Source organism: Syntrophomonas erecta subsp. sporosyntropha (assembly GCF_055395365.1).
In genome coordinates this window covers 691,699-749,223 of sequence record NZ_AP042459.1, presented here as the reverse complement: position 1 = coordinate 749,223, position 57,525 = coordinate 691,699, and the positions used below count along the sequence as shown (strand labels likewise).

Genomic DNA, 57,525 nt, shown 5'->3' with positions numbered 1-57,525 from the left:
TAATAGCAGCGGTAGTAGCAACATAAAGACGCGGCCAGTAAATACCAGGGCCCAGGATTTTAAATACCAAAGCCAGGATATAGTTATGCAATGCCCCGATATCATGAGCTGCATTGTGCAGTGGCAGGGCAGCCCCAGTATAGATTAGGTACCCTAATCCTACCTCTTTAAGTTCATCTATAAAGCGTGGTACTTCCCATAGCCAGGGGATACGTACTGCCAAGGCTGCAGTGAACAGGGTCAGGACCGTCAGGAAGTTTACCAAAGGTTGGTTTCCACCGGGCAGGCCATATTGGTTGGTAAACAGGTTTATTTTAATCTTAATAAGTTCTCCGCTCATTTGCAGGGGCGACAGCAGGCGGTTGACCCGACTACCCGGGCATTCTATGGCTTTTACCAGAACTTTTTCCGCCTGGTAACCCAGACTCCGGGCCAGCACCAGTAGTTCTACATCAAAAGCAAATCCTTTAAGGGTTTGGAGGGGGAATAGTCTAGTGGCTACCTGATAATGAAAGCCTTTAATTCCACACTGGCTATCATCTATGCCGGGTAATAATGTTTTTTGTACGATAAGGTTAAACACTTTTCCCATTAAACGGCGCAAGGATGATTCACCATTTATCCGTTGGGCAGACCGGGTTGGGCGGCAACCAATAACAATACCTGCTCCCTGCTGTAATCTGTTTACCACCTCACAGATGTGATCCGAAGTAAAGGTTTCATCAGCATCAGTATATAATCGAAATTCACCCTGGGCATGTAGCATACCAGTTTTAACTGCATAGCCTTTACCCTGGTTACGGTCATAATGCAGACAACGGATGACCGGATGGCGGCTGGCCAGTTCCTTGGCTAATATCAGGGTATTGTCAGTACTGCCATCATCTACAACTATGATTTCTACCGGAAAGCAACAGGGGAGGGAGGTTGCTAATCTGGTCAAACGGGCAGGAAGTCGATGTTCTTCGTTATAGGCAGGAATAATGATACTTACCAGGCCAGGTTGGAAGGGGGGAGCTTCTTTTTGTAAAGGCTGATTTCCAACGAATACCCAGTTACGGTAAAGAATGAAATTCCAGGTGGCAGATACCAGGGCAGCCAGAAGTTTGCCCCCATTTAAAACTAGCAGAGTGGGCCAGGGAAAACGGCTGGCCATAAGGGAGGCGGTTATTACCAGCAGACTGTTAATAGCAAATCCCGCTGCGGTAGTAATGATAAAGCGTATAATTTCACCACGATGGTAGTCTGGTGAGGAAAAGGTCCAATAACGATTAAGCAGGTAGCTATTAGCTGCGGCAGCCATTACTGCCGCCAGGTTGATGCATAGCAGGGGCCACCCCTGATTTATTCCTAGCAGCAGTATTAAGGTGTTAAATACAGCAAAATCAACGGCGGTGTTAGCTAAACCGCTGATGATAAACCGTATCAACTGTCCCGGTATATTTGTATCACTTCGTATTACCAGCATAACCATATTTTGTGCTGGTAAAGGGTTTTTCATGCCTCAGGGTAGGAAAAATTATCCGAGATCAATAGTGGCAGGGCGAAGTCCACTTCTCAGGTAATAGCGATTATCTTCACATATTACTTTATCTAATGCCATCAAATTTTCTAAATGTTTTAAAATCATCATACTTTCAAAAACGTAAAATACCTGATGGGGCTGGGGCAGGACAATATAAATCGGCACCTGTCGGGCAATTTCGTCAATAGTATGGTGACCAGTATATAGTAACTGCACAATCCGGTAATGGCGCTCATAGACGATATCCCGGTATGCCTTAAGTCTCCGGGATATATTATCTTTGACCAGGCCATCACCGTGGCTGGTTATAAGGTAATCCGGCTTTATTTCTATTATCCGGTTGATGGATCTGATAAGATCGGAGATCGAACAATCCAGGGCTCCATACCAAGGGCCGAATTTAGTAAGATCTATATCGACAGTAAAGATGAAACCATGATCTGGAAACCAGAACCCGCAGTGCCCAGGGGAATGCCCAGGCAGGTGCATAATATAAAAACGGGTGGAGCCTAGATCGATACACTGTCCTTCTTGAATATGGCCGTTGATGCGGGTAGTGCGGTAACCTACGGCATTTAGATAATAACGGTGAAAGCTGGGATCTTTTACTAACGCCTTGAAACCAAATAACTCCAGGTACGTATCAGGAGAACTAACCATACCATGATCTGCTTCATGCATAAGGATCCGACTGTGTGGAAAACATTCATTAAGATAATAATGATCCAGGTGACCATGAGAGTTTACAATCATATCAATAGGTCGGGTTCGTAAATAATCCAGGCCGGCTTTTTGGGGACTGCTGTCAAGGAGGCAGTTTATATCATCTTCTATCAAAAGACAGTTACAGTATGGAAACTGAAATCCAGGCGAGTCGATTAGGGTAATGTGCGGGTTTATTTTAAGCAAATGTCAGGCCTCCTTTCTCAAAAACGTACTATTGGTAAATAAATAATCGAGATATATAATACTATATTTAACTTCTCGATGCATCATTAGTTTGTTGCCAGTAAATTGCTTTACAATAAATTGACGTCCATAATTAGATATTTTCTCTAGGGTATGAACTATTTGGTAATTAAGTCTAGTGGTTAGCTAATATGGTAGAGCCAGCAGATATATAAGGGATATCTTAGGGGAAAAGTTAAGGCGATTAATTATGCTTATAGGGATATACAGAAGTCGTTGTTGGCTGGGAATCAGGTTCTAGTATAATAAACTAGGAGGGTTATACATTTAGCTTTACTATTACCGGAAGATAAATTTATGTTTAGCATTTACCAAATAGGTGGACTAAATATCAGATTGGGGAACATAAAAGGTAAGGTGTTTTATTATGGAAATAAAGGGGGAGGCATATGAAAAACAAAAAGACGGTATTAACTATTGCCATTCTGGGATTATTTATTATAGGCGGAGGGCTGCTTTGGATTAACCGGAACCAGGGATCAGGTGAGTATGCCGACAACGATAGCATGACGGGGCCAGATGCAGCTACTCTTATTAAAGAAGCTCAGGAAAACTCGCAACCGATGTGGGTTATCTTTCGGACAGCTTCTTGTCCTGCTTGTGTGGAAATGAAGAAGGTATTTGATGAACTACGTCCGGATTATGAGGGAAAAATTGAGTTTATAGATGTCAACCTGGATGATATGCAAAACCATCGATTAGGTAGAGATTACCATATAGGAATGGTCCCTCAGATCTATGTATATAACCAGGCTGGTGAAATCGTCTATGAGCAGGTGGGATATGTGGAAAAGCAGGAGATGATTAACCAGTTAAATAAGGCCCTGGAAGAATAGCTTTAAAAAGCCCGAGGAAGCAAAGGGAACGTCCCCTTGCTTCCTGATGTTTAAAATTGGTTTAAGGCGACTAGCACTGGATCCCAAACGGGGCTAAAAGGCGGAGCATAGGCTAAATCCATATCCAGCAGCTGGTCTACAGTTGCTCCCATAGTCATAGCCGTAACCAATATGTCTATACGTTTAGCTGCACCAGCGTAACCAACAATTTGTCCCCCGATAATACGCCGATCCTCTCCGGCAATAATTTTAACGTAAATGGAACCTGAACCTGGCCAATAGTGAGCTGCTGTTTTGGATTTTATAGTGTGGCTGGTGTATTTTATACCCAGGCTCTGGCATTCTCTTTCATTTAGACCACAACGGGACACTTCCATTTCCATAATTTTGGCGATACCGGTTCCTAATACACCCGGGAAAGACGCATTACCACCGGCAACATTTTCCCCGGCTATCTTACCCTGTTTATTGGCAGTAGTTCCCATAGGAATATATACTTCCTGGCCTGAAATCCGGTGGAATGTGGTAGCACAATCACCAGCGGCATATATATCCGCCCTGCTGGTCTCCATCTTGGAGTTAACCCGAATAGCATTACGGGTTCCTAAGGTGATACCTGCCCGATCGGCCAGCTCAGAGTTAGGTTGAACTCCGACCGATAATAAGGCAAAATCAGCCGGAATAGTATCCTGGTCAGTAATTACTTCATTTAAAAGGTGTTTACCTTCAAAGCGTAAAACGCTTTCACCAGTACGGACCTTTACCCCTTTAGATTCCAGGTAGGATTGTATTAACTCAGCCATATTAGCATCCATATTAGGAATTATCTGGGGAGCCCTTTCTATAATTGTAACTTCTTCACAGCCGTGGTCTTTTAAATTTTCAACCATTTCCAGTCCAATATATCCGCCGCCAATCACTACGGCCCGACGAGGTTTATACTCCAGCATGAACTGGCGTATGGAGAGGCTGTCAGTTAGTTTACGCAGGGTAAATACGCCATTAAGATTAATTCCTTCTAGGGCAGGTTTTACAGGTCTAGCTCCAGTAGCTAGCACCAGCCGGTCATAAGGTGTTTCTAATTCGGTACTAGTACGGGCATCCCTAATAAGCAGGCTTTTTTTATCGGGATAGATATCTAGTACCCGGGTGGCTATATGCACTTTAATGTTTTGTTCGGTAAATTGTTCTATGGTTCGAGCTATAAGCTTACGTTCTGAATGGATTCTGTCCCCAATAAAATAAGGTAGGCCACAGCCCGCATAGGAAATATACTCTTCATCCGTATATACATGAATATCAAGATCAGGATTAACCCGGTGAGCTTTAGCGGCGGCACTCATGCCAGCAGCAACTCCACCTACAATGGCAATTTTCTTGGGCAAAATAATTCCCTCCTCACAATAAGAAATCAGCTTTTGTGGTAGTTTTAGCATCAAATATAACACTTTTTTGTATTAACTGTATATAACCTATTGTTAGTTGAGCTTATAAGCATCTTAATTTAATGTAACTATATTATTATGGTATCATTTATTCGTAGGAATGCCGATTTTAAAATTCTATTTGCATATTAAAATATATAATAATATGCTTAAGATATTTATAATATTATATTGTATAACAACCCTATCATTTGATTATTAGTAAAAGGGGGGGCGAACTATGGCCATACGCCTTTATGCGGATAATGCCTGTGATCTTGACCAGGAGGTTTTAAATAAACTTAATGTAGGATTATTTTATATGCCGGTAACCATTAAGGATAGAACTTACCGGGATCGGTTGACTATAGAGCCGCCAGAATTTTACCGTTTAATCAGTGAACCGGGGGTAGTTCCCACTACTGCTCAAATCACCCCGATCGAATACCAGAAGGAGTTTGAAAAGATTATCCGGGAAACTGATGATGATATTATTTATATCGCATTTTCTTCCGGACTAAGTGGAACTTATCAATCAGCCTGTATTGCCAGGGATATGGTTGCTCCTGACCGTATTACGGTAATAGACTCCAAGAGTGCTTCAGTAGGATATGGTCTTACAGTTATCCGGGCGGCCCGGGCAGTAGCTGCTGGTGAAGATAAGTCGGCTGTAATCGCTGAGATTGAGGATAATATCAGCCGTATTCAGCATATTTTCATTGTGGGTAATTTTGATATGCTTAAAAAAGGGGGGAGGGTTAGTGCTGCTTCTGCAGCTCTGGGCAATCTCCTCAATATTAAGTTAATATTACATTTTGTGGATGGCTTTATAGTACCATTAGAAAAGGTGCATGGTTTAAAAAAGGCTAAGAAACGTATGTTAGAGATTATGGATGAACGTGGTGAGGATATCCCCAATCAGCTGATCGGAATCAACCATTCCAACGACTATGAAGGGGCTCTGGAAATAAAACGGTTGATAGAAGAAAAATTTGGCTGCCGGGACTTCGTTATATCGGAAATTGGTGCTGCTATAGGTTCTCATGTAGGTGCGGGAACCTATTCGGTGTTTTTCTTAACTCCGTCAGGCTCTGTGGAAACCCCAAAAATCGATATTTAAATCTATCGCTACGTATAATATATGCCGGAAAACAGGAATAGGAAGATTATTTCGCCTTTTTCACACAGTCTGCCGTAGCTGTGTAAAGGGACTAGGCCCCCAAAAAGATCTTTTTGGGGGCCTGGTTCTACCAGGTTGGAATTACCTGTTCAAAATAGTCTGGTAAAGATGCAGATAGTCATTTACCATCCGCTCGACACTAAACCTTTCTTCAACCCACCGGCGGCAGTTATGCCGACTTAGGATTCCTAACTTTCCTATGTGTTCTACGGCTTCCAGGACGTTATTAACTAAAAAGCCTGTCTCTCCATTTTTTATAACTTCGGGCATGGAGCCTTTATCAAAGGCCAGGACTGGTGTTCCGCAGGCCATCGCTTCCACCACACTTAATCCAAAGGGTTCCCGGAAGTGAATGGGGTGGAGAAGGGCATAGGCATTTCCAAGAAGTTCATTTCTCTTTTCTGGACCGACTGATCCCATATAAATTACCTGTTTATTATCTATATATGGCGCTACTTGTGTGTTGTAGTAATGCTGGTCCTGAATGATACCAGCTAATAGCAGTTTTCGCTTACATAAACGGGCGATTTCTATTGCTTCCCGGGTACCTTTGTCAGGGTGAATGCGGCCAAAATAAATGAGGTAGTCATCAGCCCAGGGGTTAAAAGTAAATTCATCCAGATTAATCCCATGGTAAACAGTAGCCAGGTAGTCAAGCTCACTACTGCGATCAGCATCACTAATAGATACGTAATAATTATTAGAGTTATAGGTGCGGTAGACAGGTAGTATCTTCGGAGAGGAAAACCCATGAATAGTAGTTACTACCGGGGTATTGACCAGCCGGGTATAGGTGAGGGGGAGAAAATCATAATGATTGTGGATCAGATCAAACTGATCAGCTCTTTCAAAAACATGAGCTATATGTAGTGCTTCCCATACTTTAGAATCAATATTTTTATCTTCTTCATACGGAAAAGGACATACATATTCTAATCGGGCTGTGGTAACTGAATCGCCGGTAGCAAACAACGTTACCTCTATCCCCTTTTTTACCAGGCCTTCCACCAGCAAAGATACTACCCGTTCCCAGGGGCCATAGTGACGGGGGGGGGTTCTCCAGGCAATAGGTGAAATTATAGCTATTTTCATAATATGTTCTCCTTTCCGATAACTGTTTTAAATTTACTGAACATAGCGGTTAGGTTTTGGCGGGGTGATAAATAGAAATCATCCCGGGAAAAACCGGATAACCAGTCTGAAAAAATATTTTCCTTAAAATTAGTAGAAGCAAAATCCGAAAAAAATTCCAATGCAGGTTTAACAGATCCATCGTGGCGGACTAATCCAAAGTAGCGTTCATGAGCATTTTCCTTAAGAGGTGGAAGCTCCCACAACTCTGGTATGTAATCCGCAAAGCACCAGGCTAGGGCCCCTATTATACCGCTGGCTGACAACAGATTTAGTGCCTGCCGGTAGTAATTGGCTACCCTGGTTTCCTCCCAAAGTGGTGTAGATAAACTAGGTTGATATGTTAACGGAGGGATTACCGGTCGGGTAGGTGCTCCAAATTCCTGGAATAGAACTGGTTTATGCCCCAGCCAGGCAGTGACCAATCCTAAAAAAGGCAGAATATGAACATCCAGGGGGTCTGATACCCAGGACAGGTAAAAAGGGTAGCCATGCATACATAAAAAATCACAGTATATAGCCGCATCCTGCGGCCAGAGTTGGCGGTCTTCTTCCAGATCTTCGGCATGCATACCGATAGTTACTGGACAGTCCGGGTGTGAGGAAGTGATGGCTGATTGCATTAATTCCAGCCATCTTCTAGCTGACTTACGGTTATGGGGTATACAGCAATTAGAGGATTCATTGCCCAGGTCATAAGCCCAGATAGAAGGATGCCCATTTAATTGGCGGCATACTTGAGTTACCTGAAAAAGCTGGGCTTCAATAACTTCCGGTTCCTGGTAAAAGTTGCGTATGGAGGAGTAGTGATAAGTACCATCGGAATAAATGGGAAAACGTAAGGAAGGTTCAGAACCGGGATCTATCATCCACTTTGGCATCCAGTTGACACCACTCATATGCCCACAAAAAAAAGTAGGCATAATCTTAAGCTGGTGCTTCTCAGCCAGGTCGGCAACACAGAGCAGGTTTCCCAGTGTCTGCTGTTCGACCTTTTCTGGTTTAGGCTGGAAGTCTTCCCAGGTAAGAAATAGGCGAACTATCTGCATCTGGTACCTTTTTAAAAGGCCAAAATTCCGGTTAACTTCATCCCGGTCGAACTTTTTCCACCAGTACATGGCTTTATGGGCGGGCCAATAATTAATTCCCCGGTAGAAGCAATTATTCATTATCATTCCCCTTATTGCGGAAGTCAGGTATTACCTGTACTAACTATTTTTTGGTTACCGGGCTGATTATATGCATAAAAGACACGCTCTAGTAGTATTAGTAAAAATAGTCAGGAAAAGAGGATGCGTTTCTAAGCTTTTCTAAACGGGAAATAAGGTTATCAAGATTAAGGTTTTTACCTTGAGCAGCCTGCTCCAGGGTCATCGATCCGGGCATTCATCCCAGGCAGCGGATGCCATAATTAAGTAGCAGACGCTGGGCTCCGGGGACCTGCATAATATTTCTTATCAAAGTTTGCCGGGTAAACATGATATCACCTCACTAGTTTTATTTACCAGTATATGATTCCGGCTGCCAAAAGGTATATTGCGTTAGTTTCAACCCATAAATATTCTCCGGTTTTTCTCCACGGGAACATTAAGGTTGGTCTGGTCGCCCTTCAGGAGGACCGGGCGATAAAGGCCTGCTTCACATAATGGAATTTATGATTTTTCAGGGTACCCGGGTGAAGGCACACACTACATATTTACCAATGACTTGAGCCCGAATTTTAATGGGATGGTCCCGGTTATTACGAAATTTCATATCGGCACCGCCCCATGATACGGTAGCATCGCGATCATATGGCACATAGGCCACCTTAAGGGTGTGGGCATAGCGCTCCACGATTTCCATACCGGACTCTAAGGCACAATTATAAAGGGTACTGGAAGTCTGACAGATTCCTCCGCCTATGCCGGGGATAACCTCCCGTCCTACAAAGATTGGAGCTTCCTGGTAGCCTGAAGTAGGGGTGCGTTTCCCTACGGTCCGGTTAAATGAAAAGATTTTCCCCGCAGGTACTATCTGCTCATTTATTTTTTGGCAGGAGAGCACTATGTTAGCAGTACGGCCGGGAGGACTGTTGACCAGGGTGGTGTAATATGCGCCGATAAGTTCTTCATCAGACCAGGCAGTTCCCAGGGCGGGGGCAGAATCAAGGGTGCCCCAGAGGGGTAAATTATCAGGGATAGGTATAGGCTCAGGAGAGAGTGGCTTCCAGGTAACTGGAATCTGGGGCCCCTGGTATGCGGAGCTAGTTAATGAAACAGCTCGAAAAAGGGGATGGTAATTAACCGTATAACCCATTAGTCCAGCTACGGATCGCAAGGGAAGTTGTATAGCCTCTCCGATTTTTTCCGGGGGGCAATCGGCAGGGATTATTTCATGGCCGACTATAATCTCGTTCTCTCCAACCCGGAAGGAAATTTGTAAATCATTTTTAATAATAACCACCTGGTTATTATCAGCTAGCTCCACTTGAGCACCGAACAGTTCAGTGCAGTCAGCAGCAGCTATCATGGTACGGTTTAAATGGTTAATATATGGGTATGAATTTAATTCTATTTCCTGTCCATTACAGACTAATTTAAGCTCCGGATCATTAAATGATTCCTGAGCATGGCCGGAGATGGGACAGGGGAAAATCAGGGAAAAAACTAATAATAAAACACCTATTCTAAATCTCAATTAAACACTCTCCTCTACGTTGTGATACCATATAATTACACCTTTATAGTTAACTTTATGACTGAAATGTATTGGCATACCTGCAATCTGGCGCTAGCACCGGGAATTCTAAAAACATGTCATCAAAGGAAGAATTGTATGGAAATTGTCAACAAGGGGAGGGTAGACCATACGTTATGTATCCACACAGTGATTCCCAGCAAAAATAAAATTACAAATAGTGGCAGGTAGGTACAAGAGATTCTTGCCATTTAAAGGGAGGTTTATTAGGAAAACTAACAACTTTTTCATAAAGTAAGTTGTAATTAAGGCGTATTTTTCTGATATGCAGGAGGAATAGCTTTGTCTGATAAACAATTTAAAAGCATGCCATTGCACCCCGGGCTGTTAGAGATGATAGAAGCTCGGGGGTTTACCAACCCTACTCCTATTCAAGTGGCGGCCATTCCCCTGGTCCTGGAAGGCCATGACGTTATGGGTCAGGCGCGTACAGGTACAGGGAAGACCGCAGCTTACGGAATACCCGTCCTAAATAGTCTTCGTGAAGGGGGAGGTATTCAGGCTCTTACTATATGTCCCACTCGCGAGCTAGCCCTGCAGGTTCATGATGAAATTTCTTTTCTGGGCAGAGGTCTGGGCATTGAAGTTGTTGCCATCTATGGTGGAAAAGCTATCAGTCCTCAGATTGAGGCACTGGGCAGGTACCCTGAAGTTGTTGTGGGTACACCGGGAAGGCTGATTGACCATCTGGAAAGGCGTACTCTGAAACTTACTGATTTAAAGTTTATAGTGCTGGATGAGGCTGATGAAATGCTGGATATGGGTTTTTTACCGGATATCGAAAGGATACTAAAACAATGTCCGCGAGCCAGGCAGACCCTTTTATTTTCAGCTACCCTGCCAGAAGAAGTTAGACAAATGGGGCTAAGGTTCATGGATAAGCCACAGGTTATTTTGATTGATAATGATGAACCTACGGTACCGGTTGTTGAGCAACGTTGTTATCAGGTGTCAGGGCGGCTTAAAACAGAATGCCTGTGCCAGCTTTTCGAAAAGGAACAACCTGCCAGCAGCCTGGTTTTTTGTCGAACTAGAAAAGGAACGGATTATCTGGCTCGAAGGTTAAAACGGAGGGGTTACAATACTGGAGCACTACACGGTGACATGAGCCAACGGGAGCGAGATACGGTTATGCACCGTTTCCGCAATGGCAGGTTTACGATTCTGGTGGCCACTGATCTGGCGGCACGTGGTCTGGATATTGATCATGTGACCCACGTGTTTAATTTTGATATACCTGATTCACCAGATATTTATGTACATCGGATAGGAAGAACTGCCCGGGCAGGACGTAGTGGGGTGGCAATTACCCTGGTGGAACCAGCCCAAATGGATCAATTGCGGTTAATAGAAGATAGGATTGGTAAGCAGATCGGTTTGGAAAACATGTCGGTTAACCGGGAGGCAGAACAGCTAGCCATAACTAATCGGTTAATAAGAGCTGGACAGGAGGCTAGCCCAACTATAAAGGAATTCAGCAAACGGCTGTTGGCCCAGTATAATGGCGAACAATTATTAACCGGGGCATTAGTGATGCTTTATGGAGAAAATGCTAATAATATCATACCTAGTTCTCGTCGGCGGGCTGCCCCGGAAATAAAGATGGGGGAAGACGAATCGGTTTATGTAGAGCTGCCCAGGGGACGTATACATGGTATGAGCCCCAGAAGTTTGGTGGATTATATTGTACAAAATAGTACTATAAAATGTTCCCAGGTAGGAGATATTGAAATTCATCGAAGTTCAGCCTATGTTGAAGTACCGTTAAAATATGCGGATGAAGTTTACAATATTTTTGCCGCACTGCCCAAAAGCATAAGGACATCAGAATGGGAACCGCCATTTCCCAAAGCTGTTGAAACCGTAGAGACTATGAAATAGATTTAAAATTGGGCAGAATAAAAGAGCCTAAATACTCTCAGACGACTCTTCAGAAAGCCCGGAAAGGAAAGATTCAGGTAGGATGTCAGGTTTTTTTGAATTTAAAAACGTTTCCCACCAGTTTGGAAACCAGACTATCCTTTTCAAGGAGTCGGGCAGGTTAGCCCCGGGGGAAATATTAGCTATTAAGGGGCCTTCCGGTTCGGGAAAATCGACTTTATTAAGAATACTGGCTCGTTTAATACAACCACGGGAGGGAACCGTTTTCTATCATGGGATTAATTGGGGATCAATATCTCCCCAGGAATGGAGGACTAAAATACATTATGTTCCCCAGAAACCAGTTATCTTTGATGGTAATAGCGAAGATAATCTACGGGTGCCCTTTCAAATAAAAAGTAGTTTAAATATTGATTTCCCCTATGATTTAGCTATAAACTATTTAGAACAATTACAACTTTCCCAGTCGGTATTATCCCAGGAGGCTCGTACTCTTTCTGGAGGAGAGGCTTCACGTTTATGTCTAGTCCGGGCCCTTTTAATAGATCCGGAAGTGTTACTGCTGGATGAACCAACTGCTTACTTAGATGGTGATAATCGTAAAGCAGCTTTAAGGCTATTAAATACCTGGGTAGCAGAAAAATCTCACCGGGGGATTATACTTGTATCACACCAGGAGGACGATATTGACGAGTTTGATAAGGTATCAATATTATCAATAAACAAAGGTGAAGAAATATGAATAGTGGATACATTCCTATATCTAATTTACAATTAATTTTTAGTGTAAGCCTGGTTATTATTACCGGTATTATTTCCGCACTATTACAATTAGGTTTATTAAAATCACTTGTGTGGGGAACTATAAGAGCTTTTATCCAGCTTTCTCTAATTGGATATATTTTGACCTTTATTTTTAAAGTTAATAACTTACTAGTTATTATCCCTATTTTATTACTTATGTGTTTTATAGCTAGTCGTGAAGCCACCCGGAGAATAAAAAAGGCACCTTACCATCCGGGAAAGGCCTCTTTTATAGCGCTAACTATGAGTACCTTTATTGTAGGTTCCATAGTGGTGGTCATTATTATTTCACCACGCCCCTGGTATTCCGCCCAGGTGATGATACCCATTTTCGGTATGTTGCTGGGGAATTCTATGAATGCTATCGCCTTATGCCTGGATCGTATGTACAGCGAAATTCATGCTCATGTAGATCAGGTAGAACAATTACTTTGTTTTGGTGCTACCCCCTGGGAGGCAGTTATGAAATATGTGCGCCAGGCAGTTAATGCGGGAATGACTCCTACTATTAATTCACTAATGGTAGTGGGGTTGGTAAGTTTACCAGGTATGATGACTGGTCAAATTTTAGCCGGCATGAATCCGCAATCAGCAGTACGTTACCAATTTGTAGTTATGATTATGATTGCGGCTTCAGTTGCCATTGGTTGTCTGCTTATTGTGGGATTGTCTTATAAAAGAATGTTTACCAGAGATATGGCTTTGGTAGAATCAATGCGCAGTAATTAAAAAAGCAAGTCAAGGAAAAATTCCTTGACTTGCTTTTCAAATTTTAGGAACTGCCAACTTGAGATTTTACCTGTTGAATATCCTGCTGGCTGGCTTGTTCGGCCGGCTGGTAAAACCCTTTTTGAGAAGCTAATTGAAACAATTGGTATTGGAATTGTTCATCCGAATTGCGAATTTGTTGCAGTGATTGCCTTAATTGCTGATTGGCCGTTTCGGTGATAATACTGGCATATCCAGTAAGACTACTGTTTACCGATGCTAAAACATCATTTACCATTTCTTTATCTTGCATGTGTTTGGTCATTTACTCATCTCCTTTACCCTAAAAATGTCATAAGCTTCTGGCGGGTTTGACTGGCGGATTGGGCTGATTGTTGGAAAAGCTGCTTTACCTGTGGATCGGAACACCGCTCGGAATAGAAGTTAAGCTTTTTCTCGGCTGTGGCATGGGAGCCAATAAGATGCCTGAGATTTTGAAGTTCCATCTGATTCAGATTCACTAGCTTAGCACTCCTTTCTTTGGATTAATCTTCAACACAGGTATAGCTTGTGTATTTTTTTTGACCATATACAAGAATAATAATGTGCAGGTTGATCTAAATACCAAATAAAGAAACATTTTTAATTTTTTATAGTATTAAGCTCAGCCAAGGGCAAACATCCTAAGCGTAATCCCGTCCATTAATAGCCAAGTTGAACAAGAAGATACCCAAATGCATAATCTTAGTGTAGTGCATTTATGAGCTCATAGAGAGGGGCTTTTTATCTATATCAATACAGGGCAAAAGGATGGTAAAGGTGGTTCCCTGGCCGGGTTGGCTATTTACACTAATATTACCGCCGTGTTCTTGAATAATCTGAAAACAAATACTAAGACCTAGACCAGTGCCCTTTTCCTTAGTAGTAAAAAAAGGAGTTCCTAGACATTTCTGTTCTGCTTCGCTAATACCAACCCCGTTATCCTCTATTTTGATGTACATCATATTGAACTGGGGCTTAATACCGGTAGATATTCTAACCCAGGGATGCTTTTCCTGTTGTACAGCTTCTATAGCGTTTTTAACCAGGTTAAGCAGCACCTGCTTTAGTTGGGATTCATCAGCCATGATGGTGGCTTCCTGTTTATCAATATTATATTTAAGTGAAATTCCACGCATGAAAAGGGTTCCTTCTAACATTGGCTGCACAGATTCGATGAGGCGATGGGCAGAAACTTTTTTCATATCGGCAGCCCGGGGCCTGGCAAAAGTCAGAAAATCTATAATAACACGATTAATATCATCAGTAGTTTCTTCAATTATTTTGGCAAATTCTTTTGCTTCGGCAGGGGTTATATCATCAGTTCCCAGGAACTGGCTGAAGCCTTTTATGGTGGTAAGCGGGTTTTTGATTTCATGAACTATACCGGCAGCCATTTGACCTACCAGGGCTAGTTTTTCCTGACGCAGGAATTTGTCCTGTTCATTTTTGAGTGCACTGATATCAGTAGCACAGATAATGTATCCGATGAGTTGATTATCTATGTTAGTTACCGGAGAAGGATTTATTAGTACTTCTCTTTTTTGTTGATCAACCTGTGAAACTAGTGTGGCTTCAAATAATGGGGGAGAATCTACATTAAGTAAACTTTTACTTAAGTTATAAGGGGAAGATACCTGCAGCTTCCGGCAGAGTTTAGCCAGGTTTTGATCTTTAACCTGATTTAGACTTAAACCGGTGATCTTTTCAAAGGATTTATTACAGGTGATTATGCGGTTATTTTTATCGGTAAGGATAACCAGGTCATATACTGAATCCAGAATGGTGCGAGTCTGGAGTTGCAGGTTTTGTAGTTCCTGTTCTTTTTGGGCGGGAGAGAAAAGAAGCATGTATGCCCCTGTTTCCAGGTAGCGAGCGTTGAGGATAATTTTAATAGGCTCACCACTATAGTTTCGTATAGAAATAAGAAGATTGCTAATCGTATCCCTGGCACAAAATTGGTTTTTAATTCCAGCTGAACTATCATTATCACATGATAGCTGGCGATGTATTTGGTCGAGTTTGTATCCTAGGAGTTGTTGGGGAGTGCACTGGAGGATTTTACAGGCCTCATGGTTGGCAAATGTACATACGAAATGGTTATCAAAGGTAACTAGTCCCAGGGGCAATCCATTTAATACATTAGTATTATGCTGGTTGGCAAAGGCCATGGTTTTGTATGAATATAGTATGGTACTGGCAAAGATTCCTTTGTACAGATAGTAGTAACAGGATAATTTAAACATATGTCCTAAAGCATTATAAAATGGACTGGTACCAGCTAAACCGATAAAACATACTTCAGCAGATATTGCCAGTAACAGGGACATAAATATCGCTTTATGAGAGAAAACCCCATTTTCGTTTAGGTGACGACCTGTGGAAACCAGGGTAATAGCAAAGATAGCAATAATAAGGTATTCCATAAGTGCTTTCGCAGGAGTAAGATCATTTTCAGTAATTAGGACCGGCATAATGGCTGGATAGGAAATTACCAGATAGGCAGTAAGCAACGGCAATACAAGAGCTACTCCCAGAGAAAGCCATTTCCCTAGTGAGATCTGCAGGAATTGGTGTATGGCCAGAAATAAAACGACGGCCTGAGTGAAACGTCCCAATATCCAGAAGCGGATAGTCAGATCAAAATAACCCACTGGATAAAGTCCCAGAGGTGGATAAAAGTAGGTGTGTAGTAGGTCAAAAATGGCTACCATCAAAAAACCAAAACCAACTACATGCATAGGTGTGGAACACATGGAGTGGGTGGTCCACATAACCAGGAAAGCCAATAGGGCAATAAATATGCATGACCCTTCGATAATGATATGAGTCAGGCTAATATTAGCATACCATAATGTTGTGGCGGTAAATCTGGCGATAATTATACATATAGCAGCTATGAGCAGGTAATTTTTCAATAGTCCCGGGATCGTAGTTGGCGCAAAAAATTTTACCAAAGGGGTATCCTTCAAACGTTTCACCTTCCTTAGAGACCTGATTAAGGTTATTTAGGAACTGGTAAAACATCACATACTTCCGGGGCCGGTCTATTCTAGCAGACAAATGCTTTCTATACCAATACCCTAATTGTATTGTTTTTCCTCCGCAATTGCTGTCGAGTCTTGTATGCTGATTAACCTGAATTATAGAGGAAATAGTTTAAACGCTTAGGATTAGGTTGTAAAATTCTTACTAAAGTGGCTGTTCATGTAGGTTACAGTAAGCTATTATGCAAGTATTCCGGCTAGAAAATTTGTCGAAAGAATTTTGCTAAATTTTTACGAAGTCCGGCGTCGAGATGATGGGCGGGATTTTGGTACTTTATTTTTGGATGTAGTTTTTGGAATGGTACTGGTAGATAACAGGGTAAGTTCTGAAGGAACAAAACGATGGGAAGCGAGTAAATTGGCATCGGCATCTTTCCCCCACACAGACACTAATACATTGTCATTCTGGCTAAGCAGAATCTGTACTTCATACTGAAGTATTCCGGTAATATCGAAAACTTCGTATTCATTAGAGTTGGGAGGGATAATAAGAGACACACTGAACAAGGTTTTTTTATTGCCGTTTAAACTATAAACGGTAATATCGGCGGTAACCTCCTTATTCCGGTTATTATTAAGAACTTTAACCCAGGTGCTAATAGCGGCATTAGCTGCTGCATTTTCCACCGGACCGGTTGAATACAGTTTAGCCATTTGATTTCTCCCTTTCGATTAGTTGTACTGGTTATTTATTCAAAGCAGCATCATTATGTGAATAATTTATGCAGAAAATAGTATACCCAGGGTCGATGAACTGCCCCCTGTCTACTTTGAGGGAGCATATCCAAGCCCCGGGTATATTATTTATATAGAGCCAGTGTAGGATGACTATTCATTTCTAATAGCATCTAGAGCACTTAGGTTCATGGCTCTCCTGGCCGGGGAGTAACCAGAGATAATGCCCACCAGTGTGGCAAAGGCTACTGCTGATAATGCTAATACCGGGGAAATAACCGAGATTTGACCAGGAGGTCCCATCCCCCCCATAAAATGTGCAGCCGCCTGGTTAAGGCCCAGTGATACCAGATAGCTTATGGCTAAACCTAACAGACCGCCACCAAAACCAATTAAACCAGCTTCTAATAAAAAAATTCTTTTAATATCAGCTATATCTGCTCCTAAAACCTTAATAATGCCTATTTCCCGGGTCCTCTCATAGATGCTCATAATCATGGTGTTGGTTATTCCAATGGCAGCTACCAACAGGCTAACTGCTCCTATACCACCCAGGATAGCCTGGATAGTACGGGAGGTCTTTTTCATAGATTCAAGGATATCAGTGAGGCTATGGGTTTGATAACCCATACTTTTAACCTGTTCTTGTACTGTTTGTACCTGGTGAATGTCAGGAACCTTAATCTTTATGGTTTCATAGCCATTCTCATTCATTCGCCGCCGGCGTTCCCGGTCATCAGCCTGGTTATTGATATTTTCTGTGGATATTTCTCCCAGGTAACTCATGTTCATGTAAGCCCGGTAATCTTTTTCGCTATTGCTTTCTTTAAGGATACCGACACCTTTTACTGGGTAAGGCCGGGGCGGTTTATGTTTATCATCAGGATTAGTGCGGCGCCTTTCTCCATAAGTCATGTCAGAAGTGAGTAAAAGATTATTGTTGATCAGGTTGACCTGAGGAGGAGCCGATGGATCAGGACCATAGTTAAATTCACGCTGGTGTAAACGGGGATTGAAAAAGTTATAAGCTACCTGTTTACCAAAAATAATGGCTTCTTTGTCTGCAGCCTGGAGTAACCGGCCTTCTTCAACTTCAAAATCAAAAGCCGGCAATAGTTCAGGACGGATTCCGGTAACCGGGATATCACCTACCAGCTTACCGGCAGCTATCCGCACATAAGCGGTCTTTTCTGGCATTACTGCTTCTACTCCCGGAATACTTTCGAAACGGGCCACTGCCTGATCATCTAGCCTAACTTCCCCGTCTTTAGAGGGTGACACTGGACCAGGATTATATCCTTCATATCCTTCATGTACTTCTATAATATTAAGGCTGCCCATCTGGGAAAGCTGTTCTTTAAAATTCTGATCCATAGCTACTCCTAAAGACAGCATTATAATAATAGAGCTGGTTCCTATAACTACCCCTAATACCGTTAAAATAGTTCTGGTTTTACGGCGGAAAAGGTTAGTTATACTCATCTTAAAAAGGTCCAGTTTATTCATCTAGAGTCACTTCCTCCAGTTTCTTGCGACGGCGGCGGCGAACCATGAGAATAACTGCCAAAATTAAGAGCATTCCTATACCAGCCGGGATCATCCATTTTTTAAGTTCCGATTTAGGGCCAGCCTTTTCTGCCATTTCTTTACCAGGGTGAGGAGGTTCAGGTGCAGGCATTGCCTGGAGTGTAAATGCTTTAGTCAGGGTAAAATGCTGTCCCAGTTCATCATCATATTCCATAATAACCTGCCCTTTAAGGGAGCCTTCCTTTTGGGGGATGACGGTTACGTCATAATAGTCGTCTTTACCAGCTTCGATGTTGCCGATAAACAGGTTACCATCCTGTACTTCAAAATCCCCTTCAGTACGTACCATCAAGTTACGTATCAGTGATCGGCCGGTATTGTATATATCTATCGATAGTCCCGTCGGGGATCCGACAAAAACCTGGGCAGGAGTTTCTACTGCTGAAGTGACCAGCTTCAATTCCTTTATTACCGGAATGCTGATGGTATCTTTTTCATCATACTTATTCCCGCTGCTATCCTGGTAATCTATATTAGCAGTAAGGGTATATATTTGATGTTCAGCATTGTTCTTTGGCTTTAAAACTATAGTTTTTTCTATGCTGGATCCTGGCTCAATAGAGGGGATATAAAAAGAATTGCTACTACCGACCGGGGCAAAAACATCTCCTTCAGAAGCCAGGCTAATTTTAGTATTTTTAACGGTTGTAGTTGTACTGGTATTAAGGAAGAACATGGTCAATGGAAAGGATTGTCCGCACTGGGCATATTCACCCCCGATAGAGTAATTATCTAATATGATACGGGGAGTTAAATCATCCTGACTATCTTTACCAGCTACAGTGATAAAAACCTTGGCCTGCTGCTCGTATTCCCGATCGTAGCTATCACGAAACTTTATAGTAAGATCGAGGGGATAGGTACCACTTTCCATTTTGGCATGAGCATGTAATTGGTAGGTTACCGGGTGAATTTTATGTGGTTCAATAGAATTTACGTATTGAGTATCTGGGGATTGCTCTAAACTGATTCCGGTAGGCGAAAAACCGCTCAGGTGTAATTCGGCATTTTTAATCAGTAAATCACTGTCGTTTTGCATATTTAGTTTAACTGGAGCAGTTTGGCCTGCGGCTAACTTTTCTCCCGGCAAGGTTACATTAAAAAGTTTCAATTCAGGCTGTTTAAAGGCATTTACGATCTTTACATAAACTGTAGCGGTTTCCTGGCCGCCTCCTCCGGTTTCGGTTTTATAAGAGACGGATACTTCCAGGGGATAAGTACCGGGTTTAACATTAGCTGGAACATTTACTTTTAGACTGAATGAAGTATTACTATTACCACTAAAATGAGATATGTAATTACTAAAAGACATTTTTTTCATTTCAAAAGGGAAGTTATTAAGATCACTGACTACCAGGGACATGGTTACATCCTTGGCTGCACCGCTGCGAACATTTTTAATAGGTATGTTTAACTCAGTCTGTTCGCCGGCATTGAAAACCGGCATCCAGCTATCCAGGCCAATAACGATTTGCGGATCTTCACCGGAAATAGAGCCGGCCATAGTTGCCGGGCTATTGATGAAGGTTATGGTATATAAAAGCAAAAGGGCTATGGTGGTAAATACCGGTAAACGAGTTATAGGGGTTTTCATAACTCCTCTCCTTTCGGGGATAAAATTTCTATGTTCTCTATGTTTCCATCTAAAATATGTATAATCTTTTCTGCATAGGCAGCCACATCACGGTCGTGAGTTACAATAATGAGAGTTTGCTGGTGAGTCTGGGCCATTTCCACCATTAGCTGCATGATCTCCCGGGTAGTATTGGAATCCAGATTTCCGGTAGGCTCGTCAGCCAGTATCAAAGGGGGCTGGTTTACAAATGCTCTGGCTATGCCTACCCGTTGTTGTTGGCCGCCACTCATCTGGGAAGGCTTGTGACGGGTATGGGTAGCCAGACCTACTGCCGTTAGAATTTTAGCAGCTTTTTGATCCCGAAGGGACCGGTTTATTCCCTGAAAAACAAGAGGTAAACTAACATTTTCCAGTGCAGTAAGAGCAGGCAGCAGGTTATATGATTGAAAAATAAAACCAAGATACTTTTGGCGGAAACGGGCTAGTTGACGCTCGTCCATTTTTTCGATATTTTTACCGAATAGCTTGATAGTTCCCCGGCTGGGTTTTTCCAGGCCGGCCAGCATATTTAAAAGAGTAGATTTACCCGATCCAGAGGTGCCCAGAATACAACATATTTCACCAACGTTTATATTAAAGGAAACCTTATCTAATGCTACTACTTTTTCCTGTCCCAGCCTGTATACCTTGCGCAGATTTTTTACTTCAACAGCCGTCTTTACCATAAACCTCCCCCTAATAAAATGAATTGGAAACTAAAAAATGCGTAATTTTTTCCTTTACCATGTATTCTTTGAATTTGAGTTTACCACAATAGAACTAGAGGTGTGGGAACTATTCCAAAAGCGTTGGCCACTATACTTGCTGTGTCTTTAAAACCTAAAGAGTAGAAACAGTTTGCATAAGCCCAATTAAACCGGCTAATTATACTAAGGATTTATGGTCTTACTGGTTAGCTTTAGTGGATTATCTATAATTGAGCGTTTCTTATTTAATCACAGATCGTAATCATCGAAGTCTATAAGAAGTTAATAATAGGAAGGTTTTAAAACTAGCCATAAACATTACCAATATAGATTTTTTAAATTTTAAATAGTATTCAAGCAATCTACGCAAAAGAAGTGTCATAACTTTCAAAGTATTCAGTTAAAATTTTTAAAAAATACTATAAGCGCCAGATAAGGGGGAATCAGGTGAGTTTTTGGGCATAATAATAAATATAGTATTGGATTTATGGGTTTAGTGTCGGACTGGAATTAACTGTGATATGATAAATATATAGATAGAATTTGTAGAATCACAACTTTTAAGGAAGGGTGATAACTATGAGTAAGCCGGTTATTTTTGTACGCCAGCGTGGTCATGTGGAAGAAGGGGATAAAACTCCTCATTTTACAGTAGTGGCAGTCGTGGGGGCAGATGTTGATTTCTATGTCCAGCATATTCGTAAATCGGAAGTAGAAGAAATCGCCCAGCATATGGGGGCACAGGTAGTATTTATGGAATCGAAAAAACACGATAAAAACGAGTCTGAGGATAATTAAGATATGGCACTAATTCGAGAAAAGGATAGTAAAAGACTACACGTTAAAAGTAAATTAATGGGTGAATCCCTGGTCAGTAACAGTTTCCTTAGCAGTATTGAATATAAGGAACCTTTTCGAGTCTTTCCTGATGTTTCGGTATTAAAAGTAGGTGGGCAAAGCATCACCGATTTAGGTGCCCGAGCTATTAATCCAGTAATAAAAGAAATCATTGCTAATAGTGACCAACATAAAATGATAATCTCCACCGGCGGTGGTACCCGTTCACGTCATGTTTATGCTATTGCCCTGGAATTAGGCATGCCTACTGGTATTATTGCTAAATTAGGGCAGAGCGTTTCCGAACAAAATGCTTTAATTATAACTACCCTTTTAAGCCCCTATGGAGGTATTAAAGTAGGTGATGACGATATTCCTAAGATGGGAGCTTATTTTGCTCAGGGATGCATACCAGTAATTCATGGGATGCCTCCTTACGGCTACTGGGAACATTTACCCAAAGATGGTCGGCTGCCGGCTAACCGTACCGATGTAGGAGCCTATCTTCTGGCTGAGGTGATCGGAGCCCGCCAGTGCATATTTGTAAAGGATGTGGACGGGCTTTATACGGATAATCCCAAGAAAGTTCCAGAGGCTACCCTAATTCCTAAGGTCGGGGCTCAGGAACTGATCGATATGAATCTGGATGACCTGGCCGTGGAAAGAACAGTGGTAGAAATGCTGCTAAGTGCCCACAGCGTAACCCAGATTCAGATCATAAATGGACTAAAAGAGGGTAATATTACCCGGGCCTTAGAAGGTGACCATGTAGGCACCATCATTTATAAAGATGTTTAACTACACCAGAATAGGGGTCTCAATTGACAATTGAGACCCCTATTTTGCTAGGGGCGGTTTGGAGCGAAACATAAATATGGTTATGAAGTATGTCGCCGGGTTCCTTGTCTCGTGGATATTAAAGCTGTGTTTAGCGGTTACAGCAGTTGATAATACCATACAAGTAATAAAACTTAAGGATATTGCTTTTTTAGCAATATCCTTAAGTTTTTGGGCATACTAAAGTGAAATATTTATGAAGGAAGGTGATAAAATGACTAACAATAATGTTGTACCCAATAGATTGATAAACGAGAAATCGCCTTATTTGTTACAGCACGCTCATAACCCAGTAGATTGGTTTTCATGGAGCCAAGAAGCATTTGAAAAAGCAAAAGCTGAAGATAAGCCGATATTTCTTTCTATTGGGTATTCATAGTGTTGGTTATAGAAACCAACCTGTCATTGGTGCCATGAAATGGAAAGGGAATCCTTTGAAGATCAGGAAGTGGCCGGGTTATTAAATAGGGATTTTGTTGCTATTAAGGTTGATCGGGAAGAACGGCCTGATATTGACCATATTTATATGACGGTGTGCCAGGCTATGACTGGTCATGGGGGGTGGCCCCTTACGATTATCATGACCCCGGATAAAAAACCATTTTTTGCGGCTACTTATATTCCTAAAAAGAGTCGTTACGGTATGACCGGATTGATGGAGTTACTGCCGAAAATTGCTGGTTTATGGGCTAATGAAAGATCTCAGGTTTTACAGTCAGGTGATAAGGTGGCTAACTGGTTAAAAGCGGGTACTGATAAGCGGGCCCAGGGAGAGTTGAGCCGGGAAGTCTTTACCCAGGCTTACCAAACTTATCGGCAGTTATTTGACCAGGCAAACGGTGGTTTTGGATCTGCTCCCAAGTTTCCTACTCCCCATAACCTGTATTTTCTCCTGCGCTACTATTATATGACTGGAAAGGTGCAGGCTTTGGAGATGGTGGAAAAAACCCTGCAATCTATGTACCGGGGTGGTATCTATGATCACATCGGTTTTGGATTTGCCCGTTATTCTACTGATCAGCTATGGTTGGTCCCCCATTTTGAGAAGATGCTGTATGATAATGCCCTGCTGGTTATTGCTTATGCGGAAGCCTACCAGGTTACTGGTAATCCGCTGTATGCCCGGGTAGTTCGGGAGACCCTGGCTTATATATTGCGTGATATGACTGCAGCGGAAGGGGGATTTTATTCGGCTGAGGATGCTGACTCTGAGGGAGAAGAAGGCAAGTTTTATGTTTGGACAGTAGAAGAAATTATGGCGGTACTGGGAGAGGAAAGAGGGCGGAGGTTCTGCCAGGTTTACGGTATTAGCCGGGAGGGGAATTTTGAGGGGATAAACATTCCTAATTTAATTTATTATGATCTGAATGAACAAGAACGGCAGGAGCTGGAAGCCGAGCGGCAAAAACTGTTTACCGTACGAAAAAAACGAGTTCCGCCTTATAAAGATGATAAAATTTTGACAGCCTGGAATGGACTTATGATAGCAGCCCTGGCTATCGCTTTCAGGGTGCTGGGTGAGCGTGACTATCTCCAGGCAGCCCAGGGGGCTTTGGCTTTTATTATGCAGAAATTGCGCCGTGAAGATGGCAGGTTATTGGCCCGTTACCGGGATGGAGAAGCATTATACCCAGCCTATTCAGCGGATTATAGTTTTTTGATTTGGGGATTAATCGAGTTATATGAAGCCAGTTATGATGTTGGCTACCTAGAGCTGGCCCGGGAATTGGCCCAGGATCAACTGCTCTATTTTTGGGATGAAAGTCAGGGTGGGTTATTCTTTTACGGCCGGGATGCTGAACAATTATTGGCCCGACCTAAAGAAGCTTATGATGGAGCCATTCCTTCCGATAATTCTGTGGCAGCTTTAAATTTTGCACGTTTGGCCCGTTTAACTGGTGATGGCACCTGGGAGGAAAAGGCCCAGCGCCAGTTTAAAGTGTTTGCTGCCGGTATTGCTGAAGCAGCAGTAGGACATGCTTTTTTCCTGACAGCCTTCTGGTTTGCCCGGAGTGCTCCCCGGGAGGTGGTCATTGTTGGTGATCTGGAAGATAATCGTACCCGGGAGATGTTAACCGTTTTAAATACCCGTTTTTTACCTGATACAGTAATAGTACTTAATAATAAAAGTTCCGAATTAATGGCTACTGCACCCTATCTTAAAGATATGAAAATGCTGGACGGCCAACCTACCGCCTATCTGTGTGAAAACTTTGCCTGCCAGATACCGGCTAATTCGGCGGAGCAGCTTTTAGCCATGCTATAAGACTATTCCCTTACTGTACCTGCTTTACAGCGTAATAAAAGTTCTTAGCAGGCTTAGCCTGTAATCCCCGGAAGATTAAGATTCTAGTGGAGTCAAGTCAAGTCAAGTACCATTTCCGCTTGATTCTATCGGTGTAACTGGCGTTTATTCTGTGCATGCAATGCCGGAGATGAATAGTCGGGTTAGTTTACTTTGCGAAAGGAATCAGGTATAAAGGAAACAGATGCTTAATGCGATTTAAAAAAGAGCGAAGCTGTTATAGCTCCGCTCTTTTTATGGGGGATGATAAAGCTTATTTTCCTTTACTTCCAGTGGTGAAGGTAACCAATACTGTTTTACCCAGTTTTTCCCCATTTTTGGCAGTTAGACCTGCGGAAATACGTATGGTAAATTTAGTAAAAGAATCCAGGGTCACCTGGGGCTTTACGAAAATCTTTTGGCGTTGAGAAAAATCAACTGTATCTGGTATGCGGACAACTTTAATAGGAATTTTACGGTCACCGGCGAACATGGTTATCATGGTGCGATTCTTATCCCAGACAGAGTTATTAACCACATTTTTATCAAAAATCAGGGTGATGGTTTTTATAAAGGGGGATACCTTTTTTGATCTACTGGCAGGAATAGAACGTACAAATTTCAAGGGCTTTTGCCCTGGGATTAAATTATTTGGCAAAATGTACAACCTCCTAACGGCTCATTATTTTAATGCATAGTATGTAAACCGTTTACGTTGTGCTACTTGCTCATCTATTTATACCGACTAAAATTCAGCGAAATGGCTATAGGTTTCAAAAGCCTTCTATAAATATAAATCAATTCAGGAACCTTCCCCGCTTGAAATGCCGAATAAACAGGTCAAAAACCGTCCCGTTTTAAACTGCTGGGTAGGGCAGTTTTTTTTATGTACTGCATAAGTGATTCTGTTCACGGGAAGAATTGTCAATGTAGTCTAAATAATATATAATCCTAAATAGTAGTGATTCCTATTTAGGAGGGATTATTAATGCCTAATATAATTGATGAGCTGGTAGCCCGGGGTTATAAAGTAACCCCCCAGCGAAGAATTATTTTACAAGTTTTAGCTGAGAATGATCGTCATTTGACAGTGGAGGAAATAGACGAACAGGTGCAAAAAATCCAGCCAGGGATTTCGGTAGCTACTATTTACCGTAATCTAAACCTTTTGGCGGAAATTGAGCTGGTCAGCAGGTTGGATTTACATGATGGTCCAGTCAGGTACGAGCTTAATCGTGGTCATAATCATCACCTGGTCTGTTTGAATTGCGGCGCAACCATAAAAATAGGGGTGTGTCCTATGCAGGGAAAAGTACAACAGGTGATTCAAGAAAGTGGATTTAAGGTTGATACTCACCATTTTGAGATAACCGGCTATTGCCGGGCCTGTCAAAAAACTAGGGGAGATAAATAATGAAGGGAGACCCTGATTGAATGAAAAGGTTAATATCCACCGGTATACTTATCTGTTTAATGGTGTCATTGCTGGCAGGTTGTAGTACTGGCGAAAGAGTAAGTAGTGCAGGATCAGATGAACTGATACGGGTAGCGGTTAGTATTGTGCCCCAGGAATACCTGGTTAACCGTATTGGAGGGGAACGGGTGCAGGTGCAGGTTATGATACCTCCAGGATCTGATCCTCATACTTTTGAACCTAATCCCGGTCAGATAAAAAAACTGGCTGATACCGACATTTATTTTCGGGTCGGGACCCTTGATTTTGAAGAAGCCTGGATGGATCGTTTGGCCTCAGCTAACCAGGATATGCAGGTGGTTGATACTTCAGCTATGATTGACCTGGTTAATAATGATCCTCATGTGTGGTTATCACCGCGATTATTCAAGATACAGGCCCAGATAATATACCAGGCCCTTAGCCAATTGGATAAACCTAACCAGGCCTTTTACCAGCAAAACCTGCAAGGGTTGATCAGCGATCTGGACCGCCTGGATCAGGAAATTCGTGCTGATCTAAAGGATGTTAAAACCAGTTGTTTTCTGGTTTACCACCCAGCCTGGAGTTATTTTGCCGCCGAATATGGTCTGGAGGAAAAAGCAGTTGAGACTGAAGGTAAGGAACCTACTGCCCGGGAAATGGCGGATTTGATTAATTGGGCTAAAGAAGTAGGAATTAAGACAGTTTTTGCTTCACCCCAGCATAGTTCCAGAAGTGCAGAGGCATTAGCCCGGGAACTGGGGGGAGAAGTGGTCCTCCTAGATCCTTTAGCCGGTGATTATTTGCAGAATATGCAGCTAACTAGCAGTACTTTAAAAAGGGTATTAAACAGCCAGGGCCAATAGACTAAGAATATTTCGGTATGGGAAGGGGTAACAACAATATTGGAGATCATGAATAGACCGGTCATTGAAGTTAAAAACCTTTACCTGGCTTTTTCGGGACGGACGGTGCTGGAAAATATTAACTTGGATGTTTTCGCCGACGATTTTTTAGGAATTATAGGTCCCAATGGGGGGGGGAAAACTACCTTACTGCGCTGCCTGCTGGGATTGCTGGAGCCCCAGCAGGGAGAAATTCGAATTTACGGAAAGCCGGTTGCTCAAAGCCGCCGGCTGCTTGGGTATGTTCCCCAGTTCGCAGCTTTTGCACGTCAATTTCCTGTGAGTGTACGGGAGGTCGTACTTTTGGGCAGGTTAGGACAGCGTAAAGGACGCTGGTTTAGCCAAGCGGATCGGGAAGCTGCCCGGCGGGCTTTACAGCAGGTGGAAATGTATGAATTACGTCACCGGCAAATCGGGGATTTATCCGGAGGCGAAAAGCAAAGGGTTCTGGTAGCCAGGGCATTGGTTAATAATCCCCGTATATTATTTTTGGATGAACCTACTGCCAGCCTGGATAGCCGTTTTCAGGCAGGGTTTTATGAACTTTTAAGAGAGCTAAATCGCAATATGACTATAGTTTTAGTTTCCCATGATATTTCGGCTATTTCTACTTATGTTAGTGCTATAGCCTGCCTGAACCGTACCCTATATTATCAACATGATAAAGAGATAACCCCGAAGATGCTAGAACAAGCTTACCAGTGTCCGGTAGAATTAATTGCCCATGGGGTTCCTCACCGGGTGCTGCATCCTCATGATGGGGTGGTGGGATCATAATGCAGATTTTACAGTATGAATTTATGCGCAATGCTTTACTGGTAGGGTTGCTGGTAAGTATTGCCTGTGGTGTGGTGGGGACGTATGTGGTGGTGCGTCGGATTGCTTTTATCAGTGGTAGTATCTCCCATACTGCCTATGGTGGAGTTGGCCTGGGTTATTACCTAGGGATTAATCCCATGATAGGGGCGGCGCTTTTTACGACCGTTTCTGCTCTGGCTATGGGAGAGGTAAGCCTGCGCATGAAGGAAAGGGAAGACACGGTCATTGGTATGATGTGGGCTGTAGGAATGGCTTTAGGAGTAGTTTTTGTTAAACTCTCTGCTGGGTATGCTGCTGATTTAATGAGTTATCTGTTTGGGAGTATTCTGGCGGTTCCCCGGGAGGATTTACTCCTGATTTTGCTGTTGGATTTATTTATTGTTTTTTTAGTATTTCTATTTTATGACCAATTTAAATTAGTAGCTTTTGATGAGGAGTTTGCCAAGGTCAGTGGTTTATCAACACGTTTTTATAATTTATTGATGTATTTTATTATTGCCCTTACGGTGGTGGTCATGATTAGGGCGGTAGGGATAATTTTGGTAATTGCCCTGCTCACCATGCCTTCTGCTATTGCGGGGCAGTATACGCGCTCATTAGGTACTATGATGTGTTTATCAGTATTTTTAGGGATTATATTCACCACCGGGGGACTCTACCTTTCCTATTTGTTCGATCTTCCCTCTGGAGCCACGATCATACTGGTAGCCGGAGGCGGCTTTTTGATTTCTCTGGCCGGGCAGGGGCTAACTGCCCGGTTGACCAGATGGAAACCAACCGAGAGAATTGCCTCGGGTGATTTGTAAACGATATATGGTAAGGTGCCACCTCGAAAGGAGCTAGATGATTTTGTTCGTTGGGAACGTTATGGGGAACGTTATGAAGTAAATAGTTAGTTTTTGAAAAAGGCCGCCCGGCCTTTTTTTATTTCGGCCTAATTCTAGGCACCCTTTGACTAGTATTTGGTATGCCAGGGGTTGTGCCTACCGTAATTTCTTCTAAATTTTCCATCACTCGAAAAAATATTTTGTATATAACGCATTAGGTTTTTGATCCATAAAAAAGGTATGGTACCGGTGCTTATTTATTTTCTAAGGGATACTTAGAAGAAACCGGGGATAAATGTATCTTTAGCTATAAAATTGCCATAATACTGGTAGGAATGCTGGGGAGTGATTACTACGTCGGTAAGCATTTTTGATGTAATTGGTCCGGTTATGGTAGGACCGTCTAGTTCCCATACTGCAGGTGCAGCCCGGCTGGGAAATTTGGCCCGGGCCATTTGTGGTCAGGATTTTAAACGGGTAGAGTTTCATCTACATGGCTCTTTTGCCCGTACTTATAAGGGACATGGTACGGCCCGGGCACTCTTAGGAGGAATCCTGGGCTTAAGTCCTGATAATGAAGGGATAAGGGATTCATACCAGTGGGCGGTTAAACAGGGGATAGATTACGAATTTTTCAGTGTTGATCTTGGTGATGTTCATCCCAATACGGTAAAAATAATTGTGTTTACTGATGAAGGGGAAAAATGTGAGGTTATAGGCTCCTCGGTAGGAGGAGGGAATGTGTTGATAACTTCCATTAATGGCTTAGGGGTGGAGTTCACCGGCCGCTACCCTACTATAATTACCAGCCACTCCGACCAGCCGGGGATTGTTGCCCAGCTAACCTCACTATTATCTGATCATAAGATTAATATTGCTTTTTTAAAGGTTTTCCGCCAGTCGCGCGGTAGTGAGGCTTGTATGGTTATTGAAACTGACCAGCAGGTAGCCCGGGAAACGATGCAGGAATTATCGGGTATCCCCTTTATTAAAGGGATTATATCTATTGATTCACCAGGATAGTGAAAGGGATGGATCAAAATGTATCAATTTAATAGTGGTCAAGAATTGCTGGCCTTATGCAGGCAGCATGATTTAGGTATCTCTGATATCTTAATCAGGTCGGAGGAGGAAGAAACGGGCCGATCTGTCCAGGAAATTAAGAATGCGATGGCAGAGAACTATATAATAATGAAGGAATCTGTGGAAAAGGGTCTTGATCCTGATATTAAATCAGTGGGGGGACTAATCGGTGGAAATGCGGCCCGGCTTTATAAGCGTTTAAAGGGTTCGAATTTTTGCGGCCCAATGCTTATCAAAGCGGTCAGTTATGCGCTGGCAGTAACTGAGGTAAATGCTGCTATGGGAAGAATAGTGGCAGCACCAACTGCCGGGGCCAGCGGAATTGTTCCGGGTATAATTATTACACTGGCAGAAGAACAAAGTCTATCTGATCAACAGGCAGTTGATGCACTGTTCGTAGCTGGTGCGGTCGGTAAAATTATCGCTATTAATGCTACCTTGTCAGGGGCAGAGGGAGGCTGTCAGGCGGAAGTAGGTTCAGCTTCAGCTATGGCAGCTTCGGCGGCTGTTTTCCTAGGGGAGGGTACCCCCGAACAATGTCTGAACGGGGCGGCTATGGCGCTAAAGGGTTTGTTAGGATTAGTGTGTGATCCGGTAGCTGGATTGGTAGAGGTGCCGTGTTCAAAAAGAAATGCTACTGGTACTGCTAATGCATTAATATGTGCTGAATTGGCTTTGGCAGGAGTAAACAGTTTTTTACCTTTTGATGAGGTGGTTGGGGCCATGTATAGGGTGGGCCGGTTATTGTCTCCTGATCTGCGGGAAACGGCTGGAGGAGGTTGTGCCCTGACTCCTACTGCTGTAGAGTTTTCCAGGAATATCTTGGGGGCGGTTGAATAGTGTGTAAAAGGAATCAATTTCCCGGTAAAAAGGAGCTTATTTGTGGCCCTTTATGGGCACTATAAGCTCATAATGAGAATGGGGGGGTTTATAAAGTTGCGTAAAAGTCTATGGTTTCTTTTTTTTATAATAGGTGTATTCCTCTGCTGTTTATGTCAGGAAACCTATGCCGAATCGGATAATCAGATAATTCGCATAGATCAAACTGACTATCCGGTTTTATATTATAGCAGTCCCTGTATTGAAGGTGAGGCGGTATGGATGCTACAGGCCCGTTTAAAAGAACTGGGTTATGATATAACACCGGATGGAAGTTTTAACCTGCAGACGGCCAAAGCGGTACGCTTATTTCAGATAGCCCATGGCCTAAAAGATACCGGAATGGTTACCAGACCAGTTTGGAAGGAGCTCTGGCAGGCTGAAGAAGGAGCACCCTGTATAACTGAAACTCAGGAAAATAAGCCGCCCCAGGTATTAATTGTCATTGATGTAGCCACTCGAAAACTAAGTGTTTATGAAAACGATAATCTTACTGTTACCTATCCGGTGGCAGTGGGCAAAAGTAAAACTCCGACACCATTAGGTGAATGGAAAATAGTTCATAAATCTCTTAACTGGGGTAATGGATTCGGAACACGGTGGATGGGTTTAAACGTTCCCTGGGGAATTTATGGGATTCATGGGACTGACAAACCTTATTCAATTGGTACTTATGCCTCACATGGTTGTATAAGGATGTTTAACCGGGATGTGGAAAAGCTTTATCCTACTATTCCCATGTTTACTACGGTGAAAATCGTAAATAAAGGGAGGATTTTCCCGGATGAGTTTAAGCCGGTTAAGATGAAAAAAGGTTCTTCCGGCCAAAATGTAGTCTATGTGCAGAGTCGGCTGAAAGAGTTGGGGTATATATTTGATCAGGCTGATGGGCGTTATGGTAGTATGACTGAATTTGCCGTAAAATATTTTCAGGCCTGGAATGTGCTCCCCGTTAATGGAGAAATGAATGAAGAAACCTACCGGGCCCTGGGGATGATTAAATAATGTAGTGCGATTGTAAAAACAGCTTTGATTATGAAATGTTGGAGTTTAAGGGGATTAATCCTGCTCCAATACCATTCTCAATGTTGTTAATATGTTCCAGCATTTTTTTCCGGGCCAGGGATGGATTACGGTTGAGGATAGCTTCATAAATGGCTTCGTGTTCCTGAAGAATCTGGATACTTTTTTCCGGCTGGGAATAGAGTTTTTCCCGATCACGCCGAAAAGTATTATGCATTAAATCTGCTACCGTATTCATCATTCTTAGTAAGATGGTGTTTTGGGTCGATTCAGCTATAGTAAAGTGAAATTTCAGATCGTATTCAACCGCTAGTGGGATGGTTTCGGCGGCTTTCATCATTTCCAGGCTTATTTTAATCTGCTCTAATTGTTCATTACTGGCTCGCTGGGCTGATAGTGCTGCACATTCAGTTTCAATAACCCGGCGAACCTCCATTAACTGGGCGGCCGGATTACGTTCTACTGCTAGCACCAAGGCCAGGGGCTCAAAGGTTTCCGCAATATTAGTCTGCCGAACAAAGGTGCCTTCACCTGGTCGTATATCTAAAATGCCAATTGCCTCCAGAGCAGTTAGGGCTTCCCGTACTGAAGCCCGGCTGACTCCCAGGGATTCTGACATTTCCCGTTCGGATGGAAGCTTATCTCCTGGTTTAAGATCTCCCCGGCTCATCATACCTTTTAACTGTTCAACGATTTCCTCATAGATTTTTTTAGTCTTTATAGGTTGAAAACTCAATAAAACACCTGCTTTCATTGCCAATAAGAAAGGGAATATCAAATTCCTTATTTTATTGTACCGTATCCATAAGGAGGGTGCAAAATAAGGAGTGGTATTCCCTTAACATAAGCTAAGTATCAAAACCTTAAATTAACGCATCTTTTAAGCGGTTTGCTCTTGCTCCTGTAATTTATTCATATATTTCATCCCCGCCTGGATAGCAGCCAGGTTAAGGGGCATTTTATCCGTGTAACGTCCTTTAAAGGTTTGCACCAGGTAATTGCTGATTTGGCTTTTATCAATAAGGTCGACTGCCTGTAATAGAGCCCCTAGCATAACCATATTTGCGCCGCGAGGTAGACCGGCTTCATCAGCCAGCTCCTGTGCCGGAATAAGGTAAGAGTCAATATCCTTTCGTTCCGGCTGGCGGTGCACTAGAGATTCATTAATCAGCATTAGACCACCTGATTTAACCTGGGGTTCGAATTTATCCAGGGAGGGGTGGTTCATGGCTACCACTATTTGTGGGTGGGCGACCACCGGTGAACTGATATAATTATCCGAAATAGTTACCGTGCAATTAGCAGTTCCTCCCCGCATCTCAGCTCCATAGGAGGGAACATAAGAAACTTTTTTCTTCTCATTCATACCTGCATGAGCCAGGAATAATCCCATAGATAAGACTCCCTGCCCTCCAAAACCAGCCAGCATTATTTCCTTTTTCATTTTAAATAGCCTCCTTAACCAGGGTCTTTATTTTGCCGGGTTCCGGGTGGATTTTAATTCACCTAATGGGTAAACCGGCACCATTTTTTCCTCTACAAATTTTAAGGCTGCCAGGGGGCTTAAGCCCCAGTTGGTGGGACAGGCAGATAACACCTCTACCATACTGAAACCCAACCCATCCAGTTGGGTTTCGAAGGCCCGGCGAATAGCCTTTTTGGTGCGGGTTACCTGAGCGGGACTAAAAACGGCGGTACGGGCAATATAAGCAGATCCATCCAGAGTAGCCAGCATTTCAGCTACTTTAAAAGGATAACCAGCCTGTTCGCGGGTGCGTCCCAGTGGTGTAGTGGTAGTTTTTTGCCCCATTAAGGTGGTAGGGGCCATTTGGCCGCCTGTCATACCATAAAGGGTGTTATTTACGAAAATAACCGTTATATTTTCACCGCGTACAGCGGAATGAACCATTTCTGTGGTACCAATAGCAGCCAAATCCCCATCACCCTGGTAAGTAAAAACCAGACGGTCGGGGTGAACCCTTTTAACACCAGTAGCTACTGCTGGTGCCCGCCCGTGGGAAGGACCAATTCCATCAATATTAAAATATTCATATGAAAAGACTCCACAACCTACGGAACCTACACCAATGGTTTTCTTTTGCAGGCCCATTTCCTGGACAACTTCAGCACATAGTCGGTGTATAATTCCGTGATTACATCCCGGGCAGAAGTGCCAAGGTTTATCAGTTAAGGTTTGTGGACGGGTGTATCCTTTAGCCATATTAGAGCACCTCCCCTGCCCGGCGGGCTATAAATTCATAGATTTCATCCGGGGTTGGAACTAATCCGATACGGTTAAAAAGCTCAACCGGTTTGTCGCCCAGGGCCAGCTGAACATCCTCAATCATTTGCCCCATGCTGATTTCAGCCGTTATAACCAATTTGGTTTTAGCAGCTGCCTCTCTCAAAGCCTGGTAAGGGAAAGGCCATAGGGTAACTGGTCGGAACAACCCGGCCTTAATGCCCTGTTCACGGGCCATTTCTACTGCCGCCCGGGCTACCCGGCTTACTATACCATAAGCGACTACTAATATATCGGCATCCTCAGTAAACAGGCTGGTATATCTTGGTTCAGTTTGTTCGATTAGTTTATATTTCTCAAAAAGCCGTTTAACATGCTGTTCCAGATCATCAGCCGGTAGATAAAGGGTATGAATGATATTAGGTTTATCTCTGTCCATCATTCCGGTTGTAGCCCAGGGACGCTCAACCAGGGAGGAGGAAGTTTCTGGTAGTACGACTGGTTCCATCATCTGGCCCATCATCCCGTCTCCAAAAAGTACTACTGGGGTACGGTATTTTTCAGCCAGGTCAAAGGCTAAAATAGTATGATCTATGAGTTCCTGAACTGATGAAGGAGCCAGGACTATTAGTTTATAATCACCATGGCCTCCACCTTTTACTGATTGAAAGTAATCAGCTTGCGAGGGGTGTATGCCGCCAAGACCAGGGGATCCCCGCATAACATTGACAATCACTGCGGGAAGTTCTGCAGAAGCGATATAAGATATACCTTCCTGCATTAATGAGATACCCGGACTGGAAGAGGCAGTCATAACTCTTGCTCCAGCCGCAGCTGCACCGAAAACCATATTAATAGCTGATACTTAACTTTCAGCCTGCACATAGGCCCCGCCTTCCTCAGGAAGTCGACGGGCCAAGTATTCCAAAACTTCAGTCTGGGGAGTAATGGGGTAGCCGAAAAAATAGCGACAATTGGCGCGAATAGCTGCTTCACCAACTGCTTCATTACCTTTCATCAAAATAAGATCGCTCACCGTCAAGCCTCCTTTACTTCTATAATAGCTTCGGGACACATCATGGCACAGATAGCGCATCCAGTGCATTTATCTATAGATTCCATGACAACAAACTGGTAGCCCAGATTATTCATGGTATCCCCTAGGGTCAGGATTTTTTTAGGACAAAATTCAACGCAAAAACCGCATCCTTTACAACGCTCTTCACGAAAGATGACTCTGGGCATTATACCTGGATTCCTCCTTAATAGATGTACTACAACACAGGGGTAGGAGTAAGTAGAACAAATATAGTTTATTGCTTTCCGGTGGAAAGATTTTCTGCCGGTAAAGTAATTTATACAGTAAGTAGGTGGCTTAACTTTCAGAAGGCTAGGTGTCCTGGTGGTCAGACCACCCCTGTAAATTATGTCTATTTTACATCATTTAATTTATTCCTGCCAGTTGATTTTTTATTGGTAAGACCATAGTAGTAGGCATTCTGTTTATATGATAAGGTAAAATGAGTGCTGCCTAAAAATTATTGCTCCATATTCTATGTTATATAAGGATGGCTTAAAAGTATGGATCGGCAACAAAAACGGAGATACTACTGGTTAGGTAAGATGCCATGGCTAGCGATGGTTTTTCTGGTATTGATAGTAGCCGGACTACTGGTTGGTCAATGGCTGCAGATCAGTTATTGTTCAGTTACTTTAAAACGTCTTCCGGCCAGGATGGATGGGTTAAGAATTGTTCATATGAGTGATTTTCATAGTGCCTGTTTTGGGGAAGACAATCTGAAACTGGTGGAGGCTGTAAAAGGGCAAAGCCCTGATTTGATTGTAATAACTGGTGATCTGGTTGATCGTATGCCTCGTGATGAAGAAAAAGCCGTATATTTAGTTAGCAGGTTAAGGAAGCTGGCCCCTGTTTTTTTCGTAACCGGTAATCATGAGTATTACAGTAGTCATGTCCCGGAGCTCACAGCCGCCCTGGAGAAGATTGGCGTAACTGTGCTGCATAACCAGGCGGTTAGCTTTGAACACCAGGGAGCGAAAATTAATATAGCAGGTGTGGCTGACCCCTTTACCGGTCATGACGACCTGGTAAAGGCTCTGGAGGAAACGGATGAAGGTTGTACATTACTTTTATCCCATTCCCCGGAGATATTTGAGGAGGCAGTTGTGGCACAGGTAGATATGTTGTTGGCTGGTCATTACCATGCCGGTCAAATACGATTCCCGCCGCTACCAGCTTTATATGCCCCTGGTGCAGGACTATTACCTGAATATGACTATGGGCTTTACCGTCAGGATAGTACTTATATGTACCTAACCCGGGGGTTGGGGGCTACCGGTTTATTAAGATTCCGCTTTTTTAACCGACCGGAGGTGGCAGTGATTACCTGCCGGGCAGTTCAATAGGACAAATCCTGGTTATGGGACGAAAAATGAGGTGATGGGAAATGACTATTACCACAGAAAGCATAAGAGAATATATACAAGAACATAAGTTAGCTGAGCTGCGAGATTATTTTGCCCGTGTACCTGTGCCAGATATAGCTGAGTTTATTCTAAATTTGGAAAAACCGGAAAGAATGGTCCTATTCCGGTTACTTCCCCGCACTGTTTCTTCTGAGGTATTTGCCTACCTTAAAACCGAGGATCGTAATGATTTGCTCAAAGATCTTACTGATGAAGAGACTCGTAATCTGCTCACCAACCTCAGACCTGATGACCGTACCGTTTTGTTTGAGGAACTTCCTGGACAGGCTACCCAGAAACTGATTAACCTGCTTACGCCGGAGGAGTTAAAACAGGTGCGTATGCTGTTGGGGTATCCTGAGGAAAGTGTGGGGCGTTTAATGACGCCGGATTATGTGGCGGTACGTCCCTATTGGACGGTGGCTCAGGCCTTAGATCATATACGGATAAAAGGACGGAATAGTGAAACCCTTAATATGGTATACATTACTGATCAACATTGGAAATTGTTAGATACCTTGGAATTACCGCGTCTCATCCTGGCCAATCCGCAACAATTGATAGAAGAATTGATGAATAACACCTTTGTCAGCTTATCTGCTTTTGAGGACCGGGAGGAGGCCGTACATTTGATGCTAAAATATGATATGTTTGCCCTTCCGGTAGTGGATTCAGAAGGTGTTTTGCTAGGGGTAGTTACCTTTGATGATGTAATGGATGTGGCGGAATTAGAAGCTACCGAAGACTTCCACAAAGGAGCTGGAGTAACTCCTTTGAAAACCAGCTATCAGGAAACTGGGGTCTGGGAATTGTATCGCAAAAGGATATGGTGGTTGTTAGGATTAGTACTGGTTAATATAGTTTCATTGGAATTAATAGCCGCTTATCAGGAAATGCTGGCTTCGGTAATTGCTTTGACTTTCTTTATACCCCTGTTGACCGGCAGTGGGGGTAATGCTGGTGCTCAATCGGCGACCCTTATGGTCAGGGCATTATCTATAGGAGATGTTGATACCCGTCACTGGTATAGGATCCTAGGCAGGGAAATGGCGGTAGGTGCATCACTGGGACTAACTATGGGGGTAGCGGCGATGATTCTGGGGTTTGTTCGTTCTGGAATGCAAATTGCTTTAATTGTAGGCTTGACAATGATAGCCGTAGTGATAACTGCTAATCTTATCGGAGTTTTATTTCCGCTGCTCCTTACCCGCTTAAACCTGGATCCGGCAGTTGCCAGTAATCCCTTAATTACTTCCATCACTGATGCGACAGGAATTTTCATCTATTTCGCTATTTCTACCTGGATTTTATCCCTGACCACCTAGGGGCGGTGCTGTAGGTGCCACAAGTCATAATAAAGGTTTGGTTAAATTATGGCGGGGGCAAACCAATTATCTATTTTTAGGGCAGGATGGAATCTGGTCCTAAGCCTGGCCGACTTAAAGGATCGTTTTAGGGCACCTTCCTGCCTTCGGTCACCCGGTACCTGTTCTGGTGAAAGTATCCCTTTACGCCTGGCCAGGGGGAACGTCAAAACCAAGGTCATTAATCTCGTCAATAATCCCGTTAAGGCTTACCTGTTTTTCATCAAAATCAACTTCAACATAGCCTTTATTATAGTGAGCAGTGACCTGGTTAACGCCTGTCATTTGGCCGACGGCCTGTTCGATACTAGCTTGGCAGTGTTGACAGCTCATTCCCTGTACAATAATTTTTTTTACCATTCTTTATCCCATCCTTTCCTTATAGTTCAGTATGATTCTACTGTAACGTAGTTATACTTATGTTAGAAAGCCTGACATCCTGGAGTTAATATGCTATCACTATAGTTCAGTTATACTGATAAACTGATAATATGATACCGGTAGCCCCACACCGGCAGTTGGACCTGCCTGTTTACTATACATATTTTATAAAATTATAGATCCCTGGCAGGGAAAACCAATAGTCAGGTTTATAAAGAAAATTACTGGTCTGACAAGGAAAAATATATATTATAACGAATATATAGTATAATATATCCATTTTTAGTGCAATTTCAACCTAGCACGGTTAGCGGAGGAGGGTACGTTATGGCAGAAGAGATTCAACTAGTTGTTTTTACGATTAGACAGGGCGAGGTAGTTTGTGAATACGGGGTACCGATTACCCAGGTTCAGGAGATTATTACTATGGTTAACCCTACTAAACTCCCTCAGGCCCCGGATTTCGTTGAAGGCATTATAAATCTTCGCGGAAAAATTATTCCCATTATAGATTTAAAGAAGAGATTTAACATGGGGCAATCACAAGTAACAGATGATACCCGTAGTGTAGTCGTGGAAGTAGAAGGACAGACCGTAGGCATTATTGTCGATGAAGTAAGCGAGGTTCTTCGCCTGCCGGTAAGTAGTATAGAGCCGCCTCCCGCAGTTGTAGGGGGCATTAATGCTGAATATCTAACCGGGGTTGGAAAATTAGACGACCGCCTGCTAATTCTTCTGGATATGGATAAAATACTTAGTGAAGGAGAAAAAGCGGAGTTGGCTGGTGTTGCACATAAGTAATAGATAGGCCATCACCCTGAAATCTTTCTGGTTTCAGGGTTTTTATTTTAGTTGTTATGATTCCACAGGTTATATGGTCTAAGTTTGAATATATAAATATTCTAGGTGTATTCTCTATATGGAAAAACTAACTGCTTGTTGTGCGGCTTCAGAGGTACCGGGCTGATTCATTTCCACTTTTAGCCGGCTTATTGGTGAACGAAAGTGAACATCACTTGTACCTGCAGGGGTATTCACATATGTGAAATTATAGGTTTTGGCAGGAATCAATTATAAATAACCGGGAGAAGAACGAAGGTGTATAGAAGGTGTACATAGGTATAGATATTATTGATATTGACCGGGTTAAACTGGCTGTGGAGAGAACTCCCCGGTTTTTAAATAGAGTGTATACTCCGGGTGAGGTGACTTACTGCTATGGCAAGAAAAATCCTTACCCTTCTTTAGCAGCCCGGTTTGCTGCCAAAGAGGCAGTAAGAAAGTTACATCCGGTTTTTGCAAAAGGTATTCGTTTCCAGGATGTAGAGGTCTTTATACATCCGGATGGCCGGCCCCAGATTTTACTGCACGGGGAGGCTAAGCGTCAGGCTCAATTAGAAGGGTTTAAAGACCTGTCCCTAAGTCTTTCTCACTCCCGAAATCAGGCCATAGCAGCTATAATTGCGATAAAGAGGTGATAAAATGAAATTGGTTAATGCTGCTCAAATGCGGGCGATTGATCAGCAAACCATTAATGATTACGGTATTCCTGGTATAGTTTTAATGGAGAATGCTGGTATAAGCGTAGTGGATGTCATTGCCGAGGTTTTAGAAGGTTTATCAGGTAAGACCGTCGTAATACTGGCAGGCAAAGGTAATAATGGAGGGGACGGATTTGTTGTAGCCCGCCATTTAATTAATGCTGGTGCTCAGGTCTATACTTTTTTCTTAGGCAAAGAGGAAGATCTTACGGTTGATGCGGGTTTAAATTATAAAGTACTGGTTAATATGCAGGCTTCTATTTATCCATTACAGGAAGAGGCCGACCTGGATGGCTTGACCGTGACTTTACTAACTTGTGATATGGTTGTAGATGCCATTTACGGAGTAGGCTTTAAAGGCAGTCTTAACGAATTTGATTCTCAGGTAGCGGCTATGGTTAATTGGTGCCAGGCACCTGTAGTAGCAGTTGATATTCCTTCCGGTGTTGAGGCAGATACCGGCAGGGTTTATAAGGAAGCTATTCGTGCTAATTACACAGTTACTATGGGATTGCCCAAAATTGGTTTGGTTTTGGAACCTGGTAAGTTATATACGGGTACATTAAGTGTTGCTGACATATCTATACCCAGGTCCCTGCTGGAAAGCCCGGGCTTAAATACAAACCTAATTACCCATGATATAATTAGACCATTATTAGTCCCACGTTCCCCTGAATCCCATAAAGGAACTTATGGGCATGTCCTGGTTATTGGGGGGTCTTTAGGATTAACAGGAGCGGTATTTATGGCTTCTTATGCGGCACTTCGCAGTGGGGCAGGGTTAGTTACGGCTGCTTTACCGGAATCAGTACAACCGGTAGTCGAAGCGGGATTGATAGAGGTAATGACGACTCCACTGGCGGAAACTAGTCAGGGTGCCATTGCCCTGGAAGCCTTACCGGCTCTGGAGAATCTGCTGGGGACCGCTTCCGTTTGCGCCATAGGTCCTGGTATGTCTCGTTATGGGGAAGCAAAGGCAGTAGTACGATTTGTACTGGAAAAATCAGGTATACCTGTAGTCATTGATGCGGATGGATTAAATGCCTTGCAGGATGATATTTCAGTTCTTAAAGACCGGCAGGTGCCGGTGATTCTTACGCCTCATCCTGGAGAAATGGCCCGGCTTTGTGGTAAAAGCATAGAGGAAGTTCAGGATAACCGGATCCAAATAGCTGCTGACTTTGCCACAACCTGGGGAATAACCCTGGTTCTTAAAGGGAATAAGACGGTAATAGCTACCCCAGGAGGTGAGTTATACATAAACATTTCCGGTAATCCAGGTATGGCTACTGCTGGAAGTGGTGATGTATTATGTGGCATTATAACCGGGTTAATTGCCCAGGGGCTTAAACCGGTTTGGGCTGCTGTAGCTGGGGTTTACCTGCATGGCCTGGCTGGAGATTATGCTGCTGAAGCTAAAGGGCAGCGCGGTTTAATTGCCGGTGATCTTATTCAATTTTTACCGGAAGCCCTGCTGAGTTTCGAAAAAAACAACCTCAGTACATAAATTTAGTATGGATTTGAAGCTTTAGGAGCGTTACCCTTAAAAGGAGTCCTGGGGAAATAGACTGGATGAAGAAGAGATTTTAGTTTTTTATACTGATGTAAGAAAGAGGGTGGATACTATGTTAGCCAGGGATATTATGACCCGGGAGGTTATAGCGGTCCATCCGGATGACCGGGTGGAAGAGGTAGCTAAACTGCTTGTTGACAATAAGATCAGTGGGATTCCCGTAATAGATGAAGATAGACATATCGTGGGAATCATAACCGAAAAGGATTTAATGATTAAGGCTAGTGAACTGAGGGTACCCTTTTATGTTACTTTATTTGACAGTATTATATTTCTTGAAAACCCCATACGATTTAATAACAACCTGAAGAAGTATGCTGCTTCTAAGGTTAAAGATGCTATGACCAAAAAAGTGCTGGTGGTAGAAGAAGATAGGCCGGTTACTGATATAGTAGATATTATGCAAAGCAAACGGATTAACCGGGTACCGGTAGCTCGCAATGGTAAACTGGTGGGAATAATAACCCGTAATGATATATTAAAATCGCTGGTAAAAAGAAATGGATAATAGTAGACCAACCTGGGCAGAAATAGATTTAGCAGCACTTCGTCATAATATGGGCAGTATAAAAGAGGCAGCTAAAAAGGCTAAGGTCATGGCAGTAGTTAAAGCCAATGCGTATGGTCATGGTGTTGAGGAGGTTACCCGGGTATGCCTGGAAGAGGGGGCTGACTTCCTAGGAGTTGCTACTCTGGATGAAGCTATGTTTATAAGGGAGAAGGGCATACAGGTGCCTATCCTGGTACTAGGATATATCCCGGAAAAATATGCCCGTGATATTGTTTATCATGATATACGCCCGGCAGTTTTTAATTTCCATATGGCCCAGGCATTGTCCAGAGCAGCAAAAGAGTTATCCCGGCCTGCCTATGTGCATATTAAAGTGGATACAGGTATGGGGAGGCTAGGTTTTATTCCCGAAAAAGAGGCGGGGGATGAAATTGAGGCTATTCATCAGCTTCCCGGGATAAAGATGGAAGGGGTTTTTACCCATTTCGCAGTTGCTGACCAGGTGGATAAAAGTTTTACGTTAGAACAATTGGCTAAGTTTGAAGCATTATGTGCAGATTTAGAAAAAAAAGGGATAGTTATACCGCTGAAGCATGCGGCCAATAGTGCAGCATTAATGGAATTGCCTGAAACGCATTTGAATATGGTTAGGGCAGGTATTGTACTTTATGGTTTATACCCCTCTGCCGAGGTTGACCAGAATCAGCTGGATATTATTCCGGTCATGAGGCTTAAAAGCCGGATTGCTTATCTAAAATGGCTGCCGGCGGGTTACACCATAAGTTATGGTCGGACTTTTTGCTGTGATAAGTCTACTCATACGGCTACTGTGCCTATTGGTTATGCTGACGGTTATAACCGCCGGCTATCCAATCAGGTTTCCGCTATGGTACGGGGGATCCGGGTGCCCCTTTTAGGAACAGTATGTATGGATCAGTGTATGTTTGATGTAAGCAAGGTAAAGGGAGTTAAGGAAGGGGATGAAATCCTTCTTTTTGGACGACCTGAAGATGGTGTTAGTGCTGATGATTTAGCCAGGATAATGGAAACCATAAATTATGAAGTAGTATGTGCGGTTAGTGCGCGGGTACCCAGAATCTACATAGATAAGCCCCGGGATTAAACGGGGATGTAATTATTGGATTTGCGAGTGCCGGGGCTTATTAATATAATAGAAATATCGGGTAGATACTTCTATTATATTCTGGAGGTGCTCGCTTTGCCAGCCTCAAAACGCATAATTATCACAGTTCCCGAGAATCTCCTATCTGAAGTAGATGATGTTACGGTTCTGGAAAGAAAGAATCGTAGTGAAATAGTTAGGGAAGCCATTAGGTTTTACTTGCGGGAGAGAAAAAAAGCCTTGCGGAAGGAACAAATGAAAAAAGGCTATCTGGAAATGGCCGAAATTAATCTGCGCTATGCTCATGAAAATAACGGAGTGGAGGAAGAAGCTCTATCTAACTGCATAGAAAAATTGCTGGAGTGATTATATATATGATAAAAAGAGGTGAAATATATTTTGCCCAGCTTAATCCGGTAGTCGGATCGGAACAGGGCGGGATAAGACCAGTTTTAGTGGTGCAAAATGACATTGGTAATCAATATAGCCCCACCACTATTATTCTGGCAATAACCTCTCAAATTAATAAAGCTAAATTACCCACTCATGTTGAGTTGAAGGCCAAATCTTACGGACTAGAAAGAGACTCGGTAATCCTGGCTGAGCAAATTCGTACCATAGATAAAACCAGGTTGAAACAGCGTATTGCCGTTCTCAATGAAGATACTATGGTTAAAGTAGATCAGGCCCTGGAGGTAAGTCTAGGGCTTAGTGAGGGGTAAAGTACATATCTGGTAATATAAAACTAATGAGTCGGAGAACAGGTTCTGCTAAAGAACCTGTTCTTTGTATTTAAGAGACATGTTACTGAGTTGATGGTCTAATGGGCAGGGAGATAACCTGAAAACAAGTACGTAACAATAACGGGGTGCTAGGAAGCTGCCGGGGAAGGTGTCTTAAGTAAAACTGTTGCTAATCGTTGCAGGAAAACCTCCCGGCCTAAAGTCTCCCCATAGAGAGAATAGGAGGGTTTTGATGAAACCAGTTATTGGGATAACCAGCCATTATACGGCTGAGGAAAACAGTTACTGGCTGCGGGATTACTATATTACAGCAGTTTGGGAGGCCGGAGGGGTACCGGTTATTATTCCGCCTCTTAAATCAGGGGAGTCCATAGAACTATACCTATCAGTATGTCATGGTTTTATACTATCCGGGGGAGGTGATCTGGATCCGGTTTACTGGGGTGAGTTACCTGGAAAGGGTTTAGGAAATATCAATCCTTTACGGGATAGTTTCGAGCTATTACTGGCTAGTCAGGTCATAGAAAAGGATCGGCCGGTTCTAGGAATTTGTCGGGGGTGTCAGGTGCTGAATGTGGCTGCTGGTGGTAGTCTTATTCAGGACATCGAATCATCTATGAGCCACCAGCAAAATGCTCCTCGTGACTATCCTTTTCATGCTATAGTGGTAGAGAAGGAAAGCAGGCTTAAATATATATTAAATACTCGTTGGTTAAGGGTTAATAGTTTCCACCACCAAGCAGTAAAACACCCCGGCAGAGGACTTAAAGTGAGTGCTCGGGCTGCGGATGGAATAGTAGAAGCCATTGAAGGGATTGACCATACTATGGTAGTGGGGGTACAGTGGCATCCTGAGTGTATGCATGATGAATATGCCCGGCGGCTTTTTCAGAAGCTGGTGGAAGCAGCTGGTGCTGATGTCCGGCGGGAAGATAATGGCAAGGAAACAGTTTAACCCTACTAATCCTTCGATCATAAACTAAAGGTGGGAGCAGCAATGATAGCAGTAAAAGGTGGTACTATACACACTTTGGATAATCAGGGTACTATTACCGGCAAAACTATATTTATTGATAAGGGGCGTATTGTTAGTATCAATGATAACCAGACTATTCCAGATAATTATCAGGTTATAAATGCAGTTAGTCAACATATTTTTCCAGGTTTCATTGATGCTCATACCCATTTGGGACTGGAAGAAGAGATAAATCCAGTGGAGGGGGACGACTTAAATGAATTTACTGACCCAGTTACTCCACAATTGCGCGCTTTGGATGGAGTGAATTTATTTGACCCTGGGTTTACAGATGCTTTACGGGGCGGAGTAACCCGGGTAATGAGTATGCCAGGTAGTGCTAATATTATAGGTGGTCAGGCGGTTTTTTTGAAGACCTGGGCTGAACATGAGACCAATATGGTTTACCGGCCTTCCTGGGGGCTTAAGGCTGCCCTGGGGGAGAATCCCAAGCGGGTTTATGCAGAACAGAAGAAGACTCCGGTTACCAGAATGGCTAATGCCAGCTTGTTGCGGGAAGCGCTCTATAAAGCAGGCCGGACTATGGGGAAAACTATTGATCCGGCTGAAGAATATAAGCAAGAACCTATATTCCGGGTTTTACGCCGGGAAATGCCATTGTTAGTCCATGCCCACCGGGCGGATGACATTCTTACTGCCATAAGGATTAAAGATGAGTTTAATATTGAGTTAATTATTCAACATGGAACAGAAGCATTTAAGGTTGCTGATGAGCTGGTCAGAAAAAACATACCAGTTTTTTTAGGTCCGCTTCTAGTAAACCGGGCCAAGGTCGAAATGAAAGAAGTATCTTTAAAAAATGCCCGCCGCCTGGCCGAGAGAGGTGTTCAGTTCAGTTTTATAACTGATCACCCGGTCATTCCTATAGAACATATCCGGGTAATGGCTGCACTGGCGGTTAGAGAAGGGTTAGATGAGGAGGTGGCCTTACAGGCCCTGACTACCAGGCCGGCATCTGCCTTACACGTTGATCATGAAATAGGTTCAATAAAACCGGGGAACCGGGCTGATATAGTTGCTTTCGACGGACACCCATTTGAATTCCGGTCCCAGGTACAATGGGCAATGGTCGACGGTTGTATATGGAGAGGTGAAATCGATAAAGGTGAATAAAGGGGACTTTTTTACAGTTTATATGGATGGAGTAATGATGACCGTATGTGTGCTGGGTTTTTACAATGAAGAGTATACCGGTGAAGAGATGGTCATTCTAGCTGTGGTGAATCAGGAAAATATGGTGCATGTCCCTCTGGATGACCTGGAAATTTTATTACCTCGTTTTAAATACATGAATTAAGCCGTTAAAGTGACGGCTTTTTTTTTGCCATTATTTACTTCAAGGACTTATCCTTTCCTGATCGAATTTAAATGGGTAAATACAATAAAAAGAGGTGATGTATTTGGGCAGAAAAAGTATTGTTTTGCTGTTGTTCACTGTACTTGTGTTAGGTTCCTTTACATATTCGGCTGCCGGTAGTTCTGACATAAACATAAGAATAAACGGAAACCTTCGCCATCCTGATCCCCCGGCCCATATTAAGGATAATCGTACCATGGTTCCGGTACGGTTCGTAGTTGAGGATGAGGAATTGAATGGGAAGGTTTATTGGGATCAGAACCAAAAAAAGGTAGCTATGGATTGCCGGGGAAAATATTTGGAGTTTTTCCTGGGTAAAACTGAGGCTAAAATGGATGGTCAATCTTTCTACATGGATACTGCACCTTATATATACCGGGACCGGACCTTTATACCTTTAAGGTTTCTGGCCGAGGCCCTAGGTGCTACAGTGGCTTGGAAGAATACGCCTGCGGAAGTAGATATACGATTTGATCAGCCTCAGTCCCGGGTATTCGCTTACTATTACTATACTCCCGAGGATGAAATGCAACGGAATGTCCATCTGTTAACAGATATAGCCTTCCGTTGGTTTGCGGCTACTCCTAAGGGTGAACTTTATTACGAATACCAGGCGGATTACCAGAAGACTCTGCAATGGGCCCGCCAAAAAGGGATTAAAACCCATGCTAGTGTAGTTTTGATGGGACAAGACGTACTACATGAATTACTAAGCAGTTCCGATAATCGTAATCGTATGGTTAATAATCTGGTAACAGCTATGTACCGGGATAACTATGATGGCATCAATATTGATTTTGAATTAATGGCTCCTGCCGATGCGGCGAATTTTACTACTTTTTTGCGTGAGCTTAAACAATCCATGGGCCAGGATAAGGAACTTACTGTAGCGGTTTTTGCCCGTACCGGTAATGAAAAATGGGCTACCCCTTATGAATACGATAAAATAGGGCAAATTGCTGATGCAGTAGTAGTTATGGCTTATGACTACCATTATAGTACCAGTAAACCGGGACCGGTAGCACCTTTATGGTGGGTTGAGCAGGTGGGTAGTTTTATGGCCCGGCATATCCCAGCCCAAAAAGTTCTACTGGGGATGGCTACTTATGGTTATGATTGGCCAACCGGAACTAGAGCAACCGCAGTCACAGCTAGTAAGTTAGCAGCTCTAAAACAAAAATACCAAGTTGAGCAGCATTTTGATGATAAAAGTATGAGTCCTTACTATACGTACCGGGATAGTAATAATAACTATCACGAAATATGGCTGGAAAATGAACGCAGTCTGAGCGAGAAGTGGAAAGTAGTTTCCCGTTACCAGTTGGGGGGTATATCTTTTTGGAGAATCGGCAATGGTTTTGAGGACTTGTACCGGGTAATTGAAAAGAACCAGTAGTATTTGGATTCTATACCCTGGAAGGGATATTTATCGACTATTCGAAAAACCCTTTCCGGGGTATTTGTTTTTTATAGGCGGGTATTTTCCTTGTAATGGTTTATAAATCGAAATAATGGAAATGTTGAGATATAATAAAACTTGGATTTAAGGTAAATAGCTATCCGCCATAAAGGTAGTTTGAGTTGAATAACCAGTCTAGCTGGAGTGAAGGGACTATTATAATTTACCCAAAGTAGGTGCCGGGATTAACCGCGGTTGTAATAGGGGAATTTTATTTACCGAGGATTAGGATGCATTGGGAGGGGAGACAATGTCTAATGAGCAGCCCGGGTTGTTTGATGAATTAAAGCCTAAACCAGGTATTGATCATAATGTTGATCAAAAAAGCCAGAGGCAGCGATCCACACCGGAAAAACTAGTACCTTTTTTACCTGGAGTAAAATTAGATGAAGCCTGGCCGGAGGTTTCCAATTATGAGGTACTTAAAGAAACTGCCTTACAATGCCGGGGGTGTGGATTGCGGACTACTTGCCAGCAGGTGGTTTTTGGCGAGGGGGATACTGGTTCCCGGGTTATGTTAATAGGTGAAGGCCCCGGGCGTGACGAGGATATAAAGGGGCGTCCCTTTGTAGGTAGGGCTGGACAATTACTGGACCGGATTTTATTGGCGGCGGAATTGCAGCGCGAAAAAACCTATATTACTAATGTGGTAAAGTGTAGACCACCGGGTAATCGACTGCCACATCCTGATGAGATAAGACAGTGCCGGAATTTTCTGGAGAAGCAGATACGCTTGATTAAGCCGGCCATTATTGTATGCCTGGGAGCACTGGCTAGCCAGGTAGTTATTGATCCGAGGGCTCGTATATCTAAGGTAAGGGGCCAATGGTTTAAGCGCCAGAATATAAAAATAATGGCTACCTATCATCCGGCTGCTCTTTTACGTAATGAGAGTTACAAGCGGCCTGTTTGGGAGGATTTTAAACGTATTAGAGATGAATACCAAAATTTATCTGACAGGTGATTAAAGTGAATTTTCATTGTTTAATTAATGACGAAGGACAAATGGAAGAATTGGGCAAAAGCCTGGGAGCGCTGTTACGAGGCGGAGAATTATTATACCTTAAGGGGGAATTAGGGGCTGGCAAGACTACCCTGGTAAGAGGAATTGCTCGGGGCATGGGCTACCAGGGCAGGGTTACCAGTCCTACTTTTACGCTTATGAACATTTATGCCACTGTACCCCCGGTATATCATTTTGATTTTTACCGTTTAGGCGGACAGGACCTGGCTGATCTAGGATTGGAGGATTATTTGGGCCGTGAGGGGATATGTATTATCGAGTGGCCGGAAATGGCTGGTAACCAATTACCAAAAGAGGCCCTGCAGGTAGACATAGAGCTGATTAATGATGATTATGAGAGGGAGCGCCGGGTGGTTTTTATGCCCCGGGGAGAACGCTATCTCGGATTAATGGAGGAGTTGGAAAAGCTTGTACATTTTAGCGATTGATAGTGCGACTCCTGTGGCAGGTGTAGCCTTGGTTGACGACGGCAAAGTGTTACGGGAGGAATTCGTTAATTTTAAAAAAACCCATTCAGAAACCCTTATGCCTATGGTAGATCAAGTCTTAACTGGGTGTGAATTAAGTCTGGCTGATTTAGATGCTATTGCAGTTACCTATGGCCCAGGATCATTTACCGGACTGCGGATTGGTTTGGCAGCAGTTAAAGGATTAAGCATGGCTTCCGGTAAACCGTTAATTGCTATTTCTACCCTGGAGGTGCTGGCCCATAATATAACCTTTAGTAATGCCCTGGTTTGTACTATGCTGGATGCCAGAAAAGGTGAGGTCTATATGGCTTTATATGATAACAGGGGGGAATATCCGCAGCGGCAGGGGGAGATAAAGGCCTGTTCACCTGAGGAAGTAGTTACTTTGTTACTTACTACCGTGGGTGAGGAAGGGTACGAAAAAATTATCATGCTTGGTGACGGCTACCTTACATATCGTAGTTTTTTCCAGTCTAAACTAGATGGTTACCTATTACCTGTTCCTGTCCATCAACTTTTACCGCGGGCGGCAGCTTTGGGAAGTTTGGCCCTGGAAAGGGCTAAAAGAGAGGAATGGGAGGATAGTTTCAAACTGCGTCCTTTGTATATTCGTCTATCTGAAGCGCAAACTCGTCTAGGATTGGGAGAAGTCTAATGTTAAATCAGAATTATATGGTACGACGAATGACAGTTCAGGATATAGATGCAATTATGGCTATAGAAGAAGAAGCCTTTACTCTTCCCTGGTCTAGGAATTCTTATCTGGGGGAATTAAAAAACAGTTTTGCTACTTATCTGGTATGTGATTGCGAAGGCCAGGTGGCTGGTTATGCCGGCATTTGGGTAGTGTTCGAGGAAGCTCATATTACCAATATAGCTGTGGCCAGACGTTTTCGCGGACAAGGAATAGGTCGGGCACTGATGGAAGAGATTGAAAAAGTGGCCGGGAAAAAAAAGGCCTTACGTATTCTTTTGGAAGTACGTCCCTCCAATTCTGCTGCCATTGCCATGTACCAGAGTCAGGGATATGTGACTACTGGATTGCGCTGTGCCTATTATTCGGATAATGGTGAGGATGCTATTATTATGACTAAGTTTCTTTTTTAAGAGAAAATTTTTACGAAAGGCGGGTTCGCCATGAAGGATATTCGTATTTTAGGAATTGAAACTTCCTGCGATGAGACGGCTGCGGCAGTAGTCAGTAACGGCCGGGAGATTCTTTCTAATATAGTTAACTCGCAAATATCTATACACCAGCAGTTTGGCGGAGTGGTACCGGAGGTTGCCTCCCGCAAACATATAGAGAATATTGCCGTAGTAGTGGATCAGGCTTTTAAAGAAGCTGGACTGGAATATCATGATATTGATGCCGTAGCAGTAACCAACCGGCCCGGTTTAATCGGGGCCCTCCTGGTAGGACTATCTTTTGCCAAAGCTTTTGCCTATGGATTGAACCGACCCCTCATAGCAGTTAACCACTTGTATGGACATGTTTATGCTAATTTTTTGGAACACTTAGAGGTGGAATTTCCAGCTGTGTGTCTGGTAGTTTCCGGCGGACATACCAGTTTGCTTCTAATGGAAGATACTACTTCCGCAAGGCTCATTGGGGAAACCCGGGATGATGCAGCTGGAGAGGCCTTTGACAAAGTGGCCCGCTTTATGGGATTAGGTTATCCGGGGGGACCAGCTATTCAGCAAGCAGCCAGCTGTGGAGAGGCAGGTAAGTTTAAACTTCCCCGGGTTTTTTTAGACCGTAATGATTTTGAATTTAGTTTTAGCGGTCTAAAGACTGCCGCTATGAATGAATGGAAAAAAAGAGAACGGCGAGGAGCTGCCAATGTTTATGACATGGCCGCTGAATTTCAAGCGGCTTTAGTGGAGGTGTTGGTGGAAAAAACCTTGCGGGCAGCTGAGCGTTATCAGGTAGGAACAGTTCTCTTAGCTGGCGGAGTAGCTGCTAATCAGGAGCTGCGCCGCCTGATGCAGGCCAGGGCTAAAGAGGTGGGGCTGAAGGTGTATTATCCTTCTTTGAAACTGTGTACTGATAATGCTGCTATGATTGCAGGTAGTGCTTATAGCCAGTTTATGAATGGGCAATTTGCTCCTTTGAATATTAATGCACAGGCTAGCCTTATGTCCTTGTGAAAAATACCTGTGGATAATGTGGATAAGTCTGTTGATAATTGTTATTTCTTTAGTTTCCCGCTCTGGCTATAATAGTAAAAGTCCTAAAATTATCAGGTATTTTGAATTTAATCTAATTATGTACCTGTGGATAACTGTAAGGGGGATAAAATTTGCATCCTATTTTATTTAAGATTGGCAATCTGAGCATTTATTCCTGGGGATTCATGCTGGCTATAGCAGTTTTATTAGCTATATGGGGTATTAGCCGCCTGTTTGAACAAGAAGGCTATAACCGTGACATGGTTTTGGATATGGTCATTCTTATGGTAGTTTTTGGTATCATTGTGGCTCGTTTATCCTACATAGTTGTTTACGAATGGCAGGAGTTCCTGGCCCATCCCCTTAGTTTCTTTTCCCTGCAAAACGGGGGTATTTCCGGACTGATATGGTATGGAGCCTTCCTGGGAGGCTTTATACCATTTGCAATTTATATCTGGCATAAACAGCTTTCTTTCTGGAAAGTGACTGATATGTTTGCTCCATTTCTAGCCTTGGGATATGCTATTGTGAGGATAGGATGTTTTTTAAATGGGTGTTGTTATGGGGAGATTACCAATTCGGTTTGTGGAGTAGTTTTTCCCTATGTAGATGCCTTTACCCGTCATCCTACTCAATTGTATAGCTCTGCCATAAATTTAGTTTTATTTGCCTTTTTGATGTGGTTTTATCCTCGGCGTAAATTTCCCGGTCAGGTGTTTTTGCTTTATTTAATGGGTTATTCAGTGTACCGGTTTATAGTGGAGTTTTTCCGTTTTAACCTCATTACTTATGGTCCTATTTCCCTGGGCCAGGTTTATACCATAGGATTATTTATTATTGCCTTGGTTCTATACCTATGGCAGAGGTACCGTTACCGGCAAACTTTTTAGATTATGTACTATTTAAAACAACCATTTGAGGTGAAAATGTTATGCAAGATAATAAAGAAGCCAGATCCTCATTGCGTCGGAAAATGGCTGAGCAAAGAAATAGCCTGTCGGCTGAGGAATCCCTTTCCCTCAGCCAGGGGATAGCCTGGCGCTTGGTGGAGCTGGCTCCCATAAAGGATGCCCGAACCATTATGGTCTTTGCGGCGATTGATAATGAGGTTAATCTGCAGGGGGTAATGGAACAGTGGTTAGCAAAGGGTAAAACTATTTTATTACCCCGGGTGGAAGATAACGGAGATATGGAAGCAGTTAAATTTACAGGCTGGGAGCAAACTAGTAAAGGGCCATTTGGCATTCGTGAGCCTATAGGAGAAGTTTTTGACCCGAAAAATATTGATGTAGTTATAACCCCAGGTCTGGCTTTTGATTATAAAGGTTATCGTCTGGGGTATGGAAAAGGCTATTATGACCGTTTTTTAACCCGTGTAAAGCCGGGTGCTTTTCGCTGTGGTGTTTGTTATGAGTTTCAGGTGGTTGAAGATATCTATCCTCATTCGGCTGATATCCCGGTGCACTGGATTGTGACTGATCGCTCGGAACTAGTTATTGATTGGGATTTTTTTTAAAGTGGGATTGATTGCTATTCCGCCCATTATTAGCAGGTCCACAACCCGATAAGGCCTTTTTTCACAGTATGTGGATAAGTTGGTCTTACCTGTGGATTTCTTAAAAGTACTTAATAACCACGGATTTAGATTATCGGTGCTTTTTTATCAGTTTTAAGTTAGAAAAAAATAGAGCTGATACGGCTTGTAATGCCATATCAGCTCATTTATTTTTTCTGCCGATTTATCAGAGTTTTTAAATAACTACCCCGTTGCAGTGATAGGGTAATAAGCTGTTAATATAATTAGGATTTAGAAGTTTTATCATCAGGGGCAGCATCGGTAACCGCCTCTTTAAGGGCAGCGAATACGCCGCCTAATCCGGCCAGATCACTTGGGATGACCAGTTTAGTAGCTTGGCCATCACTAAGTTGTTTGATAGCTTCCAGAGACTTAAGTGCCAGTACCTTGTTATCGGCATTCGCTTCGCGTAACATAACTAAGCTATCGGCAAAAGCCTTTTGTACCGAAAGAATAGCCTGGGCTTCACCTTCTGCTTCCAGGATCTTAGCCTGGCGCATACCTTCGGCTTCACGTATAGCAGCTTCACGTGCAGCTTCAGCGTTTAATATAGCCGACTGTTTAGCACCTTCTGCCTCAAGAATAGCGGCTGTTTTTTGACCTTCTGCCCTGAGAATGGCTTCGCGTTTTTCTCGTTCGGCTCGCATCTGTTTTTCCATAGCGTTTTGAATATCCTGGGGGGGAAGAATATTTTTTAATTCTACCCGGTTAACCTTTATACCCCATTTATCAGTGGCTTCGTCCAGTATAGCTCTTAGCTTGGTATTAACCAGATCACGAGAAGTAAGGGTTTCATCCAGCTCCAGGTCCCCTACTATATTACGCAAAGTGGTAGCGGTTAGGTTTTCAATGGCCAGTATGGGACTGGCGATCTCATAGGTGTATTTAAAAGGATCAGTAACCTGATAATACACTACGGTATCAATCATCATGGTAACATTGTCTTTGGTAATGACTGGCTGGGGAGGAAAATCGACTACCTGTTCACGCAGATCGATAACAGTACGAAACTGATCGATAAAAGGAATTATGACGTTAATACCTTGTTCAGCCGTTTTGTGATATTTACCTAATCTTTCCACTATTCCTACCGTTGCTTGCTTTATGATTTTGATTGATGAAATACCAATCATAATCACAAAAATAACGATAATAAAATCAAGCACCAGTCTTATCATTAGTGGCACCCCTTTCTACTACTTTATTGGGAATCAGATTTTTTAACCAGCAATTTAACTCCGTCGATGCCGGTGACAATTATACGGGTATCGGCATCTATTTCCTCCTGGCTGGCCGCGGTCCATACTTCTCCATTTACCTTAACCTGCCCATATTTAATAGGATTAATCTGTGTCAGGCTTATTCCATGTTGGCCGATTAAAGCCTTAAAATTACTTACAGTATCTTCAGTGCGAATAAATTTCATGACTAATGGCCGGGTAAAAATAATTAAGATCAGGGACAAAAAAGCAAAAACCAGGAGCTGGCTTTCCAGAGAACCTAGTGCGCCCAGGCTGACTGCCAGGGCTACAACCGCCGCCGAGATGGCTAGCCATAAAAACCAGAAACCGGCGGAAAATATTTCAATGGTTCCGCAAACAATGGCTATTAAGATCCATTCTACTGTAGTCATTGTTACCCCCCTTTTTTCTAGTCATTATAAATACGCCAAAACTAAGCAGTAATTACAGTTCTGTTCAAATCATAGCATAAACTCGAGGGAGGTTTAGGAGAAATTAGTGGAAACGATTTATTTCGTAATTATCCACAAATATTAAAGTTATTTCGGTTAAGATTGTACTATCATGTATTATGATCATGTATAATAAGGGCAAATGAATATTCTCCGATTTCAGTTAACCTAAGGCTTAAGGTTATGGTGGCTGAAACGATAGGGTGTAGAGGGAAACCTGTACGCCTCCCGTTTATGAAAGTAAACCTTGGAAAGGAGTTCTATAATCTTAGTATTATAACACCCTTTTCCCGGGGTGTTAATTTTTTTAAGGGAGGTATTTATATGGATAAGAATCAACAACTAGAGGAAAGGATTAAGCAGGTTGCTAAAGAGGGGAAAATTAGCTGTGCCCAGGCCCGTAAAGTAGCGGTGGAATTTGATGTAGCTCCCCGTAAGATTGGCGAACTGTGTAACCAGATAGAAGTTAAAATTTGTGCTTGTGAATTGGGATGCTTTTAACCTGACTGACCAAGAGTAGCCAGGTAATAACTTAACAGGCGTAATTGTTCATGTTGTAAATGACCAGATTGGAACCCTGTATACAGGCAGGGGACAGGCTGGCCGCCGGGGAGGGGGATAGAATGGTAGATTCTTATGGTCGAGATATTAATTATCTGCGTATTTCTGTGACTGACCGTTGTAATTTACGCTGCCGGTATTGTATGCCCGAAGAAGGAGTAAAAAACCTGGGGCATGGCCAAATTCTTAGCCTGGAAGACTTTGCTCGCTTGGTAAGGATAGCCGGACGGGTGGGCATAAAAAAAGTTAGACTAACTGGCGGAGAACCATTGGTTAGGAAAAATGTGGTAAAATTGATTGAGTATATTAATATGGTACCAGGTATTGACGACCTGGCTATTACTACTAATGGTATTTTATTTGCTGATCAGGCCGAAGAATTAAAAAAAGCCGGGCTTAAAAGGGTAAACTTTAGTATGGACACCCTGGAAGATAGTAAGTTTAGATATATTACCCGCCGCGGGCAACTGGAAGAAGTGAAAAGGGCGGTTGCCCGGGCCCTGGATTTGGACATGCATCCGGTTAAAATCAATACTGTTATCATCAGGGGGTTTAATGATGATGAAGTATTGGATTTTGCCCGCCTGGCAATTCGTTATCCGCTCCATATCAGGTTTATAGAGTTTATGCCGGTGGGAGATCTTCTGTTTTGGAATAAGGAAAGAATGATGAGCAGTGGGGAGATAATGGATGTTATTGGGGGAACCTATCCCCTTTACCCAGAAAAGGGCATAATTGGAAACGGCCCGGCTAAATACTACCATATTGATGGTGGTGCCGGATCGGTTGGTTTTATCAGTCCTATGAGCAATCATTTTTGTGCCGAATGTAACCGGATTAGGATGACGGCTGATGGTAAACTGCGTGGTTGTCTTTATGATAAAAAAGAGATAGATCTAAAACAAGCTTTGGCGAATGGTGCAACCGATGAGGATTTACAACAATTATTTTTAAAGGCCATTGCCCGAAAACCAGCCCGTCATAATATGAATCAGGGCTGGGGAGCCCAAAACCGGCGCAAGATGTATCAGATTGGAGGGTAGAGTACAGCATGGAATTTACCCACATTAATGAACAGGGTAGGGCCCGGATGGTAGATGTTACTGAAAAAAGTGATACCGCCAGGGTTGCCCGTGCCCAGGCCATAGTACGTATGCAGGTTTCTACCCTGCAGGCTATAAAGGATGGTGCGGTTAAAAAAGGAGATGTATTAGCTGTAGCTCAGGTGGCCGGGGTTATGGGGGCAAAGCAAACCCCGGCCTTAATTCCTATGTGCCATCCACTAATGCTAACTTCAGTTGATATTTCTTTTGAATTTGAAGACCTAAAGGGGCGCTTAATTATTAACACCCAGGTTAAAACTACAGGTAAGACTGGGGTGGAAATGGAAGCCATCACCGCAGCAGCAGTAGCCGCCTTAACAGTCTACGATATGACTAAAGCGATTGACCGGTGGATGGAAATTGAATCAGTCAAATTATTAGAAAAGTCAGGGGGAAAAAGCGGACATCTTCTTAGGGAAGAGTTTTAAAAGGAGGATGGATTAATGAACGGGGTAAGGGGCAGTCTTCATTCTATATGTATTAGTCCGGAAAGAGGACAATTAAAAAAAGAGGTGTTAGAAGCCCAGGTTATCGAGAATAAGGGTATTGAAAACGATGGACATGCCGGTGACTGGGGGCGTCAGGTTACCTGTCTTAATTATGCCAGTGTACAAAGAGTAAACCAGGAAAAAGGAATGAATATAGGTCCGGGACAATTTGCGGAAAACCTGCTTATTGAAGGGATTGACTTGGTTAAAGTTGGCGTAGGCGGTAAATTGAAAATTGGAGCGGATGTTATTCTTCAGGTTTCCCAGATAGGCAAAGAAGATCACCCTAGTGTGGTTACCCGTACTCTAGGGGTTACCCTGCTTCCCTATGAGGGGCTTTTTTGTCGGGCGGTCAATGGTGGTCTAATAAAAAAAGGCGATCTGGTTGAGGTGATATAAAATGTACCGGACAGGGATTTTGATCCTAAGCGATAAAGGGGCACGGGGGGAGCGTGAGGATCTCAGCGGGCAGCAGATTAAAGATAGCCTGGGTGAAGTTTACCAGGTGGAGTACTATGAAATTATTCCGGATGAAAAAGATATTATTAAAAACAGGTTAATCCATGCCAGTGATGTTCTTGAGTTAGATCTGCTATTAACTTCAGGCGGAACCGGTTTTTCCCTGCGGGATGTTACTCCAGATGCGACCCGGGAGGTGGTGGAAAAGGAGGTACCAGGTATACCGGAGGTTATCCGATTTTACGGTTTGCAAAAAACCCCTAAAGCAATGTTATCTCGGGCAACAGCTGGGATCAGGGGAAAAACCCTTATTATTAACCTACCAGGAAGTGTTAAAGGGGTTCGTGAATCCCTGGAAGCTATACTTCCTGC

At 43.1% G+C, this 57,525-nt stretch carries 60 protein-coding genes, 2 pseudogenes and 1 riboswitch (2 of these 63 cut by a window edge); of the genes and pseudogenes, 40 read left to right on the top strand and 22 right to left on the bottom strand.

Features of this window, described 5'->3' with window-relative positions; genetic code table 11:
• Positions 1-1,468, bottom strand: partial view of a glycosyltransferase gene (locus tag ACZ5Q0_RS03540; protein ID WP_464827252.1) — the 5' portion only. It extends 1,295 nt beyond the left edge of the window; only the first 1,468 of its 2,763 coding nucleotides appear in the window; its start codon is at positions 1,466-1,468; its stop codon lies off the left edge, out of view.
• Between the two features lie 51 nt (positions 1,469-1,519).
• The gene (locus ACZ5Q0_RS03535; RefSeq protein WP_446819340.1) at positions 1,520-2,434 is read right to left on the bottom strand and encodes an MBL fold metallo-hydrolase; all 915 of its coding nucleotides are present in this window, start codon (positions 2,432-2,434) and stop codon (positions 1,520-1,522) included.
• A gap of 449 nt (positions 2,435-2,883) precedes the next feature.
• Between ACZ5Q0_RS03535 and ACZ5Q0_RS03530 the strand changes: the two genes are divergently transcribed.
• On the top strand, positions 2,884-3,330 hold the full coding sequence (locus tag ACZ5Q0_RS03530; protein ID WP_446819342.1) for a thioredoxin family protein: 447 nt from the start codon (positions 2,884-2,886) through the stop codon (positions 3,328-3,330).
• Positions 3,331-3,380: 50 nt separating this feature from the next.
• Here ACZ5Q0_RS03530 and ACZ5Q0_RS03525 read toward each other — a convergent pair whose 3' ends face one another.
• The gene (locus ACZ5Q0_RS03525; protein ID WP_446819344.1) at positions 3,381-4,715 is read right to left on the bottom strand and encodes an FAD-dependent oxidoreductase; all 1,335 of its coding nucleotides are present in this window, start codon (positions 4,713-4,715) and stop codon (positions 3,381-3,383) included.
• Positions 4,716-4,995: 280 nt separating this feature from the next.
• On the opposite strand from ACZ5Q0_RS03525, the gene ACZ5Q0_RS03520 reads away from it, so the two are divergent.
• A complete protein-coding gene (locus ACZ5Q0_RS03520) occupies positions 4,996-5,874 on the top strand; it encodes a DegV family protein (protein ID WP_447182714.1) in 879 nt (292 codons plus the stop codon).
• A 141-nt stretch (positions 5,875-6,015) separates the two neighbouring features.
• Here ACZ5Q0_RS03520 and ACZ5Q0_RS03515 read toward each other — a convergent pair whose 3' ends face one another.
• From ACZ5Q0_RS03515 to ACZ5Q0_RS03505, 3 genes are all read right to left on the bottom strand, one after another.
• Complete coding sequence (locus ACZ5Q0_RS03515) at positions 6,016-7,026, bottom strand: glycosyltransferase family 4 protein (protein ID WP_447182713.1); 1,011 nt, start codon at positions 7,024-7,026, stop codon at positions 6,016-6,018.
• Positions 7,023-8,234, bottom strand: coding sequence for a glycoside hydrolase 5 family protein (locus tag ACZ5Q0_RS03510; RefSeq protein ID WP_447182712.1), 1,212 nt, complete (start codon positions 8,232-8,234; stop codon positions 7,023-7,025). Before ACZ5Q0_RS03510 ends, ACZ5Q0_RS03515 begins: the two co-directional genes overlap by 4 nt.
• A 493-nt stretch (positions 8,235-8,727) precedes the next feature.
• The gene (locus ACZ5Q0_RS03505; protein WP_447182711.1) at positions 8,728-9,744 is read right to left on the bottom strand and encodes a VanW family protein; all 1,017 of its coding nucleotides are present in this window, start codon (positions 9,742-9,744) and stop codon (positions 8,728-8,730) included.
• A 342-nt stretch (positions 9,745-10,086) separates the two neighbouring features.
• Between ACZ5Q0_RS03505 and ACZ5Q0_RS03500 the strand changes: the two genes are divergently transcribed.
• From ACZ5Q0_RS03500 to ACZ5Q0_RS03490, 3 genes are all read left to right on the top strand, one after another.
• On the top strand, positions 10,087-11,685 hold the full coding sequence (locus tag ACZ5Q0_RS03500; RefSeq protein ID WP_447182710.1) for a DEAD/DEAH box helicase: 1,599 nt from the start codon (positions 10,087-10,089) through the stop codon (positions 11,683-11,685).
• An 82-nt stretch (positions 11,686-11,767) separates the two neighbouring features.
• Complete coding sequence (locus ACZ5Q0_RS03495) at positions 11,768-12,427, top strand: ABC transporter ATP-binding protein (RefSeq protein WP_447182709.1); 660 nt, start codon at positions 11,768-11,770, stop codon at positions 12,425-12,427.
• Positions 12,424-13,218 (top strand): ABC transporter permease, encoded by a 795-nt coding sequence (locus tag ACZ5Q0_RS03490; protein WP_447182708.1) that lies wholly within the window; start codon positions 12,424-12,426, stop codon positions 13,216-13,218. Before ACZ5Q0_RS03495 ends, ACZ5Q0_RS03490 begins: the two co-directional genes overlap by 4 nt.
• 43 nt (positions 13,219-13,261) lie before the next feature.
• Here ACZ5Q0_RS03490 and ACZ5Q0_RS03485 read toward each other — a convergent pair whose 3' ends face one another.
• The 7 genes from ACZ5Q0_RS03485 to ACZ5Q0_RS03455 form a co-directional block, all read right to left on the bottom strand.
• Complete coding sequence (locus tag ACZ5Q0_RS03485) at positions 13,262-13,510, bottom strand: spore coat protein (protein ID WP_447182862.1); 249 nt, start codon at positions 13,508-13,510, stop codon at positions 13,262-13,264.
• A 25-nt stretch (positions 13,511-13,535) separates the two neighbouring features.
• On the bottom strand, positions 13,536-13,718 hold the full coding sequence (locus tag ACZ5Q0_RS03480) for a hypothetical protein (protein ID WP_447182707.1): 183 nt from the start codon (positions 13,716-13,718) through the stop codon (positions 13,536-13,538).
• A gap of 237 nt (positions 13,719-13,955) precedes the next feature.
• Entirely contained in the window at positions 13,956-16,217 is a 2,262-nt protein-coding gene (locus ACZ5Q0_RS03475; protein WP_447182706.1) for an MASE3 domain-containing protein, read from the bottom strand.
• Positions 16,218-16,514: 297 nt separating this feature from the next.
• Positions 16,515-16,937: a hypothetical protein gene (locus ACZ5Q0_RS03470; protein ID WP_446819360.1), complete on the bottom strand. Its 423-nt coding sequence runs from the start codon at positions 16,935-16,937 to the stop codon at positions 16,515-16,517.
• Positions 16,938-17,111: 174 nt separating this feature from the next.
• Entirely contained in the window at positions 17,112-18,464 is a 1,353-nt protein-coding gene (locus ACZ5Q0_RS03465) for an ABC transporter permease (RefSeq protein WP_446819362.1), read from the bottom strand.
• Entirely contained in the window at positions 18,457-20,139 is a 1,683-nt protein-coding gene (locus tag ACZ5Q0_RS03460) for a COG1361 S-layer family protein (RefSeq protein WP_446819364.1), read from the bottom strand. Before ACZ5Q0_RS03460 ends, ACZ5Q0_RS03465 begins: the two co-directional genes overlap by 8 nt.
• Positions 20,136-20,846 (bottom strand): ABC transporter ATP-binding protein, encoded by a 711-nt coding sequence (locus ACZ5Q0_RS03455; RefSeq protein WP_446819366.1) that lies wholly within the window; start codon positions 20,844-20,846, stop codon positions 20,136-20,138. Before ACZ5Q0_RS03455 ends, ACZ5Q0_RS03460 begins: the two co-directional genes overlap by 4 nt.
• A gap of 600 nt (positions 20,847-21,446) precedes the next feature.
• Here ACZ5Q0_RS03455 and ACZ5Q0_RS03450 point away from each other — a divergent pair.
• The 3 genes and pseudogenes from ACZ5Q0_RS03450 to ACZ5Q0_RS03440 all read left to right on the top strand — a co-directional run bounded on the left by ACZ5Q0_RS03450 (position 21,447) and on the right by ACZ5Q0_RS03440 (position 24,807).
• A complete protein-coding gene (locus tag ACZ5Q0_RS03450; RefSeq protein ID WP_446819368.1) occupies positions 21,447-21,665 on the top strand; it encodes a hypothetical protein in 219 nt (72 codons plus the stop codon).
• 3 nt (positions 21,666-21,668) lie between these two features.
• Positions 21,669-22,502: an amino acid kinase family protein gene (locus ACZ5Q0_RS03445; protein WP_446819370.1), complete on the top strand. Its 834-nt coding sequence runs from the start codon at positions 21,669-21,671 to the stop codon at positions 22,500-22,502.
• Positions 22,503-22,755: 253 nt separating this feature from the next.
• A pseudogene (locus ACZ5Q0_RS03440) lies at positions 22,756-24,807 on the top strand (thioredoxin domain-containing protein).
• Positions 24,808-25,099: 292 nt separating this feature from the next.
• On the opposite strand, the gene ACZ5Q0_RS03435 reads toward ACZ5Q0_RS03440, so the two are convergent.
• Positions 25,100-25,483, bottom strand: coding sequence for an Ig-like domain-containing domain (locus tag ACZ5Q0_RS03435; RefSeq protein ID WP_446819371.1), 384 nt, complete (start codon positions 25,481-25,483; stop codon positions 25,100-25,102).
• A gap of 330 nt (positions 25,484-25,813) precedes the next feature.
• Here ACZ5Q0_RS03435 and ACZ5Q0_RS03430 point away from each other — a divergent pair, with 330 nt between their 5' ends.
• The 7 genes from ACZ5Q0_RS03430 to ACZ5Q0_RS03400 all read left to right on the top strand — a co-directional run bounded on the left by ACZ5Q0_RS03430 (position 25,814) and on the right by ACZ5Q0_RS03400 (position 31,778).
• Positions 25,814-26,239, top strand: coding sequence for a Fur family transcriptional regulator (locus ACZ5Q0_RS03430; protein ID WP_446819372.1), 426 nt, complete (start codon positions 25,814-25,816; stop codon positions 26,237-26,239).
• 20 nt (positions 26,240-26,259) lie between these two features.
• Positions 26,260-27,126 (top strand): metal ABC transporter solute-binding protein, Zn/Mn family, encoded by an 867-nt coding sequence (locus ACZ5Q0_RS03425; protein ID WP_446819373.1) that lies wholly within the window; start codon positions 26,260-26,262, stop codon positions 27,124-27,126.
• Positions 27,127-27,174: 48 nt separating this feature from the next.
• Positions 27,175-27,942: a metal ABC transporter ATP-binding protein gene (locus ACZ5Q0_RS03420; RefSeq protein WP_446820716.1), complete on the top strand. Its 768-nt coding sequence runs from the start codon at positions 27,175-27,177 to the stop codon at positions 27,940-27,942.
• Entirely contained in the window at positions 27,942-28,790 is an 849-nt protein-coding gene (locus tag ACZ5Q0_RS03415) for a metal ABC transporter permease (RefSeq protein ID WP_446819375.1), read from the top strand. Before ACZ5Q0_RS03420 ends, ACZ5Q0_RS03415 begins: the two co-directional genes overlap by 1 nt.
• 411 nt (positions 28,791-29,201) lie before the next feature.
• Positions 29,202-29,834 (top strand): L-serine ammonia-lyase, iron-sulfur-dependent subunit beta, encoded by a 633-nt coding sequence (sdaAB, locus tag ACZ5Q0_RS03410; protein WP_464827283.1) that lies wholly within the window; start codon positions 29,202-29,204, stop codon positions 29,832-29,834.
• Between the two features lie 18 nt (positions 29,835-29,852).
• Positions 29,853-30,734 (top strand): L-serine ammonia-lyase, iron-sulfur-dependent, subunit alpha, encoded by an 882-nt coding sequence (gene sdaAA, locus ACZ5Q0_RS03405; protein WP_446819377.1) that lies wholly within the window; start codon positions 29,853-29,855, stop codon positions 30,732-30,734.
• A 96-nt stretch (positions 30,735-30,830) separates the two neighbouring features.
• Complete coding sequence (locus tag ACZ5Q0_RS03400; protein WP_446819379.1) at positions 30,831-31,778, top strand: L,D-transpeptidase family protein; 948 nt, start codon at positions 30,831-30,833, stop codon at positions 31,776-31,778.
• Between the two features lie 28 nt (positions 31,779-31,806).
• On the opposite strand, the gene ACZ5Q0_RS03395 is transcribed toward ACZ5Q0_RS03400, so the two are convergent.
• The 5 genes and pseudogenes from ACZ5Q0_RS03395 to ACZ5Q0_RS03375 form a co-directional block, all read right to left on the bottom strand.
• The gene (locus ACZ5Q0_RS03395; RefSeq protein WP_446819380.1) at positions 31,807-32,532 is read right to left on the bottom strand and encodes a FadR/GntR family transcriptional regulator; all 726 of its coding nucleotides are present in this window, start codon (positions 32,530-32,532) and stop codon (positions 31,807-31,809) included.
• 144 nt (positions 32,533-32,676) lie between these two features.
• The gene (locus ACZ5Q0_RS03390) at positions 32,677-33,240 is read right to left on the bottom strand and encodes a 2-oxoacid:acceptor oxidoreductase family protein (protein WP_446819381.1); all 564 of its coding nucleotides are present in this window, start codon (positions 33,238-33,240) and stop codon (positions 32,677-32,679) included.
• Between the two features lie 27 nt (positions 33,241-33,267).
• Complete coding sequence (locus tag ACZ5Q0_RS03385; protein WP_446819382.1) at positions 33,268-34,017, bottom strand: thiamine pyrophosphate-dependent enzyme; 750 nt, start codon at positions 34,015-34,017, stop codon at positions 33,268-33,270.
• Between the two features lies 1 nt (position 34,018).
• A pseudogene (locus ACZ5Q0_RS03380) lies at positions 34,019-35,056 on the bottom strand (3-methyl-2-oxobutanoate dehydrogenase subunit VorB).
• Between the two features lie 20 nt (positions 35,057-35,076).
• Entirely contained in the window at positions 35,077-35,283 is a 207-nt protein-coding gene (locus ACZ5Q0_RS03375) for a 4Fe-4S dicluster domain-containing protein (RefSeq protein WP_446819384.1), read from the bottom strand.
• A 336-nt stretch (positions 35,284-35,619) separates the two neighbouring features.
• Here ACZ5Q0_RS03375 and ACZ5Q0_RS03370 point away from each other — a divergent pair, with 336 nt between their 5' ends.
• Both ACZ5Q0_RS03370 and mgtE read left to right on the top strand, forming a co-directional pair.
• On the top strand, positions 35,620-36,462 hold the full coding sequence (locus ACZ5Q0_RS03370) for a metallophosphoesterase (protein WP_446819385.1): 843 nt from the start codon (positions 35,620-35,622) through the stop codon (positions 36,460-36,462).
• Positions 36,463-36,503: 41 nt separating this feature from the next.
• Positions 36,504-37,847 carry a magnesium transporter gene (gene mgtE / locus ACZ5Q0_RS03365; RefSeq protein WP_446819386.1) on the top strand — a complete coding sequence of 448 codons (1,344 nt, stop codon included), beginning with the start codon at positions 36,504-36,506 and terminating at the stop codon, positions 37,845-37,847.
• 183 nt (positions 37,848-38,030) lie between these two features.
• Here mgtE and ACZ5Q0_RS03360 read toward each other — a convergent pair whose 3' ends face one another.
• The gene (locus ACZ5Q0_RS03360) at positions 38,031-38,246 is read right to left on the bottom strand and encodes a copper ion binding protein (protein ID WP_446819387.1); all 216 of its coding nucleotides are present in this window, start codon (positions 38,244-38,246) and stop codon (positions 38,031-38,033) included.
• A gap of 348 nt (positions 38,247-38,594) precedes the next feature.
• Here ACZ5Q0_RS03360 and ACZ5Q0_RS03355 point away from each other — a divergent pair, with 348 nt between their 5' ends.
• The 18 genes from ACZ5Q0_RS03355 (at position 38,595) to ACZ5Q0_RS03270 (ending at position 52,789) form a co-directional block, all read left to right on the top strand.
• Positions 38,595-39,068, top strand: a complete 474-nt coding sequence (locus ACZ5Q0_RS03355; protein WP_446819388.1) for a chemotaxis protein CheW — start codon at positions 38,595-38,597, stop codon at positions 39,066-39,068.
• A gap of 308 nt (positions 39,069-39,376) precedes the next feature.
• Positions 39,377-39,745: a holo-ACP synthase gene (acpS, locus tag ACZ5Q0_RS03350; protein ID WP_446819389.1), complete on the top strand. Its 369-nt coding sequence runs from the start codon at positions 39,377-39,379 to the stop codon at positions 39,743-39,745.
• Positions 39,746-39,749: 4 nt separating this feature from the next.
• Positions 39,750-41,315: an NAD(P)H-hydrate dehydratase gene (locus ACZ5Q0_RS03345; RefSeq protein WP_446819390.1), complete on the top strand. Its 1,566-nt coding sequence runs from the start codon at positions 39,750-39,752 to the stop codon at positions 41,313-41,315.
• Between the two features lie 118 nt (positions 41,316-41,433).
• Positions 41,434-41,889: a CBS domain-containing protein gene (locus tag ACZ5Q0_RS03340; protein ID WP_446819391.1), complete on the top strand. Its 456-nt coding sequence runs from the start codon at positions 41,434-41,436 to the stop codon at positions 41,887-41,889.
• A gap of 49 nt (positions 41,890-41,938) precedes the next feature.
• Positions 41,939-43,015 (top strand): alanine racemase, encoded by a 1,077-nt coding sequence (gene alr, locus ACZ5Q0_RS03335; protein ID WP_464827240.1) that lies wholly within the window; start codon positions 41,939-41,941, stop codon positions 43,013-43,015.
• Between the two features lie 96 nt (positions 43,016-43,111).
• Positions 43,112-43,381, top strand: a complete 270-nt coding sequence (locus ACZ5Q0_RS03330; protein ID WP_446819393.1) for a CopG family ribbon-helix-helix protein — start codon at positions 43,112-43,114, stop codon at positions 43,379-43,381.
• A gap of 8 nt (positions 43,382-43,389) precedes the next feature.
• Complete coding sequence (locus tag ACZ5Q0_RS03325) at positions 43,390-43,737, top strand: type II toxin-antitoxin system PemK/MazF family toxin (RefSeq protein WP_446819394.1); 348 nt, start codon at positions 43,390-43,392, stop codon at positions 43,735-43,737.
• Between the two features lie 253 nt (positions 43,738-43,990).
• On the top strand, positions 43,991-44,713 hold the full coding sequence (locus ACZ5Q0_RS03320; protein WP_446819395.1) for a gamma-glutamyl-gamma-aminobutyrate hydrolase family protein: 723 nt from the start codon (positions 43,991-43,993) through the stop codon (positions 44,711-44,713).
• A 42-nt stretch (positions 44,714-44,755) separates the two neighbouring features.
• A complete protein-coding gene (locus ACZ5Q0_RS03315) occupies positions 44,756-45,907 on the top strand; it encodes an amidohydrolase (protein ID WP_446819396.1) in 1,152 nt (383 codons plus the stop codon).
• Complete coding sequence (locus ACZ5Q0_RS03310; protein ID WP_446819398.1) at positions 45,900-46,091, top strand: hypothetical protein; 192 nt, start codon at positions 45,900-45,902, stop codon at positions 46,089-46,091. Before ACZ5Q0_RS03315 ends, ACZ5Q0_RS03310 begins: the two co-directional genes overlap by 8 nt.
• 103 nt (positions 46,092-46,194) lie before the next feature.
• Positions 46,195-47,547, top strand: coding sequence for a glycosyl hydrolase family 18 protein (locus tag ACZ5Q0_RS03305; RefSeq protein WP_446819399.1), 1,353 nt, complete (start codon positions 46,195-46,197; stop codon positions 47,545-47,547).
• Positions 47,548-47,860: 313 nt separating this feature from the next.
• Positions 47,861-48,574: a uracil-DNA glycosylase gene (locus ACZ5Q0_RS03300; protein WP_446819400.1), complete on the top strand. Its 714-nt coding sequence runs from the start codon at positions 47,861-47,863 to the stop codon at positions 48,572-48,574.
• Positions 48,571-49,062, top strand: a complete 492-nt coding sequence (tsaE, locus tag ACZ5Q0_RS03295; protein ID WP_464827235.1) for a tRNA (adenosine(37)-N6)-threonylcarbamoyltransferase complex ATPase subunit type 1 TsaE — start codon at positions 48,571-48,573, stop codon at positions 49,060-49,062. The genes ACZ5Q0_RS03300 and tsaE overlap by 4 nt, the downstream gene beginning before the upstream one ends.
• Complete coding sequence (gene tsaB, locus ACZ5Q0_RS03290; RefSeq protein WP_446819402.1) at positions 49,043-49,759, top strand: tRNA (adenosine(37)-N6)-threonylcarbamoyltransferase complex dimerization subunit type 1 TsaB; 717 nt, start codon at positions 49,043-49,045, stop codon at positions 49,757-49,759. Before tsaE ends, tsaB begins: the two co-directional genes overlap by 20 nt.
• Entirely contained in the window at positions 49,759-50,211 is a 453-nt protein-coding gene (rimI, locus tag ACZ5Q0_RS03285; RefSeq protein WP_446819403.1) for a ribosomal protein S18-alanine N-acetyltransferase, read from the top strand. The genes tsaB and rimI overlap by 1 nt, the downstream gene beginning before the upstream one ends.
• 30 nt (positions 50,212-50,241) lie before the next feature.
• Positions 50,242-51,252, top strand: a complete 1,011-nt coding sequence (tsaD, locus tag ACZ5Q0_RS03280; RefSeq protein WP_447182705.1) for a tRNA (adenosine(37)-N6)-threonylcarbamoyltransferase complex transferase subunit TsaD — start codon at positions 50,242-50,244, stop codon at positions 51,250-51,252.
• A gap of 152 nt (positions 51,253-51,404) precedes the next feature.
• On the top strand, positions 51,405-52,163 hold the full coding sequence (gene lgt / locus ACZ5Q0_RS03275; RefSeq protein ID WP_447182704.1) for a prolipoprotein diacylglyceryl transferase: 759 nt from the start codon (positions 51,405-51,407) through the stop codon (positions 52,161-52,163).
• 41 nt (positions 52,164-52,204) lie between these two features.
• Entirely contained in the window at positions 52,205-52,789 is a 585-nt protein-coding gene (locus tag ACZ5Q0_RS03270) for a 5-formyltetrahydrofolate cyclo-ligase (RefSeq protein WP_446819406.1), read from the top strand.
• Positions 52,790-53,073: 284 nt separating this feature from the next.
• Here ACZ5Q0_RS03270 and ACZ5Q0_RS03265 read toward each other — a convergent pair whose 3' ends face one another.
• Both ACZ5Q0_RS03265 and ACZ5Q0_RS03260 read right to left on the bottom strand, forming a co-directional pair.
• Positions 53,074-54,027, bottom strand: a complete 954-nt coding sequence (locus ACZ5Q0_RS03265; RefSeq protein WP_446819407.1) for an SPFH domain-containing protein — start codon at positions 54,025-54,027, stop codon at positions 53,074-53,076.
• A 23-nt stretch (positions 54,028-54,050) separates the two neighbouring features.
• Positions 54,051-54,482 carry an NfeD family protein gene (locus ACZ5Q0_RS03260; protein ID WP_446819408.1) on the bottom strand — a complete coding sequence of 144 codons (432 nt, stop codon included), beginning with the start codon at positions 54,480-54,482 and terminating at the stop codon, positions 54,051-54,053.
• A 199-nt stretch (positions 54,483-54,681) separates the two neighbouring features.
• Positions 54,682-54,816: riboswitch (molybdenum cofactor riboswitch) on the top strand.
• Between the two features lie 50 nt (positions 54,817-54,866).
• Between ACZ5Q0_RS03260 and ACZ5Q0_RS03255 the strand changes: the two genes are divergently transcribed.
• The 5 genes from ACZ5Q0_RS03255 to ACZ5Q0_RS03235 form a co-directional block, all read left to right on the top strand.
• A complete protein-coding gene (locus tag ACZ5Q0_RS03255; protein ID WP_446819409.1) occupies positions 54,867-55,043 on the top strand; it encodes a hypothetical protein in 177 nt (58 codons plus the stop codon).
• Between the two features lie 122 nt (positions 55,044-55,165).
• The gene (gene moaA, locus ACZ5Q0_RS03250; RefSeq protein ID WP_446819410.1) at positions 55,166-56,146 is read left to right on the top strand and encodes a GTP 3',8-cyclase MoaA; all 981 of its coding nucleotides are present in this window, start codon (positions 55,166-55,168) and stop codon (positions 56,144-56,146) included.
• Between the two features lie 8 nt (positions 56,147-56,154).
• Positions 56,155-56,634: a cyclic pyranopterin monophosphate synthase MoaC gene (moaC, locus tag ACZ5Q0_RS03245; RefSeq protein ID WP_447182703.1), complete on the top strand. Its 480-nt coding sequence runs from the start codon at positions 56,155-56,157 to the stop codon at positions 56,632-56,634.
• Between the two features lie 15 nt (positions 56,635-56,649).
• Entirely contained in the window at positions 56,650-57,093 is a 444-nt protein-coding gene (locus ACZ5Q0_RS03240) for an MOSC domain-containing protein (RefSeq protein ID WP_446819412.1), read from the top strand.
• 1 nt (position 57,094) lies between these two features.
• Positions 57,095-57,525, top strand: partial view of a MogA/MoaB family molybdenum cofactor biosynthesis protein gene (locus tag ACZ5Q0_RS03235; RefSeq protein ID WP_447182702.1) — the 5' portion only. 58 nt of this gene lie beyond the right edge of the window; 431 of the gene's 489 nt are visible here — the first part of the coding sequence; its start codon is at positions 57,095-57,097; its stop codon lies beyond the right edge, outside the window.

Coding starts and splice junctions, on each gene's coding strand:
- ACZ5Q0_RS03370 (WP_446819385.1), top strand. CDS start 35,620: ATGGATCGGCAACAAAAACGGAGATACTACTGGTTAGGTAAGATGCCA.
- ACZ5Q0_RS03485 (WP_447182862.1), bottom strand. CDS start 13,510: ATGCAAGATAAAGAAATGGTAAATGATGTTTTAGCATCGGTAAACAGT.
- ACZ5Q0_RS03240 (WP_446819412.1), top strand. CDS start 56,650: ATGAACGGGGTAAGGGGCAGTCTTCATTCTATATGTATTAGTCCGGAA.
- ACZ5Q0_RS03515 (WP_447182713.1), bottom strand. CDS start 7,026: ATGAAAATAGCTATAATTTCACCTATTGCCTGGAGAACCCCCCCCCGT.
- ACZ5Q0_RS03265 (WP_446819407.1), bottom strand. CDS start 54,027: ATGATAAGACTGGTGCTTGATTTTATTATCGTTATTTTTGTGATTATG.
- ACZ5Q0_RS03445 (WP_446819370.1), top strand. CDS start 21,669: ATGGCACTAATTCGAGAAAAGGATAGTAAAAGACTACACGTTAAAAGT.
- ACZ5Q0_RS03530 (WP_446819342.1), top strand. CDS start 2,884: ATGAAAAACAAAAAGACGGTATTAACTATTGCCATTCTGGGATTATTT.
- moaA (WP_446819410.1), top strand. CDS start 55,166: ATGGTAGATTCTTATGGTCGAGATATTAATTATCTGCGTATTTCTGTG.
- ACZ5Q0_RS03270 (WP_446819406.1), top strand. CDS start 52,205: ATGCAAGATAATAAAGAAGCCAGATCCTCATTGCGTCGGAAAATGGCT.
- ACZ5Q0_RS03385 (WP_446819382.1), bottom strand. CDS start 34,017: ATGGCTAAAGGATACACCCGTCCACAAACCTTAACTGATAAACCTTGG.
- ACZ5Q0_RS03345 (WP_446819390.1), top strand. CDS start 39,750: ATGAAATTGGTTAATGCTGCTCAAATGCGGGCGATTGATCAGCAAACC.
- ACZ5Q0_RS03470 (WP_446819360.1), bottom strand. CDS start 16,937: ATGGCTAAACTGTATTCAACCGGTCCGGTGGAAAATGCAGCAGCTAAT.
- ACZ5Q0_RS03315 (WP_446819396.1), top strand. CDS start 44,756: ATGATAGCAGTAAAAGGTGGTACTATACACACTTTGGATAATCAGGGT.
- ACZ5Q0_RS03430 (WP_446819372.1), top strand. CDS start 25,814: ATGCCTAATATAATTGATGAGCTGGTAGCCCGGGGTTATAAAGTAACC.
- sdaAA (WP_446819377.1), top strand. CDS start 29,853: ATGTATCAATTTAATAGTGGTCAAGAATTGCTGGCCTTATGCAGGCAG.
- ACZ5Q0_RS03510 (WP_447182712.1), bottom strand. CDS start 8,234: ATGAATAATTGCTTCTACCGGGGAATTAATTATTGGCCCGCCCATAAA.
- ACZ5Q0_RS03375 (WP_446819384.1), bottom strand. CDS start 35,283: ATGCCCAGAGTCATCTTTCGTGAAGAGCGTTGTAAAGGATGCGGTTTT.
- rimI (WP_446819403.1), top strand. CDS start 49,759: ATGTTAAATCAGAATTATATGGTACGACGAATGACAGTTCAGGATATA.
- ACZ5Q0_RS03320 (WP_446819395.1), top strand. CDS start 43,991: ATGAAACCAGTTATTGGGATAACCAGCCATTATACGGCTGAGGAAAAC.
- ACZ5Q0_RS03255 (WP_446819409.1), top strand. CDS start 54,867: ATGGATAAGAATCAACAACTAGAGGAAAGGATTAAGCAGGTTGCTAAA.
- tsaD (WP_447182705.1), top strand. CDS start 50,242: ATGAAGGATATTCGTATTTTAGGAATTGAAACTTCCTGCGATGAGACG.
- mgtE (WP_446819386.1), top strand. CDS start 36,504: ATGACTATTACCACAGAAAGCATAAGAGAATATATACAAGAACATAAG.
- ACZ5Q0_RS03420 (WP_446820716.1), top strand. CDS start 27,175: ATGAATAGACCGGTCATTGAAGTTAAAAACCTTTACCTGGCTTTTTCG.
- sdaAB (WP_464827283.1), top strand. CDS start 29,202: ATGGTAGGACCGTCTAGTTCCCATACTGCAGGTGCAGCCCGGCTGGGA.
- ACZ5Q0_RS03360 (WP_446819387.1), bottom strand. CDS start 38,246: ATGGTAAAAAAAATTATTGTACAGGGAATGAGCTGTCAACACTGCCAA.
- ACZ5Q0_RS03520 (WP_447182714.1), top strand. CDS start 4,996: ATGGCCATACGCCTTTATGCGGATAATGCCTGTGATCTTGACCAGGAG.
- ACZ5Q0_RS03465 (WP_446819362.1), bottom strand. CDS start 18,464: ATGAATAAACTGGACCTTTTTAAGATGAGTATAACTAACCTTTTCCGC.
- ACZ5Q0_RS03390 (WP_446819381.1), bottom strand. CDS start 33,240: ATGAAAAAGGAAATAATGCTGGCTGGTTTTGGAGGGCAGGGAGTCTTA.
- alr (WP_464827240.1), top strand. CDS start 41,939: ATGGGCAGTATAAAAGAGGCAGCTAAAAAGGCTAAGGTCATGGCAGTA.
- ACZ5Q0_RS03415 (WP_446819375.1), top strand. CDS start 27,942: ATGCAGATTTTACAGTATGAATTTATGCGCAATGCTTTACTGGTAGGG.
- ACZ5Q0_RS03425 (WP_446819373.1), top strand. CDS start 26,260: ATGAAAAGGTTAATATCCACCGGTATACTTATCTGTTTAATGGTGTCA.
- ACZ5Q0_RS03495 (WP_447182709.1), top strand. CDS start 11,768: ATGTCAGGTTTTTTTGAATTTAAAAACGTTTCCCACCAGTTTGGAAAC.
- ACZ5Q0_RS03325 (WP_446819394.1), top strand. CDS start 43,390: ATGATAAAAAGAGGTGAAATATATTTTGCCCAGCTTAATCCGGTAGTC.
- ACZ5Q0_RS03340 (WP_446819391.1), top strand. CDS start 41,434: ATGTTAGCCAGGGATATTATGACCCGGGAGGTTATAGCGGTCCATCCG.
- ACZ5Q0_RS03355 (WP_446819388.1), top strand. CDS start 38,595: ATGGCAGAAGAGATTCAACTAGTTGTTTTTACGATTAGACAGGGCGAG.
- ACZ5Q0_RS03260 (WP_446819408.1), bottom strand. CDS start 54,482: ATGACTACAGTAGAATGGATCTTAATAGCCATTGTTTGCGGAACCATT.
- ACZ5Q0_RS03460 (WP_446819364.1), bottom strand. CDS start 20,139: ATGAAAACCCCTATAACTCGTTTACCGGTATTTACCACCATAGCCCTT.
- ACZ5Q0_RS03450 (WP_446819368.1), top strand. CDS start 21,447: ATGAGTAAGCCGGTTATTTTTGTACGCCAGCGTGGTCATGTGGAAGAA.
- ACZ5Q0_RS03455 (WP_446819366.1), bottom strand. CDS start 20,846: ATGGTAAAGACGGCTGTTGAAGTAAAAAATCTGCGCAAGGTATACAGG.
- ACZ5Q0_RS03300 (WP_446819400.1), top strand. CDS start 47,861: ATGTCTAATGAGCAGCCCGGGTTGTTTGATGAATTAAAGCCTAAACCA.
- moaC (WP_447182703.1), top strand. CDS start 56,155: ATGGAATTTACCCACATTAATGAACAGGGTAGGGCCCGGATGGTAGAT.
- ACZ5Q0_RS03490 (WP_447182708.1), top strand. CDS start 12,424: ATGAATAGTGGATACATTCCTATATCTAATTTACAATTAATTTTTAGT.